This is a genomic window from Stappia indica (assembly GCF_001696535.1).
In the GTDB taxonomy this organism is placed as follows: Bacteria; Pseudomonadota; Alphaproteobacteria; order Rhizobiales; family Stappiaceae; genus Stappia; species Stappia indica.
Genome location: NZ_MBQE01000005.1, coordinates 112656 through 168380, shown reverse-complemented (window position 1 = coordinate 168380; position 55725 = coordinate 112656). Strand labels below are relative to the sequence as shown.

Here is a 55725-nt window from a genome sequence, read left to right as displayed (position 1 = left end):
CTGTCGCGTCGCACCTGATCAAGCCGGGCCGGATGCCGGTGAAGGGGGACGGGATGGGCTTTGTCCGCGCGCAGGCGGCCAGCCTGTATTCGCACACGGGTCAACGCAAATATCTGACACAAGCCGAGCGGACGCGGTTTCTGGATGCCGCCGCGCGATGCGGCCGCGCCGAGCTGCGCACGCTGTGCCTCGTGCTGGCATGGACTGGGTGCCGCATATCCGAGGCGCTGGCGCTCACCGAACGCTGCATCGAGGTCGAGGCCGGGTTCGTCGCCGTGCGCACGCTCAAGCGCCGGGGTTGTCTGGTCATTCGCGAGATTCCGGTGCCGCCGGACCTCATCCGGGATTTGGTCTGCGTGCACGGCATCGACAGCAACCGCCCGGACCGCAAGCTATGGGCGCTCTCCCGCAGCCGGGCCTGGACGCTCATCAAGGACATGATGCGGGAAGCAGATGTTCACGGCGGGGTTCACGCGACACCCAAGGGACTTCGGCACGGATTTGGTCTCCACGCCATACGTTCCGGCGTGCCCATCAGCATGGTTCAGAAATGGATGGGACATGCCCGCATGGAAACCACCGCGATCTACCTGCAAGCCACCGGACCAGAGGAACGCGAAATGGCCGAGAAGATGTGGGGTTAGCGCCCGAGGGAGGATTTCAGGGCATCAAGTTCTGCGCGAAGCGCGCGGAGTGCCGCATCGTGTTCGCTCCGGAGAGTGTCATTGTCTGCCTTCAGTTCCTTTACCGCTTCCACCAGCGGTGCGACGAGCGAGGCATAGGCGACCGATTTCATGCCGGTCTCCGCATCGGTCTCCACCACTTCTGGGAAGACGCGTTCGACGTTTTGCGCGATGAGGCCGATGCGGCGGATGCCCGGCTCCTTCTTCCAAACAAAGGTAACGCCTTTGAGCGCGCCTATTTTCACCAGCGCCCCGTCCAAAGGCTGAACATTATCTTTCAACCGGCGATCGGAGGTGCAGCTCGTGTTTCCCGTACCATTGCCGATGGCACAAGTCGTGCTGGAACCCACAAAAGTAAGATTGGCGGAACTGCCACTGGCGGAGCCTATGGCCACGTTGCCGCCAAACGGGTTTATAGTAAAACTCGCTGCGTTACCATTATTTGCCGACTGCATCTCATTGACATCAAGACGCAGTTTCCAGCCTGAAGCGGTACCAGCGTTATCCTGTAAGAGCAGGCCACCACCCGTGTTGGCAGCCGTAATATCTCCTGGGCCCGTTACAGTCAGCTTGTTCGGCGCAGCGGTTCCACCGATGTCAACGTTGCCATTAGAACCATTGATAGCAATGCCATTGCCTGACGAGTTGATGATGTCGAACTGCGCTTGAGTAGACGAGATATCGGCAACAGAAAGATTGCCGGAGACTGTCAGTTTTTCTGTTGGGTTTGTCGTCCCGACTCCCACCTTTCCACCGCCATTGACTAAGGTGACGTTTCCAGCGTTGTTGCCTTGAACAGAAAGAGTATTGGTAGACCCTATAGTATCAATTTCATTTCCATCTAAAATCATGATCTGTGTACCGCTTTGAACGCGCAGCGCAGCATTTGTCCCATCATTCTCGGCTCCCACTACATGGAGTGCGGATGCGGGTGAGGTTGTGCCGATGCCGACGTTGCCGACGTTCGTGACACGCATTCTCTCGGTGCCATTTACCTGAAACGAGATCTTGCCACCTCCTCTATATGCATTGAGCACGAACCCATTGTCGGCACCTGCCTCTCCGGTTGTGCCAATCACGCCCGCCCCATTGCCATCATAGGACAAAATGCTGATAGCCCGCCCTAAAGCATCATCGGATACGTACAGCCGCGTGGAACCCAACTCGGAATAGGGGCCTATGCGTACCGTGCCATTCACATCCAGTTTGTAGGTCGGATTAGTCGTCCCGATGCCGACGTTGCCGCTGTCATAATAAATATCTGAACCCGCCGCCGTCCACAGGGAGGAACCGCCGCCGCCCGTCGCGTCGCTCGCTGCCTCCCATGTGCTGGTGCCACCATTGTACTTGAGGATAAGGCCGTCCGCCGCGCCAGACGTGTCGACATCTGCGAGATCGCCGAGCCCCAGCGATGACGACAATGGAGGATCGGCAGCAACTGACTTGAGCGTAAGGCCATCAGCCGTCACAACGCCGGTGACATCGACAGACTCGCTCGGCGTAGCGGTTCCAATACCAAGGCGAATATTTGTCTTATCAAATACGAAGCTTGGATTGCCGCTCAGGATACCGCCGTCATTAAAGATGATCTCGGTATCGTTGCCAGCGGTGGAAATCCCCCCTCCACTGCCACTGCCACCCAGGCTGATCCAGTTCGTGCCGTCGCAGACCTGCGCGATCTTGTGCGTCGCATTGTAGACAAGCCGGCCTTCCGGGGCAGTCGGATTGACGCAGTCCGCGAGCGCAGGGGTTGGCACAAGGCCGATGGTCAGCGGTACCGCGGCGAGACTGAGTAACCTGCCTAAGCGTGCATAACTGTCATCGAACATCGTGCTCCGTTTCGTTCAGCCCGCCAGTCGCGGCGTGCTTCGGGCAGTGTAGCGATGATCGAAACAATGGATCAACGACCTTTGCCTGAGGCCCGGTTTTCCGCGCGTTTCCCGGCTACCGGTCGCTGTTCTTCACCAGAAAAGTGGCTGAGATTCGCGGCGGTTGGACGGTTCCCTTCAACGTCTCCGTATCGACGGCCACGGCATGACCGGCCTTTGGGCATGGGGTCTGGCCGCGCCGGGGCGCTATGGGTCAACCGGCTGCCCGCACCACTCCTACCGCCTGCGGTCCGAAGCCCGCAGGGCGAAGGACCGTGTTGCCGGTATGACCCGCGCCCAACGGACGCGGCCTCATCGTCCCCATAAGGCCGGGCATCGTGCCGGGCCGAAACAAAAGGAGACGATCATGAACGAGAACAGAAAACCCAAACCGCCGACCCACACCATTTTTCAGGTCATTGGCAATGACGACAAAGCCCGCTGGATCCGCGTGGGTGCCGGATGGGCCAACAAAGACGGCAAGGGCCTCAACCTGGTGTTCGATTCATACCCGGTGATTGGCCGCATCTGCCTGCGCGAAGTACCGCCCGCTGAGAACGCCGAACAACCTGACCTGATAGCAGGTGTGCGATGAGAGCCGCGAACGGCAACCGAGAACGGCGGGAAACCGTCGTGCTCACCCGGCAGGCGATCGAGGCCATTCTCGTATCGTATATGGGCTGGGAGCCGGAGGATGCCGATGCCTTCTGGGAACTTGCCATCCGCGAAACCACCCCACGCGACTTAGGAGAGGACGAAATGTGGCATCGCAATTTCGAGCGCGCTTTTCGTTAAACGCTGATGCCGGGAGACCGCATCCCCCGGCATCTTTCTCGCCTAATGAGCTGTGTAGGCCGTGCTTTCAGCGAATGAAATACGCCCACCCGTAATCCGAAACCACACTTGTGATGAGGCCAAAAAGACCGCCAGCGCCGATAATCATCACGCATTTGGCTGTCCCAATCGCGGCATTGATGTACCTCTTGCGGCGTTGCAACTCGGCAGCGCGCAGCGTTTCCATGCGTTTGTTCCACCGATGCGCACGCTCCCATTCCTTCTGCCAAGCTTCGCGCTGTTCGCGCTCTACCTTCTCCCGTGCTTCGCGTTCGCGCCGTTCCGCCGCCTCACGCTTCGCGCGGTCCTCGTCGGCAATCAGCTTCGGCAGCGCCGCGAGCGTGACCGGCGCGGGATGGTCGCGGTGGCGGTCATAAAGACCGCGCCAGCTCTTCTCGCGGTAATATTCCAGCCGCTTCACCGCCAGCGGATTCCAGCCCGAGGCAATGACGAGCGCCATTGGCTTGTCGCGATTGCCAAAGAGCTGGCCAATCTCACCGGGCGCGACCAGCGGGCGCTTGTGGACGCTCTCGGCATAACCCCTGGTTTGGGATCCGCTGCGACCTTGTGAACTGCCGTGGGTGAAGCTTCCGGAACTTCCGACCGTGACACTGCTGTTGACACTCTGCCCGCCGCCCGGACCGATGCTGCCGGAATGTCCGGACGTGAAGCTGGTGGACTCGCCCACCGTGGAGGAACGCGACTGGGTTTCACTCCAACCCTCGGTGCCACTGCCGCTATAGGCGGTGCGCACGGTTTCCGTGTCGCCCGCGAGTTTGGAGGCATAGTCGCGCGTGAACTGGTCCTCGTTGCCGAAGAAGATCTTCACGCCCGCATTCGCGACCATCGTCTCCCAGTTGTCCTTGTAGATATCCTTGAGCTGCGCCAGCGTTTGCGCAACGAACACCATCTTCACGCCGAACCCGGCGATTTGAGCGGCGGCATTCTCGATGACGCGCATGCGCCGTAGCGCAGGAAACTCATCCATCACCATCAGCACCGGATGCCCGCTCGCGGGCTGGCCGCGCGTGCGCTCCATCTCGCCGATGGTGAGCGCGGCCAGCATGCGCAACCAGCCGTAATGCGTGTCTGCCATGCGTTGCGGCAGGCAGACAAAAAGGCTGACACCCTTGGGATTGGTCTTCAATTCAGACAGGCAGAAATCCGAGGCGCTGGTGCAGGCGCGCATTTGCGGATCATCAAGGAAATCCAGCGACCGCGCCGCCGTCGAGATGACACCCGCCAGCGTGCGCGGCGCGTTGTGCAACTGGTCGAGATAGTAAGCGCCGCCTTCCGCCACCACACCGCCGAACGCCGTGCTTCGCTTCATCGCGTCGAACAGTAGCTCGAAGCCGGAAGTGAGCTTACTGTCCTCTTCCAGCAGCCGCGCCAGTTCCTCCCGTTTGCGGTCACCGCCGCGCAACAATTTGCGCACTGTGATGAGATTGCGTTCTTGAGACGAATAGTCCGGACTGCTTGCGATATGCAGACACAAATCCCGATCAAGCGTCCGCGCCGATTCCTCCCAGAACGGATCGTTGGACCGCTCCACCTGGACAAGGGACTCGGCAATGCGACCCGCGATGACGACGGATTCGGGTTCATTCGCACCCAGGAGGTCCAGCGGGTTGAACCGCTTGCGGTATCCCGAGAAATCCTCACCCGGCACGGCGACCTCGCCGTAGGGGTCAAGAATATGCACGCTCTGACCCATGCCTTTGGCATAGGCCGAGCCCCGGCCACGGCGGCGCGCCGTGACCATCGCGTTCTCGCCCTTGGGGTCGATCACCAGCACCGAGCCGGGCCAGGTGAGCAGATTGGGCACCAGATATGACACGCCCTTGCCGCCGCGATTGCCGCAGACAATCAGCACATGCCGGTCATCGCGAAACCCCACCGGCTGGCCCTCGGGACCGTAGCCAAGATAGAAGTCTCCCGGCTGGTAGCGATCCGATGGCGCGAGGTCGTGCCAGCGCGCGGTGCCAAGCGGAATGCCGCTACGCGGCCTGTCCTGTGTCGTCGGTGTCTTTTTGCGCGCGGGCACGAGAGCGCGCGGCGGCGGGATGATCTGTCCATTGATGATGCGGGGGCTGAGAGGCTTGTTCATTTCATCCTCCTACAGTTCGAGTTCAAGGCGCGGTGAGCGCGCACGTTGCGGGGTTCGGTTGGGATCGGTCATGCGCAGAACATCGGCGAGCCTGCCCGCGAGCTGCATGCGCTCCGCGCGTTGACGCGCGCGCATCGCGGCGATGCGCGTGTGCAGCGCCTGCTTTTCCCTGGACTGGGCCGTGAAGAGTGCTTCGCGCTGCGCCGTGTCGCGGCGATATCCGTCGAACGCCTCTTTCTCGTTCCGCCGCCTGATGGCGCGGGCCTTGCCGGTCAGGAGTTCCCAGACACCGCGAATCCCCTTGTGCAGCCGCGCCGAACGTTCCTTGGTTTCCGCAAGCTGACGGGCTTGAAGCTTCTTCTCCAGCAGCGCGCGTTCCTGGCGATGCGCCTTCACCATCTCGCGCAGGGCATGGACCTCCGGCGCAAGCTCTTTCGCCTGCGTTTCCCGGCCCTCGGCGATGTATTCACGCACGCGGCTGGTCAGGCGCGCATGGACGGACGCTTTCACCTGTTCGACGCTGGGAAGTTTCTCCGGATCGCCGAGGCGTTGATTGACCTCTTTCGTCTTCACGCCCGTCCAGCGCGCGATGGAGAAGACTTCGCCGTTGATATCCATCGCGACGAAGCCGCGACGGTCACCCTTTGCCAGCCAGTAGCCGCGCTCTTCCAGCGCCGCCCGAAACGCAGGCATCGAATCCGATTGCCGCCAAGCAGTCTGGAAGATCTGCTTCACCTCGCGCGGGTCGAGACCAATGCGCTTGGCCTGCTGCCATTCCGCCATGGTGAAGTTGAGCGGGTTCTTCCAGCCATTCTCCCTGTGGCCGTCCGGCAGCGCCCAGCCATGGTCTAGGTAAAGTTCCTTTGATAGCGCAGCGAGGCGCTGTTTGAAGAAGGGCAGGTTGATGGCCTTCATCGAGTCCGCATCAATGCGCGACCAGACGACATGAACATGCCGTCTGCCCTTCTTCTCATGTACCACGACCGCGCGCGGCTGGCCGGACAGGCCAAGCTTCGCCTCGGCCTGATCGGCGGCAAGCATCATGTCCTCCACCGTCGTATCCTGACCCTTGGGCGGGTTCAGACTGAGCGAGAACATGAATTGCTGGCACTGCGTTGCCTTGGAGATCGCGTGCGCTTCCGCGAGCGCGCCCGGCAGAGTGTCCGCCACGAAGCCGCGCAACTCCTGCACGGTGACGTGTTCGTTCTCCACGGCGTTCATCAGGTGGCGGGCGAGGTTCCCCGCGCCGCCGCGTTGGGAGCCGACAAGGATCACGATCGTCCTCCGTAGCCTTTGGCGTAGGAGGATTGTCTGACCCTCCCGGCAGCATCGTTGAACGCATCGGACGGGTTGGGATCCGGCTCCTTCCCCAACGCCTGCATCAGCATCACGCGCACGGCGCGTAGGTCGTCGCTGGCCCGGCGCAGCCCCGCCAGAGTCTCCGGGTCGCAATACAGCACCCCGGTCTCCGCCAGCCGTGCGAGGCGCGACAGGCTGTCACCCAACTGGGACTGGCCGAGCGCGGCAAGTACACGGCCCAGCAATTCGCGGTCAGGCGCGATGCTTCGCGCCTCACGGCGCGGCGGCACCCCGCCACCGAATAGGATGCCCTTGATATAGGTCGAGACCGGACGGGAACCGGCACGCGCCACGAGCGCGGCGCGTTCAGATTCTGAAAAGCGGATGGACACCGGGGCGCGACGGCGCGGCCCGGTGTTGCGGGAAAGACCGGTCATGGGCGCGGTCCCCCGAAATCGACTTTTGCGTGCTTAAGCTGGTGGTTCCAGTCGGCCAGAACGTCGAACAGAGAGTTTAAAGTTTCTCCATCCGTCTCCGCCATTTTCCCCTGATCAGCCAGTTATCGAGCGATAGTGCCGACGGGCGGTAGCCCGCTGGGCAGCACATTCGAACGGCTTCCCGAACCCTCCGTCATTCTCTGACTCCGGGCTTCGCTCCAGTCGGGGCCTCGCATCAGCTCGGACGGCCCTTGGCCTTGCGAACCCTTCCCGCCGTTTTCATTCGCGCGCAGCCGCCACACCAACCCTGCGCGCTTGGCTCAGCGCGGCAGCGAGCATCCCGCTTGCTCAGCGCTGAAAGAGTTGAAAAACGGCTCTCGGCCGGGCCTCGTCTCGATTTGCAGACCGGAGATTATCCGGCAGCCGCTGGCGCTGCGCGCAATTGGCCCCACGCCAAGATTGGTCGAGAAGATGGGGTCAGGGTTCCTTTCCTCGTGGGCCCCGGCCGCAATGAGCGCTTGGCGCTTCTGAAGAAACGCGGAAACGAAATCCGCCTCCTCGACCGCCGTCACGGCTGGCATGCCCGGAGCCAGCCGGATCGCGCAGGACCGCCGCCCGCCGGGATATTCCTCTTTCACCGCCACGAATGAAGAACCGTCCTGCTGCCAGCTGTGCTGGCGCACTTCATGTCCGTGCCTCGCAGGCTCGGCCAGACCCTCTATCATGAGAGGCGGCACGCGCCGGATCGAAGGCCCGAGATCGTCCAGCCCCTGCGTATCCAACCTCTCGCCTTGCTCGATGGCCATGCGACAGCGTTCCGAGAGGCGCAGCCATGTCTCGGTATCCTTGGCGCTCGCCTGAGCTTCCCACGCCTGAGCTGCCGAGGACAGCCAGACGGCAATCGTCATCAGAAAGAGGGTAGCAAACCGCATCCGCACCTCAACCAGGCACCCCTTGCAGCGCCGCGACATCCTGAAGGAGGCCCCTGCCTCCCCTACCCCAGCTATAGCAAAGCCTTCGCGGAAAGCCGACCGCCGAGAGCCCCACCGGACGGACTGCGGAGAGGTGGCCGAGTGGTTCAAGGCGCACGCCCGGAGCGCATGTAGACGGGAAACCGTATCGAGGGATTGGTCTCTCGGCAGTTTCCCGATTTTTTAGATTTAACGCGGCAGAGCCGGCGAGCGGCGCCAGATACCAATTGGCGCGCGAAATCGCCGAAGCTACACCCAAATCGCTAAATCTTGAGGTCGCAACGGCTGCTTCCCCCCCATAGCGGCCCGCTAGCGGTGAACATCGAAGCTACTTGATCAGAGGCTCGTCCCGGTCCTCCGCAACAACGTGAGGTGATCGGCAACACTCGCGAAAACCCCGATCTGCTAGCCTCCGATCAGGCGCCAAATCCAGGCAGCGGCGAGTGAAGCGATAATGCCGAGGACAAATGAGAAGCTCAATTCCACCACCCTCCGCCGCGTGGTCGGAACGCCAAGCGCTCGGCGAACGGTTTCGACATCTAATTGCGCAAGGCTTCGAAGAGTTTCGATTTCTTTCGCCGCGTTCTCTTTCTCTCGCGAGGTGCCTTCAAGCTCTCGGTTCAAGGCCTCCAGTGCATTCTTGTTGTCCTTCGCTTGGTCGCGAATCTCATCCATAGCTCGCAGTGCTTCGGCAAGGTTTTCCCGCGCAACATCAATTTTCGCCAAGCGCTCATCGAGTGACTGTTGAGTGCCCTTGTAAATGAGCGAAACACTTACACCGGTGAGTGGATCCCCCTGAATGCGGATCGCGCTGTTGAAGAACCGGTCCAACGCGACAAGTGTCCGATAGATTACCCGCCTCATGATTCGCCCCAAATTTTTACAACAAGAGCGTGACTATCATGCTGCGGGGGAGGCCGGAAAGTGCCAGCTATATCTATAGCACCAATAAGAATTTAACTGACCTACTGGCCAAATTACCGCCGACGGAGGCGTGCTGAAGGAAGACTACCAGTGGCAAGCCAAGTCGGAATGGCCGCTTTCTTATTTCGCCGCCCAGAAGCGGACGGGCAAAGACCCCACCCCATCGCTGCCACTCTCCTTCCTCAATCAGGAGGGCTCTGGCGTGGGCGTGCGAGCCTCTGTAAGACTGAGGCATGCAGCGATATTTCCCCGCCAAGACAGCTCTGTTGTTGATCGCCATTCACATGTCGACGGCAGCTTACGGCCAATCGGACACTGCAGGCATCAGATACATCAAGCCAAAACGTCTTGATGATACATGCAGCAACCAGTCGAAAAACAGGAGCGACGAGGCTCGTCTCCTCTGGTACCGCGGCAAATGGCTGGCTGCCCCGAACGGCTATATCAACCCCTGGGAGATCTCCAGGGGCGAAGAAAAATTCAGGATGGAAGATTATCTCAGAGCCCTGGCAAGGAATTCTGCCCGATCAGGCTTTGATCCCAAGACCGGCACATTCAACCCGAGACTTGTCACGTCTTTTTCCCGCTCTGTCGGTTTTTCGTTCTGGTGGCCATCTCGCGACCCCGTCGCTTGCAACCTGGGCTCCAACTCGCCTCTCACCGTTCAGCGCGCAGAGAACGACAGCGAAAGCTATATCGTGCAATTCCAGATCGAGCAGACAGACATCAGCAGTTCGGAGGGGCCCCGCTCCACCAGAGACTTCAGAAACCTGGAAAGTCTTAGAAGAAGCACGTTTTTTCAGGAATACAACAATGGGGACATGTTGGCTTTCCTGAACTGCTCTACCGGGCGCGCGTGCGATGGTTGGGTCTGGGACAAGACGATAGACATTTCGATTTTCATCTTCTTTGCCGAGCATCCACACCAGAGCGACCCCGAGAATTTCTGGGTCGCCCCGGCAACCGCCTCGTTCGACTTCGTCAAGCAGTGGCTCTCAGAAGGCAGCTCCAGGGTCCAGTCGATGACGCGTTGAGCGAATGCGCCGTCGGACAGGCCGCAGCAGCACGCCCATCCCCAAAAAAGCGCCGCCCGGACCGCGTGTAGACGGCAAACCGTCCTATCGGGTTCGAACCTTCCGCCCCCTTCGGATTGCGCAATGCGGGAACGATCCGGTTCCGCGCCCGTTCTCCTTGCACCTGAAGTGGAGAGGAAAACGGATCGTTCCAGTCGCCTACGACTGCTGTCTGCATCGCATGGAAGCGAGCTGCGGCCACTGCGTATCCGGCCGGATTTTCCGGACCACACGACCTGAGAGGATCGAAATCATGACCGTCGTGCTTGCCACCGTTTGCCAGGATGGAGTCGTGCTCGGCTCCGACTCGCAGATCACGGACAAGGGGAGAGGCATGACATATCCGGCCCAGAAGCTGCACCCTTTGGGCGAGCTGGCGGCTTGGGGCGGCAGTGGCGCGCGATCGGTGCTGGTCGAGGTCGAAAACTGTTTCAACGAAAACAGTGCGGCCATTCTGGAGGCCCCGGATATCGGCCGCGCGATGCAGGAACAGGTCCTCCCGATCCTGCGCCATCACTACGACACGTTCATCCCGGACGTGCCGGGCGAAGAAGACGGCGGCTCGCCGTCGGCCTACGTGATGGCGGCCGGATGGCGCAAGGGAGAGCCGTGGATTGTCGAGATAACGCCCTCCGGCATGATCGGGCACTACGGCGATATCGGCTTCCACGCGATCGGCAGCGGTGCGGCCATGGCACAGCAAGCCGGCTCGCTTCTGTCCCACTTCCATTTGACCGAGCGGTCGCTGCGCTTCGGTTGCGCGGCCGTCCTGCGTGTCCTGGAAGCGCTCGACCTTACCTCCCCCAGCGTCGGCAAGCCATTCAGTCTGTGTCGTATCGACCAGGACGGTGCGCACCACCTCAGCGATGCAGAGATCGAGAAGGTGACCAAGGACGTGCGTCGATGGGAGGAGGCCGAACAAGCCGCAATCGCCAAGATATTCGAGTGACGAGCCTTGATGCGAGGCTGAACGACAAAGATGAGGGCGCTCGATCTCCGCTTGCATCCTCGACTTGTCGACCGGCCTCAGCAGCACCCCCCCCCAAAAACCAAAACCAGCGCACATGGTCCCATGCGCGCTGGTTGGTGTTGGGGGCAGTCGCTTCGCCGGTTGCGGGGCCCGCGCGGGCGTGCCTGGAAACGTGCCTGCCTAGAAGAACGTGTTCGGCAGCAGCATGCTGAAGAACGGCACGTAGGTCAGGATCACCAGCGCCACCAGCATCAGCGCGATCGTCGGCAGGGCGGCGCGGAAGATCTCACCCAGCTTCATGTTGGCGACGCCCATGGCCACGAACAGGTTGAGCCCGACGGGCGGGGTCAGCATGCCGACCGACAGGTTGACCAGCATGATGATGCCGAAATGGATCGGGTCGACGCCGACCTGCGCCGCGATGGGCATCATCAGCGGGCCGAGGATGATGATCGCCGAGGCGCTGTCGAGGAAGCAGCCGGCCACCAGCAGGATCAGGTTGAACAGCAGCATGACCACGATGGAGTTGCTGGTGTCGCTGAGGATGAAGCTCGCCAGCTGCGCCGGCGTGCCGGAGCTCGCCAGCAGCCAGGAGAAGGCCGAGGCGCCGGCGGTGATCAGCAGCAAGGGGCCGGAGATCAGGCCGGTGTTGCGCAGCACCACCAGCGTGTCCTTGAGCGAGATGGTCCGGTAGACCACCGCGCCGACCAGCCAGCCGTAGAGACAGGCCGCGGCCGCCGCCTCGGTCGGCGTGAAGACGCCCGAATAGATGCCGCCGAGCAGGATGAACGGCAGGCCGAGGCCCCAGGCCGCCTGCGTCAGGGCCGCCCAGATGCTGGCGATGGTCGGCATCGCGTCGCGCGGGTATCCCTTGCGCGCCGAATACCAGCTGGCATAGGCGATCAGGATGCCGCCGATCAGCAGCGCCGGCAGCAGGCCGGCGGCGAACAGCTTGCCGACCGAGGTGCCGGTGACCGAGCCGTAGATGATCAGCGCGATGGACGGCGGCACGATGGGGCCGAGCGTGCCGGCGGTGGTGATCAGGCCGATGGAGAAGTACTTGTCGTAGCCCGCCTTGACCATCGCCGGATAGAGGATCGAGCCGATGGCGATCACCGTCGCCGGGCTGGAGCCGGAGATCGATCCGAACATCAGGCAGGCGACGACGGCGGCGGCGGCAAGGCCGCCCGGCAGCCATCCGACGATGGCGCGCGCCAGGTTGATCAGCCGTTCCGACAGGCCGCCGATGCGCATCAGCTCGGCCGCCAGGATGAAGAACGGGATCGACATCAGCGAGAAGTTGTTCATGCCTGAGAACATGCGCATCGGCACGAGCACGGGATCGAGGCCGCCCCAGAAATAGAGCGCGGCTGCGACCGACAGCGCCAGGGCGGCAAAGATGGGCAGGCCGAAAACGAGCAGGCCGAAGAAGACGGGGACGAGTGCGCCGACCATGGATGGGGCTCCTCAGCTCGTTTTGATGTCGACGGCGGGCGGCGTGTAGGCGCGCCCAAACACGAGTTCCTGCAGGACCAGGAGATAACGGGTGATCATCAGTCCCGCCGCAAAGGGGATGACGGAATAGATGTAGCCGACGGGAATGCGCAGGGCCGGCGAGAGCTGGCCCATGCGCGAGGTGTTGATCACCAGCTTGCTGCCGTACCACAGCACCACGCCGGCGAAGATCAGGCCGAGGCAGGCGGCGCCGATCTGCAGCGGCCGGACCATCTTTTCCGGCACGAAGGCGTAGATCGCCTCGACGCTGATATGGGAGGCGTAGCGCACGCCCATGCCCATCGTCAGGAAGCTCATGGTGATGAAGGCGTAGAGAACCACCTCCTCCGACCAGTAGAGCGAATTGTTGAAGACGTAGCGCGCGATGACCTGCGCGATGGCGACGAGGGTCGCGGTCAATATCAACCCGCTGACCAGCGTGTTCTCGATGACGTCAACCAGCCTGTTCAACCAGGTGATCATGCCGCGACCCTCTTCTTCGTGGTTTACTCGCCCTTGGCGAGGGCGATCGCCTTGTCCATCAGAGCCGGCGTGACCTTGTCGCGGAACTCGTCGTAGATCGGCTTGGAAGCCTCGATGAACGCCGCGCGGCCTTCGTCGGACAGCGACTGGATCTCGATCTGGTCCTTGATCGCGTCGAGGGTCTTGGCCTCGTCCTCGTTGGTGAACTGGCGGGCAGCGTCGCGGCCGACGATCATGGCGTCCGCGATCACGGTCTGCAGGTCTTCCGGCAGGCTTTCCCAGGCCTGCTTGTTCATCACGGCCGCATAGGTGTGGTAGGCATGGCCGGTCAGGGTCATGTACTTCTGCACCTCGTAGAACTTCATCGAGGCGATGTTGGCGAGCGGGTTCTCCTGGCCCTCGATGACGCCCTGCTGCAACCCGTTATAGACCTCGACATAGGCCATCGCGGTCGGGTTCGCGCCGTAGGCGCGGTAGGTCGACAGGATGGTCGGGGCCTGCAGGGTCCGCATCTTGATGCCGGCGAGATCGGCCGGACCGTTGATCGGGCGGATGTTGTTGGTCATGTGGCGGAAGCCGGCGCCCCACATGGCGATGCCGTGCAGGTTGTTGCCGTCGAGCGTCGCCAGCAGCTCGGTGCCGACCTCGCCGTCGAGAACGCGCATCATCGCGGCGTTGTCGTTCAGCAGGAACGGCAGGTCGAACAGGTACATCTGCTCGTTGAAGTTGGCGAGGTTGCCGGTCGGCGGGATCGCAATGTGGACGAGGCCCATCTGCGTCTGCTCGATGATCTCGACGTCGCCGCCGAGCTGCGCGGCCGGGCGGATGTTGATCTCGATCCGGCCGTTGGAGTTCTTCTCGACCTCTTCCTTGAAGACCACCGCCGCGCGGGCGTTCGGCGTGTCCTCGGTCAGGACGTGGGCGAAGGTGAAGGTGAAGTCGGCGGCATGGGCCGCGCCGGCGAACGTGGCGCCGACGGCGAGAATGATCGCTCTGCTCAGGTTTTTCATAGGTCTCTCCTCCAAGGGGGCTGGCAATGTAAACAGGGGTCAGGCCAGCGGTGCTTTCCCGAGCATTTCGGGCCCGGATCCGATGGCAGTCTCGATGGCCAGGGCCGCCGCCAGCAGGCGACGTTCCGCCATCGGCGGCGCCATGATCTGAAGGCCGGACGGAATGCCGTTGGCATCCAGCCCGGTCGGCAGTGTCGCCGCGCACCAGCCGAACAGGTTGGCGAGCGCGGTGTTGCGAAGGGCCAGCATGTTGGCCTTTCGATAGGTTTCGGGATCCGCCACCTCGGCGATGGTCGGCGCAGTGACCGGAATGGTCGGCGAGACCAGCACGTCGACGGTCTCGAACGCCTGCGCGGCGGTCCGGCCGTACTGCGCAAGGTTCGCCGCGCGCTGCAGGTAGTCGGAGGCGGTCAGGTCGTTGACCGCTTCGACGCGCGCCATCACCGCCGGGTCGAGCTGGGCGATCCGCTCCGGGAAATTGCGCTCGAGGAACGCACGCAGCTCCGCCGCCGCCAGGCCGCCGGCGCGGAAGATGGCGAGCGCTTCCTCGGTACAGGCCAGCGTCACGTCGCTCAGCTGCGCGCCGGCCTTTTCCAGCACCCGCAAGGCCTGGCCGGTGTTCTCGGCAATCGACGGCTCGATATCGTCCCAGACCGTGTTGCGGACGACGCCGATGCGCAGGCCGGCAAGGTCGCTTGCGGCAACCGGTCCCGCCGCCTCAGGATCCAGCGCGGCGAAGGCATAGGCCAGGTCCGCAACCGTGCGAGCAAGGAGCCCCGGCGTATCGAGCGAGGGCGACAGCGGGACGATGCCGTCCAGCGACCAGCGGCCATGGGTGATCTTCAGCGCCGTCTGTCCGGTGAAGGAAGCGGGAATGCGGACCGAGCCGGCCGTGTCGGTGCCCAGCGCCAGCAGCGCCGACCCTTGCGCCAGCGACACGCCGGCGCCCGAGCTCGAGCCGCCGGGGACGCGAGGGGTCTCGCGCGACGACCACGGATTGACCGGCGTGCCGGCATGCGGGTTGGTGCCGAGGCCGCCGAACGCGAATTCGACCGTATGGGTCTTGCCGGTCACCACGCCCATCTGCGCCAGCAGCGCCTTCACCACCGGGCCGGCGGCCTGCCACTCTTTCGGGAAGGCGGCATTGGTGCCCGCATGGGTCGACAGGCCGGGAACGCCGAACAGGTCCTTGACCGAGACGGGAATGCCCATCAGCGGGCCGAGATCGATGCCGGAGGCGATCAGCGTGTCGAGCGCTGCCGCCTGGGCCCTGGCCCGGTCGCCGGCCCAGGTCCGATAGGCGTTCAGCACCGGCTCGCTCGCCGCATGGCGCTGCGCGGCCGCGCTCACGAGATCGGAGGACCGCACCTTTCCGGCGCGGAGATCCGCCGCGATCATTGCCAGAGATTGTGACTGCACCCTGTTGGCCCCTGCTCGTGAAACTCAAGCCGGACATTACGAGAAAACCGGGGCGCGACCACTCGCCTCTTCGCTGCGGCGCAGCACCGCCGCGCGGGGTCGCGGCGGCTCACATTCGACTAAATATATGTATTATAATATTAATTCAGCCCCTGATCGAACCTTACCCTAGGTCATTCGTTGCCGACATGGCAACACTGCGTTGCTGTCAACGCACACTCAGCCCCATCGGTTTTGCCTAGTTTGCCATCGGTCAACGCCTAATCCTGGAGCACGTTCATGCCGCATGCGACCGAAGCACGTCTGAAGGAAATGGGAATCGTCCTGCCGCGCAGGCCCAAGCCCATCGGCAACTACCTGCCCGGCGTCGTCGTCGGGAATCTCCTCTTCACGTCCGGCACGCTGGGCACCCGGCCCGACGAGAACGACAACGACGTCCTGCCCTATGTCGGCAAGGTCGGCTCCGACCTCACCATCGAGGAAGGCTATGCCTCGGCCCGCCTGATGGCGATCAACCACCTGGCCATGATGAAGGCGGTGCTGGGCGATCTCGACCGGGTCAAGCGGATCGTCAAGATGATCGGCTACGTCACCTGCGCGCCGGGCTTCACCGAGCCGCATCTGGTCCTCAACGGCGCCTCGGATCTCTTCGTCGAGCTGTGGGGCGAGGAGAGCGGCAAGCATGCGCGCGCCGCACTCACCCAGCATGAGCTGGGGCTCAACGCGCCGGTCGAGGCCGATCTCACGGTCGAGCTGCACGCCTGATCTTCAGGTCTTCGGCGCGGGCCCGATCTTCAGGCCCCACTCTCAGGTCTGATATTCAGGCCTGGGCAGCTCTCAGCCGCTTCAGCATGGTGGCGTCGGCCTTCTCGTGTTTCGAGAAGCTCGACGTCAGCATGGCGATGAACGCGTCGCAGGCCGGCGACCGCCGCTGGTCCCGGCGCACGATCGCGTAGATGAAGCGGTGCTCGAAGTCCCCGCAGGCAAGGTTGAGCGGCACGAGTTCGCCCGCCTCGACCTCGCGCAGGGCCGCCTGCAGCGGCACATAGACGATCGCGTTGGACCTGATCGCGTGGCGGATCAGGAAGTGCAGCTGGTCGGCGACCATGATCGCCTTCGGCTTGCCGCCGAACTTGCGGAACGCCCGGTTCACCAGGTGATGGATGCCGTAGCTGTCGTCCGGCAGCACGCAGTCGCAGTCGGCGATGTCCGGCAGCTTCACTGCCCGCCCGTCGGCGAACGGGTGCGAGGGCGGCACGAGCGCCAGCAGCGGCTGGCGCCATTGGCCGACGATCTCCATCATCGGATGCGAGAAGTGGTCGTAGACGAAGCCGACCTGGCAGATGCGCTTTTCCAGCGCCTCCAGCACGCGCTCGCGTCCCCGGATCCGCATGCGGAACTCGACCGCCGGGAACCGCTTGCGGAACGCCAGGATCTGTTCCGACAGGTAAGGGTCGGTCACCCCGTCGACCGTGGCGATGGAGACGCTGCCCGACTTCAGCTTGCGCAGGTCGGACATTTCTCCGCGGATCAGGTCGATCTGGCCGAGGATCGAGGCGAAATGCTCGGCCGCCAGCGTGCCCGCCTCGGTCAGCTGCACGCCGTTGGCGCGCCGGTCGAACAGCGGCTCGCCGAACTCCCGCTCCAGCTTGGCGATCTGCCGGCTGATCGCCGAGGGCGAAACGTGCAGACGGTCCGCCGCCAGGCGGATCGAGCCCAGATGCACGACTTCCAGGAAATAGCGGCAGGCGGTCAAATTGAGCATCGTGAACCCGGATCGCCGGCCCGCACCTCTCTGTCGGCCGGGCCACCGCGCTTCTGCGCGTGACCGGCCTTATACCACCCGCCGCCGGGTTGTGTAGCGTGGGTGGGTGGTGAGGGGTGAGCGGGCGCACAGAAAGCGGCGTTCTGCTGTACGTGATCCAACCAGACGTCGGGATACCCGCTGAAGACTTCTAATTGTGCTTTGAGCGTTCGCTGAGGCAGCATCACATAACCGTGGTTGGTCACCCTTTTGGCTTTGCGACGAATTCGAGAAATTTAACAGCGGCTTCATCAATTTCCGACCTCCCACATCTAGTACTTAGCAAGGAGCTCCTTGACCCAAGACAGATTATGGCTCTAGATTAATTTGAATATGGCGGGGAGGAAATTTTATTTGACCACAATGTTAGACGAAGTCGTTCTTGCAATGAATAACTCCGATGCCTCTGAGAGCGGCGGAAAGCACAATCAAAAAGGCATTGAATTTCAGAAAAACTGGGCCATCGTCAAGATGTTTTCCCTTAAAGAAAAGGACACGCCCGACTTTCTTGTGCTTTTTGAAGTCGTTCAAGATATTGCGATATTAGATTCGCCCAACACGCCGTCGACCATCGAAGTATTTCAAGTCAAAAAGAAAGACCGGATGGAGTGGACGTGGACTATGCTCACGAATCTGCACACTCCTAATGACCCATCAAAAAAAATCAAGGTTAAGCAAAAGAAACCTAAACCTCTTTCTGGAATTTCCGACAGTCCACTCGGAAAGATATTTGCCTCACTCGCTAGCCTTAAGAGTTTGGAAGCTTCAGGATGCTTTATTTCCAACGCAGGGTGTAACCTAGAGTTATCTTCAGGCGGCAACGTCGCAACGTCCACCGCCATCGCACTTTCCGAACTAGCCCCGCACCTCGCCGATTTGCTTCAGGCCGCACTAGACTCGGTACAAACGCCAAGCGGCATGAAAGCCGATCTATCAAGAGTTTTGATCGAGAAGGTCAACATCCCTGTAGACGACGCCCAGACCTATACAATAGGGGTCGTACATAATTATCTTCATAAGGTGAGTCCGCCACATGCTGGGCAGGCGCGGTCGTTTGTCGAGAGCTTATTGGCCAAGCTCGCCCCCCTTGGGGCGAAAACCGCGAAGACCACAACAATAGAAGAGATAAAATCGAGGCACGGATACAGCTTAGAGCAGTTAAACGCAGCTTTAAGCGACCTTCACAAGACACCTGACATTGAATTTTATCTTAACAGTTGGCTGGATCAATTAAAAAATGAAGGAATTGAATTTTGGAAAATTACACAAATACGTGCTTCAATAACTGCAATATTAAGTCGAAAAATATTCGGAAGCCCGCTGCCCGATGATGTCGACATTTCGATGTGCTGTGATGCCCTGCTGAAAAACGAACAATTTGAGGCACGTTTAATGCCAATTTTCGAACGAGGAACAAAACATCTACGCGAGAAGTTTCCGGCGACAAAGGAAGTTGAACTTCAAGCTCATTTTTTACTGAAAGCGGTTGAGCAATGCGTGGACCCGAGCTAGTGCGCCTCGTCAGAAGCCTGCGGACAAAGTCATATGAAAACCTTCAAATTCAAAAGTATATGGCTGCTCTCAGACAGCGAGCAGACAGCCAGATCAGAGAGCTTCAGTCCGAAAAAGACGTTGTTGGTCGGGATGAACCACACCGGCAAGTCGAGTCTGATTAAGTCCCTCTTCACTGCTCTCGGGGCCTTTCCCGCCGGCCAACTCGATCGATGGAATAAGGACACCACGGTGCTGGTGGAATTTTCCGTGGATGGCGTAGACTACTACGTCGTTCAGCAACGCAACAATCGTGGGCTTTTCGACGCTCAGGGAAGGCTCAATTTCACCTCCGCCAACGCAACCGATTGGGGCCGCAATTTTGCAGAGTTGGTTGGATTCAATTTGATTCTTACAGACCGAAAATTAAAATCGGTGACTGGCGACGCGAGAACGTTCTTCTTACCATTTTATATTAACCAAGATGGGAGCTGGCTGTCTGATTGGTCAACATTTGACAATTTGCAACAGTATCAAAAGCCGATCGGCCCAGTTCTTGAATACTTCACAGGCGTTAAGCCACCTGAATACTATGACCTCAATTCGCAGAAGCTAGTCCATCAGAAGGACCTTTCTGAACTTAGGGGCGAGGAGAAAGTCATCAAAACGATCAAGGATCGGTTTGGCAGGACCGTACCTTTGGACGGCCCAAAGACAATGCCAGAGGTCTTTGAACAAGACATTGCACGCCTGACAATAGAAATTAATGAAATAAATTCTGAACAAGAGGAAATCAGAAATAATATAGTACGCGAAAGAGAAACTGCCGAAAGCCTCGAACTTCAAATTAAAATGGCACATCAGGCTCTGTCTCAGTACGATAGCGATTCTTCTTTTCTTCAGACCGAGCCTCACAATGTACTCGTCTGCCCAGTTTGTCACGCCGAACACGGCAAAACATTCATGGACCTCCTGCGGTATTCTGAAGACGCGCGTGTCCTTCGAAATCTCGCTGTTGAACTCAAAAATGATCATCTAAAGATAAGCCGTACCCTGGAGGGATCCAAAGATCGCCTCAGATCTCTTGATGATAACTATAGGAAAATTTCAAATATTCTTGAAACGCGACGCGGCGACCTCAAGCTAAACGACGTTGTTCGAGCCATGGGTGCCGAATCTGCATTTGCGGCCTTCGAGGCCGAGCTGAGCGAGCTCGAAGTAAAGATTAATCCTTTAGTGACGGCAATTGACAAGTTAAACCGGCGGCTTAGCGAGCTAACCAATAGAAAGCGGTCGAACTCCATTCTTTCCGATTTTCGAAAATATTATGATATTGCTCTAAAATCACTTAATATGCCGTCCGTTGAAACCGGTAAAATGAATCTAAATCGTCGCCCAAAGATTTCCGGAAGCGGCGGCCCGAGATCTATATTGGCGTATTACGCGGCTCTTTGGCACACTTCACTGGGCGAATACGGTTCGTTTTCCATTCCTGCCGTGATCGACTCGCCGCAGCAGCAAGGACAAGACGCCACAAATTTACCGATAATGATCGAGTATATCGCCACGAAACTCCCGTCGGATATGCAGATCATATTAGCAGTGGAAGAGCCGACGAAGTTTAAATTCGAGAAGGTGATTGAACTTAACGAGCCCTATAATCTACTTTCACCAGACCAATATGACCAGATAAGAAAATTCATAGATCCGTTTACCGACGCTATGTATAGAGCTTTACTCGGGTGATCATATTTAATGACGCGGCAAAAATTGCCATCAAAAACAAGGATTCACTTTTAATCCTGCGCGAGATTATCAATTAGCACTGGGGGTGCCCCTACACCAGCCTCACCGAGTTGGAGCCGCTGTTCAGGAACGACAGGATGCTGAAGACCGTCGTGCCGGAGGTGCGCGGGTTGATGCTCAACGGCGTCGCGGTCGTCTCGAAGCGGAAGCTGCCGAGCACGCCTTCGGCCTCCACCACGTGGCGGTTGATCACCGCGCCCGGGTCGGCGATCAGCGAGACGGTCGTTTCGTCGAAGCCGGGGCCGGCAAGGGCGACAGTCGCGGCGACATTGGCATTGGCCGGGTAGAGCTGCGCCACCTCGCGCGCCGAGCCGGTGAAGAAGGTCGTCGGAGCGGACAGCGCATCGAGATCGACACAGTGCTCGGCCGGGGTTCCGCGCCAGGCGCGGCTCGGCTTGATGCCGGTATAGCGGACCTCCTGCCGGCCAGCGATCTGCGCCGTCGACAGGGCGTCGAGCGCGCCGATGGCGCCGCTGACCACGTGGATCTCCGCGCCGGTTTCACGCGCCGTCTCCTCCAGCCCCTTGCGGAACGCATCGTCCGCCAGTGCGCCGGAAGAGGCCAGCACCAGACGGCGGCCGCTCGCCACCACGTCGCCCGCATGCTGCCTCAGGCCGGCATGGCCGGCCGCCTCGATCACCGTGTCGACATCCGCATCCAGCTCCCCTATGGAGCCGACGAAGCGGGCGTCCTGCCAGGCGTGGTCCGGCGCGCCGATGCGCTCGGGGCGGACCACGATGTTCTTCACGCGCACGGCCGTGTTGCCGGCGAGCGAGGCCAGCAGCGTCCGGGTGATGCCCCCGAAACCGATGATCGCAATGTTTGCCGTCACGCCCTGTCGATCCTCAAATTGGCGGTGAAAATTTCCGACAGCTCGCCGGCCGCCCTGATCAGGGAGGCCTCCAGCTGCTGTTCGTCGTGTTCGCGGATGCGGTTGCTCGGGCCGACGATGGAGACGGCGTAGATCACGCCGATCTGCGGCAGGTGCAGCGGGGCGGCGATGCCCATCAGCCCGCGGTCGATCTCCTCGCGGCAATAGGCGATGCCGCTCTCGCGCACCGCCCGGTATTCCTTCTTCACCGCCGCCGGCGAGGTCAGCGTCAGGTCGGTCAGCGCGGGCAAGTCCTGCTTGAGGATGCGGTCCCATTCGGCCTCGTCGCGATAGGCGAAGATCGCCTTGGCGGAGGCTGCGGCATGGGCCGGCATGATCCGCCCGGGATTGACGAAGCCGTGCGCGTCCTTGGCCGGGGTCACCAGCACGGCGGTCTCGACGCGGTCGCCGCGCAGCACCGACAGGAAGGCGGATTCCTTGAACTCCTCGGCCAGGCGATGCAGCACCGTCTGCGACAGGGCGACGATCTGCTGCGGGTCGACGGCGCTGCCGAGCAGGCGGCGGATGCGGTTGCCGAGCATGTAGACCTTGCGCCCGCGTCCCGCACCGTCGCCGCTCTCGCCCTCGCCGTCCCCGTCGGGCCCGCCGACGGCGATGCAGTCGGCCTTCACCAGCCCGGCGATCAACCGGTGCACGGAAGCTTTCGGCAGGTCCAGCGCCGCCTGCAAGCCGCTGAAGCCGAGGCCGTCGGGATTGCGCGCGACCAGTTCCAGCAGCTGCAGCTGGCGCTCCAGAAGGTCGCGACCTTCGCCTGTCTTCTCCGACACCTGTCTCTCCCCCTGGCAAGGCGCCCGTTCAAAAAGCGCTTGACGTCCGCACTCTCATCATCACAAGTTTGTTCCACATTGCAATACAAAAGTTCCACTAAACGGAACTTGTTTCGCCTGACGGAACTCCCGCCTGGCGGAACCGAGGGTGGAACAACCAGGGTTCGAGTGCCTTCCAACAAACCAGAGGGAAGTGGGTCTTATGAGGAAGTTCAAGAAGTTCACCGGTGCGCTGGCCGTCGCGCTGATGGGGGCCTGCGCCCTGACCACGTCGAGCATGGCGGAAGACGCGCAGGTCAGGCTGCGCCTGTCGCACAACCTGCCGACCAACAACGCGCTGCATTACGGCGTGCTGGAGCCCTGGGCGAAGTCCATCGGCGAGGCTTCGAACGGCTCCATCGCCATCGACATTTTCCCGGCGCAGCAGATGGGTCCGGCCAAGGACCACTACAACATGGCACGCGACGGCATCGTCGACATCGCCTTCTACCTGGTCGGCATCGAGCCGGGCCGTTTCCCCATCGTCTCGGCGGCGGAAATCCCGTTCCTCGTCTCGGCCAACGACCGCGGCTCGCGTGCCCTCTACGAGTGGTACATGCCCTATGCCGAGACCGAGATGTCCGACGTCAAGGTCTGCAACACCTTCTATGACGGCGGCGGCACCGTCCACGCCAAGAAGAAGATCGAGCGTCCGGCCGACCTTGCCGGTCTGAAGATCCGCTCTCCCAACGTGATGGCGGCCGAGCTCTACCGTCTCGGCGGCGCCTCGCCGATCCAGATGTCGGCGAACGATGCGGCCGAGGCCGTCGAGCGCGGCGTCGTCGATGCGATCTCCTTCCCGTGGAAGCTGCTCCAGGCGCTCGGCGCCGACCGCACCCTGCACTACCACATGGACACGACGCTCTACTCGCTGGCGACCGCGATCCTGATCAACAAGGGCTCCTACGAGCGCCTGTCCGACGCGCAGAAGGCCGTGATCGACAGCCATTGCAGCGCCGACTGGTCGGAAAAGCTGCCCGTCGCCTGGACCGACTTCGAGAACGAGGGCCGCGAGGTCCTGCTCGGCAAGCCGGAGCATGACGTCTACAAGCTCACCGACGAGCAGCTCGGCGAGTGGAAGGAACTGGCGAAGGGCGTCCAGGCCAAGTGGGCCGCCGATGTCGCGTCCAAGGGCGTCGACGGCGAGAAGGTGTTCGGCGACCTGAAGGCGCTGCTCGAAAAGTACGACGCCGCCTACTGACGCCTGCCCGCTTCGGGCTCTACCTGAAAAACGAGAAGCGCCATGCGAATTCTGAAGACCATCCTGGAAGCTGTGCCAGCGGTTCTGCTGCTCGCCATGGCGCTTCTCACCTCCGTGTCGGCCGCGACGCGCTACCTGATCAACACGCCGGTTCCCGACGAGTTCGAGATCTCGCGCATGCTGCTCAGCATCGTCGTCTGCTGGGGCATGGCCGCCGCCTTCTACTACAACGACCATATCCGCCTGGACGTGTTCTGGGGCCGCGCCGGCCCGCTCGCCCGCAGGATCCTGTCGCGCACCGGCACCGTTCTCAGCCTCGTGATCGTCGGCATCTATTCGGTCGCCCTGTTCTTCAAGGTGCTCGACACGATGAAGGCCGGCCTGCTGACCATCGACCTCGGCCTGTCGGTCTGGGGCTTCCAGTTCGCGGCCTGGCTCGGGACGCTCGCCTCCGTCGCCGTGCTGCTCGCCCAAGCCATCTGGCCGCCCGCCCATCTCGTCGACGAACAGCCCATCGACCCGGCGCTGTAATCCGGCGGCCGCGCTCCCTGCCGATCCCGTTTCGAGATCCCGACTTCAGACCCTGAGAGACAAGACATGCTGGACACCAACCTCGTGATGTTCCTCGGGTTCGGTCTGACCCTGCTGCTATGCGCGCTGCGCGTGCCCATCGGCCTTGCCATGGGCAGCTCGGGCATCATCGGCTTCGGACTGCTGACCGGGTTCGAGCCGGCCTTCCGCCTCGTCTCCCATTCGGTCATCTCGACCTTTTCCGACTACACGATGGGCCTGATCCCGCTGTTCATCCTGATGGGTGCGGTCGCGGTCGCGTCGGGCATCAGCGCCGACCTCTTCCGCGCCGCCCAGCTGTGGTTCGGCGGATTCCGCGGCGGGCTCGCGGCGGCGACCATCGCCTCCTGCGGCGGCTTTGCCGCGATCTGCGGCTCGTCGGCTGCGACCGCCGCCACCATGACCCGCCTCGCCCTGCCGGAGATGAAGCGCTACGGCTATTCGGAGCGGCTGGCCACCGGCGTCATCGCCGCCGGCGGCACGCTCGGCGTGCTCATTCCGCCCTCCATCGCGCTCGCCATCTACGGCCTGTTGACGCAGCAGAGCATCGGCCTGCTGTTCATGGCCGGCGTGGTGCCGGGCATCATCGCCATCGCCTTCTACATGCTGACCGCGCGGCTGTGGCTGATGCGCCGGCCCGAGGACGCGCCGGCCGGCATCGTGCCGCCCTTGCGCGAGCGCGTCGTCAGCCTCACCCGGCTCAGCCCGATCATTCTGCTCTGCCTCACCGTGATCGGCGGCATCTACGGCGGCATCTTCACGCCGACCGAGGCGGGCGCCGTCGGTGCCACCGGCGCCATCGTCATCGCCTTCGCCTCGCGCCGCTTCTCCTTCGAGCGCCTGTTCATCTCGCTGACCGAGAGCGTGCGCACCGCCGCCGCGATCCTGACGATCCTCGCCGGCGCCCTGCTGTTCGGCTACTTCCTGACGATCACCCAGACGCCGCAGAAGGTCGCGCAGGTGCTGCTGGATGCCGATCTCGGCGCCTATGGCACGCTGCTGGTCATCCTCGCGGTGATGCTGGTGCTCGGCTGCGTGATGGACTCGGCCGCCGTCGTCATCCTCACCGTGCCGATCGTCTATCCGATCATCACCCAGCTCGGCTTCGACCCGATCTGGTTCGGCGTCATCGTCACCATGACCGTCGAGATCGGCATGATCAGCCCGCCCTTCGGTCTGAACGTCTTCGTCATCAAGGGCATATCGAAGAACACCGACATCTGGGAAATCTACAAGGGCGTCGCGCCGTTCATTCTCGCCGACATCGTCCGCATCGCCGTGATGATCCTGTTCCCCTCGCTCGTCCTTTTCCTGCCGAACCTGCTTCGGTAGGCGCTCCCCGCGGCCGGTGTCCCCGGCCGCGGGGCTGCCGTTCCTTGCAAGCATTGCGCCGGGCTGCTCCCGGCATCTCAAGACCGGGAAGTGTGTATTGGCCTTTGCAGATATCGAAAACGGGCGGCTCCACTACGAGGTGCTCGGGCACGGACGCCCCCTGTTCCTCGTCTCCGGTCTCGGCGGCGTCGGCGAGTTCTGGCGCGCCCAGGCCGAGCGTCTGGCGCGCGACTTCCAGGTCGTCCTGCATGATCACCGCGGGACGGGCCGCAGCGAGACGCAGACCAGCGACTACACGGTCGAGCTGATGGCCAGCGACGTGCTCGCCCTGATGGACCATCTCGGCGTCGAGCGCGCGTCCATCGTCGGCCATTCGACCGGCGGCATCATCGCCCAGACCATGGCCCTCACCCGTCCCGAGCGCGTCGGCGACCTGGTGCTCAGCGCCTCCTGGGCGCATGGCGATGCCTATTTCCGCAGCCTGTTCGGCCTGCGCCTCGCCGTCCTCAAGGGGCTGGGGCTCGAGGCCTACGAGCAGTTCGGCCGCCTGTTCCGCTACCCGCCCTGGTATTTCGGCGAGGAGCCCGAGGCCCTCACTCCGACAGTCGGGGAAAGCGGCAGCGAGGAGATCATCGCCAGCCGCATCGGCGTGCTGCTCGACTTCGATTCCCGCGCCGAGCTGCCGCGCATTGCCTCGCGCACCCTGGTGATCGGCGCCGAGGATGACGCGATCACCCCGCGCTACCTGTGGAACGAGCTGGCGCAGAACATTCCGAACGCGGTCCTGACCACGCTGCCGACCGGCGGGCATTTCTGCCCGCAGACCCAGCCGGACCTCTACCATCGTCACCTGCACGACTTCCTGGTCGAAGGCCGGATGACGTCCCCCGCCGCCGCCGCCAGCTGAGAGGAACCGCCCCATGTGGAAGAGCAAGGACCTGCCGGAACTGCTTCGCGCCGTCGCCCAGTACCGCGACTACGGCCATCTGGACCGCATCCCGCAGTGGGAGGAGCGCCTGCGCGTCAACGAGCTGGAGCTGCGCCAGTTCGCCGCTCTGCCGCATGAGGATGCCCAGCCGCAGTTTACCGCCGGCCTGCCCGCCGCCGCCGAAAAGCCCGCCGCCGTGCCCTTGAGCGACGGCGCGCCGGGCACCGCCCTTGCCATTGCCGCCAGCGTGCGGCGGGGCGAGGTCTCGGTGTCGGAGATCGCGGAGGCCTATATCGCCCGTGCGGAAGCCGCCGCCGACATGAACCTCTTCACCGCCTTCGACGCCGATCTGGTGCGCAAGGAGGCCCGCGAGCTCGACGACCGCGCGGCGAAGGGCGAGGATCTCGGCCCGCTCGCCGGCGTGCCGGTACCGGTCAAGGACTACATGTTCGTGCGCGGCTATCCGCGCACCGGCGGCACGAAGGCGATGCCCGCGAGCCTCGACCACGACGACGCGCCGGTCGTCGCCAACCTGCGCAAGGCGGGCGCCCTGATCGGCGGCATGACCAACCTGCACGAGCTCGCCTATGGCGCGACCGGCATCAACCCGCATTTCGGCGCCGTCGCCAATCCGGGCCATCCGGGCCACATCATCGGCGGCTCCAGCTCCGGCTCGGCCGGTGCGGTCGTGGCCGGCCTTGCGCCGGTGGCGGTCGGCACCGACACGTCCGGCTCGATCCGCCTGCCGTCCGCGCTGTGCGGGGCGACCGGCTTCAAGCCGAGCTACGAGAGCATCAGCCGCGAGGGCGTGATGCCGCTCGCCTGGTCGCTCGACCATGTCGGGCCGATTGCCGGCAACGTGCGCGATGCAGCCCTCCTCTTCGCCGTGATGGCCGGGCGCACGCCGGAGACCTGCGTCCCGCCGTCCGACCTGAAGACCGGACGCCTGCGCTTCGGCAAGCCGACCAACCATTTCTACGAAGAGGTCGACGGCGAGATCCTCTCCCGCCTGGAGACCCTGATCACGCTGCTAGCGGGCGAAGGCCACGCCATCGTCCCGACGCCCCTGAGCGCGGTCGAGAACTGCCTGCCGATCCACGTCCAGACGGTCAGCGCCGAGGCCTCGCAGGCCTATTGGCAGGCGCTGGCGGAGCATCCCGAGCTGCTCGGGGAGGATGTGCGGGTGCGGCTCGAGGTCGGGCAGTTCCTTGCGGCCGTCGACTACGTCAAGGCCCAGCGCCTGCGCACGGTGCAGCGCGAGGCGCTGCAGGCCGCCTTCGCCGATGTCGATGTGCTGATCACCCCGACGATTGCGACCACCGCCCCGAAGATCGGCGCGACCAGCGTGATCATCGACGGCGCCGAGCGGCCGCTGCATCCGGCGCTGACCCGCTTCACCACGCCGTTCAACCAGTCCGGCCTGCCGGCGATCACCCTGCCCTGCGGCGTCAATTCGGCCGGCCTGCCCATCGGCGTCCAGCTTGCCGGCGCCTTCGGCAGCGACGAGCAGCTTCTGCGCATCGCCGCCGAGGTCGAGCGCGTCATCGCGAAAATGCTGGGCTGATGTTCGCCTGACGTCCGGGCTGACGCCCGCCACCGCAAAACTGGCACCCGAGCCAGCAAGGAGACCCCCGCGCCCGGAAGCCGGGGCTCCGAGCTGCACCGGGAAGCCAGAGCACGGCGCCCCATCGCCGCGCCATGGCACCCGGCGCCGCAGCAAAGTCTGCGGTGCCGGGTGCTGCCGTTTCGGGAGAAGCGCGCCGGGATGCGCGCAACGCTCGCCTTGACGATGGCCTGCCGCTTGCCCAGTACTGAGTGCCGAATGCATCGGCGACGAGGGGGGGAGCGACATCGATGACGACCAGTCCGCCGGCCAGATCCTCGACCGGATCGCCAGGCATCCGCGACCCGCAGCTCACCATCCGCCGCATTCTCAAGGTCAACCACGCGGGCGAGTTCGGCGCGATCCGGATCTACAGTGCCCAGATCGCGGTCGCCCGGCGCCTCTATCCCGACATCGTGCCGGCCCTGGAAGAGATGCGCGCCGACGAGATCGACCATTGCCGCCTGTTTCGCGAGGCGATGCCCGCGCGGGAAGCCCGGCCCTGCCGGATCATGTCGCTGTGGAGCCTCGGCGGCTATGTGCTCGGCGCCCTGACCGCGCTCGGCGGTCGCAACACGGTGTGGATCTGCACCGAGGCCGTGGAGAGCACCGTCCACCGCCATCTGGAGGACCAGCTCGCCTTCCTTGCCGACCGTGATCCGCAGCTGCACGCCCTCATCGCCTCGATCCAGCAAGAGGAACTGGCGCATCTGCGCGAGGCCGAGAACAACCAGCGGGCACGCGGCCTTGCCCGCGCCCTGCTGCTGCCGCTCATCGGCCGCCTGACCGACCTGATGATCTGGCTTTCGACCTGGGGCGATTCCAGCCGGATGCGGGCAGAAATGGCCAGAGCAAGAAACTAATCCCCCACCAGCTCGACCAGCATTCCCCGAACAGTCCGATCAACAGTTCCCGACCGGTTCGGTCAACTGGGATTCGCGCTTGTCTGACATCGTGTTTCATCATCACCCGCCCCCGCCTCCCCGGTCTGTCTCCGCCTCCCCGCTTCCCCGGTCTGTCTCCGCCCCCCGCTTCCCCAGCCTGGCCCCACCTCCCCGTTCGGCCCCACCACCCTTCCCCAGCAATTAAGATCTACACTTGTCTGACATCATATTTTTCTATCGCCAACCGGAGGCGCGCTCGTGCGGGCGCCTGAACCGGCCCCGCCCGGGCGTGATCGCGGCTCCATCGCGCCTCGGCGGGATTTGGGCGATTTCGAGAGGCCATTCTCGAAATTTCGCGATTTCGAGACGGAATTTTGCAAAATCCGTCTCGATTTCCGCGAAAGGCTAAGGTCGGGGACAGGCTCCAGCCGATCCGCAGGATCCTGCGTTTCGGCTGCGGAGCAGATTTTTTCGCGAGCCATGTCACAGCGAGCGAGGCCCGAACGTCTCAGGAGCGACACCAACGCACTGGAGACCTCCCATGACTGCCCGTCTCGACTATTTCAGGATCGCCCCCGACATGCTCAAGCCGATGCTGGCGCTCGAAGCCGTGGTACGCGGCGACGCGCTGGAGCACGAGCTCGTCGAGCTGGTGAAGCTGCGCGCCTCGCAGATCAACGGCTGCGCCTACTGCCTGCACATGCATTCGCGCGACGCCCGGGCCGGCGGCATGGACCAGACTCGGCTCGACCTGCTGCCGGCCTGGCGGGAATCGTCGCTCTACTCGCCGCGCGAGCGGGCCGCCCTTGCCTGGACCGAGGCGCTGACGCTGCTTGCGCAAACCGGCGCGCCGGACGAGGATTACGCTGGCATCGCCCAGCATTTCAGCGAAGCGGAGCGGGTACAACTGTCGCTGCTGATTTGCGCCATCAACGCCTGGAACCGGCTCGGCGTCGGCTTCCGCAGCGAACACCCCCGGTAAACAGGCAAGGGAACGGGCAAGGCCGATGCAGCATGACGCCGCGAGCGACGCGGTAGACACGTTCGAGAAGATGCGGGGCCGGCTTACCGGCCTCGCCTACCGGATGACCGGCCTGCGCGCCGATGCCGAGGACGTGGTCCAGGACGCCTGGCTGCGCTGGCAGCGCACCGACCGCAGCACGGTCGAGGAGCCGGAGGCGTTCCTGTCCACCGTCGTCACCCGCCTTTGCCTCGACCGGCTGCGGCGGCGCAGGCGCGAACAGGCGGCCTATGACGGCCCCTGGTTGCCGGAACCGATGCTCGGCGCGGCCGGCGGCGCACCTGCCGAGCCGCCGGAAGAGACCTTCGCCTCCGACATTTCCTTCGCGCTGATGCTGGCGCTGGAGCGGCTTTCGCCGCTGGAACGGGCGGCTTTCCTGCTCCACGACGTCTTCGATATCGGCTTCGGCGAGATCGCCGCCTCGCTGGGGCGCAGCGAGGCCGCCTGCCGGCAGCTCGCCAGCCGGGCCCGCGACAACATCCGCAAGGCGCGGCCGCGTTTTTCCGTCGATGAACAGGAGCACGAAGCCGTGGCGTCCGCCTTCCTGAACGCGGCACGGCAGAACGATGTCGAGGGGCTGAGCCGCTTGCTGGCCGAAGGCGCGGTGCTGCATTCGGACGGCGGCGGGCAGAAGATCGCGGCCCGCAACCTGATCCGCGGCGCCCTGCGCATTGCCCGTTTCTTTGCCGGCGTGGCGCGCAAGTTCGGCCGCCCGCCCGCCTGGCGCTGCCGGGTGCAGCTCAACGGACTGCCCGGGGAACTTGCCCTGGAGGCGGACGGTACCCGGCAGGCGACAGCCGTCGAGGTCGCCGATGGCCGCGTGCAGGCGATCTATCTGGTCCGCAATCCGGACAAGCTGGCGCGGCTGTGGGCCGAGGCCGGCGGCCCGGACGAGGTGCCCGGGCCGACTGCTGTGTCCTAGGGCTGACGCCCCGCCTACGCTTTACTGCGTGCGCTCGAGCACCTTGCGCAGCGTGCCGATCAGCTGGGTGATCTCCGCCTCGCCGATGGAAAGCGGCGGCGACATGGCGATGACATCGCCGGTGACGCGGATCATGCAGCCTTCCTGGAAGCAGGCCGTGAACACGTCGTAGGCGCGCGCGCCCGGCGCGCCGGGGCGCGAGGCGAGCTCGATGCCGCCGATCAGGCCGAGATTGCGGATGTCGATCACATGAGGCGCGTCCTTCAACCCGTGCAGCGCCTCTTCCCAGGCCGGAGCGATGGAGGCGGCGCGGGTCAGCAGCCCGTCGCGCTCGTAGATGTCGAGCGTGGCAAGGCCGGCGGCACAGGCGATCGGGTGGCCCGAATAGGTGTAGCCGTGGAACAGCTCGATCGTGCCTTCCGGCCCGTTCATGAAGGCATCGTGGATGCGGTCGGTGGTGAAGACCGCGCCCATCGGCACCGCGCCGTTGGTCAGGCCCTTGGCCGTGGTGAAGATGTCCGGCATGACGCCGAAGAACTGCGAGGCGAAGGGCGTGCCGAGGCGGCCGAACCCGGTGATCACCTCGTCGAAGATCAGCAGGATGCCGTGCTTGTCGCAGATCTCGCGCAGGCGCTGCAGGTAGCCCTTCGGCGGCACCAGAACGCCGGTGGACCCGGCGACCGGCTCGACGATCACGGCGGCGATGGTCTCCGCGCCGTGCAGGCCGACGAGGCGCTCCAGATCATCGGCAAGATGCGCGCCCCATTCCGGCTGGCCGCGCGAGAAGGCGTTGTGCTCCGGCGCATGAGTGTGCGGCAGGTGGTCGACGCCGGTCAGCAGCGTGCCGAAATGGCGACGGTTGTTGACGAGGCCGCCGACGGAGATGCCGCCGAAGCCGACGCCGTGATAGCCGCGCTCGCGGCCGATCAGGCGGGTGCGCGAGCCCTCGCCGCGGGCCCGGTGCCAGGCCAGCGCGATCTTCAGCGCCGTGTCGACGGATTCGGAACCCGAACCGGTGAAGAAGACGTGCTCAAAGCCGTCCGGCGCCAGATCCTTGAGCCGCTCGGCGAATTCGAACGCCAGCGGGTGGCCCATCTGGAAGGACGGCGCGTAGTCCATCTCCAGCAGCTGGCGATGCACCGCATCGGCGATCTCGGTGTGGCCGTGGCCGGCATTGCAGCACCACAGACCGGCGGTGCCGTCGAGGATCTCGCGCCCGTCGTCGCTGGTGTAGTGCAGCCCCTTGGCACCGACCAGCATGCGCGGCGACGCCTTGAACTGGCGGTTGGCGGTAAAGGGCATCCAGTAGGCGTCGAGCTTGCGATTGCTCTTGCCCCGGGGCGTGTCGTCCAGCATGTCCATGGCGGCCTCTCTGGCGGTTTTTTGTCAGCGTGCAGCCTGCGCCCTTTTTCCATCCTGAAACAGTCTGTTTCTTGATTTTCGCAAGCCATTGTTTTTACTGGTCTGAGCAGAAAAACGTTCGGGATCGTAAACATGTCTAACGGCGGCGATGCGGAACTCGATATCGGCGGCAGGTTGCGGACGTTGCGCGCCGCGCACGGGCTCTCCCAGAGGACGCTGGCCAAGCGTGCCGGTGTCACCAACGCGACGATCTCGCTGATCGAGTCCGGCCGCATGAACCCGTCCGTCGGCGCGCTGAAGCGGGTGCTCGACGGCATACCCGTCAGCCTCACCGACTTCTTCGCCTTCGAACCCGGTGCCGAGCGGCAGGTGTTCTTCCAGGCGGAGGAGCTCAAGGAAATCGGCAAGGGACGGATCTCCTACCGCCAGGTCGGAGGCAACCTGTTCGGCCGTCGGCTGCAGATCCTGCACGAGCGCTACGAGCCCGGCGCCGATACCGGACGCGCGCCGCTCTCGCATGATGGCGAGGAGGGCGGCGTGGTGATCTCCGGCCGGCTGGAGGTGACGGTCGGCGACCAGCGCAAGATCCTGGGGCCGGGCGATGCCTATGCCTTCGACAGCACCGAGCCGCACCGCTTTCGCGCCGTCGGGCCGGAGCCCTGCATCGTGGTCAGCGCCTGCACGCCGCCCAGTTTCTAGGCCTGCATCGGCCGCCTTTCGCTCTGCAACGATAGCGTGCTAGGCTCGCCCTGCGGCGGGTCCTCCCGCCGCTCGCCTGTGCATGTGGACCGCCTCCCCGGCGGCCCGACCCGGACCCACATGAGCGCGAGCCCCACCCATGATCTTCCTGCGCATCCTTCGTACCATCCTTCGCCGCGGCAGCCTTGCCGTGGTCGACAGGACCGGCCGCCGCCATCTTCTGGGCGACGGCTCGGAGCCGCTCGCAACCGTCCGCCTGTCGCCGCAGGCCTCCGACTGGCAGTTGGTCCGCAACCCGGTGCTCGGCATCGGCGAGGCCTATATGGACGGCAGCCTGTCGGTCGACGACGGCAGGCTGTACGAGGTTCTCGACCTGCTTGCCCGCAACTACGGGACGGAGGCCAGCCATCCCTGGATGTCGCTGCTGGAGCGCGTCACGGCGCGGTTGAAACAGTCCAATCCGATAGGCCGGGCCCGGCGCAACGTCGCCCATCACTACGACCTGTCGCCAGCGCTCTACGACCTCTTCCTCGACAGCGACCGGCAGTATTCCTGCGCCTATTTCCGCTCGCCCGACGACACGCTGGAAGAGGCGCAGCTCAATAAGAAGCGGCATATCGCGGCCAAGCTGATGCTCGACCGGCCGGGCCTGAAGGTTCTCGACATCGGCTCGGGCTGGGGCGGGCTGGCGCTCTACCTTGCCGAGGAGCACGGTGCCGAGGTCACCGGTGTGACGCTGAGCGAGGAGCAATATGCCCACGCAAACGCACGCGCTGCCCGCTCGCCGGCCGGCGACCGGGTGTCGTTTCACCTCAAGGACTACCGCGAGCAGCCAGGCCCGTTCGACCGGATCGTCTCGGTCGGCATGTTCGAGCATGTCGGCAAGCGGCATTACCTCGAATATTTCTTGAGGCTGCGCGAGCTCCTTGCCGAGGATGGCGTCGCGCTGATCCACGCCATCGGCTATTCGGACGTGCCTGCTCCGATCAACCCTTTCATCCGCAAGTACATTTTTCCCGGTGCCGACCTGCCGGCGATGTCGGAAGTGTTCACCGAAGTGGAGAAGACCGGGCTTTATGCCACCGATGTCGAGATCCTGCGGCTGCACTATGCGGAGACGCTGCGCCACTGGCGCGAGCGGTTCCTCGCCCGCAGCGACGAGGTTCTGAAGATCTACGACGCGCGTTTCCTCAGGATGTGGGAATTCTATCTGGCGCTGTGCGAGGTCGGCTTCCGGCGGCGCACCAACACGGTGTTCCAGCTGCAGCTGGCAAAGCGGATCGACACGGTGCCGATCACCCGGGACTACATGTTCGAGGCGGAGCGGGCGGCCGAGGCGCGCGAGACGAAGCTTTAGAAACCGAGCGCATCCTTCAGCGCCGGGGCGCGGCCCTGCGGAGCAAGGTCGAGGTCGGCCTCGATATGGTCGATATGTTCGCCGACCAGCCGGGCGAGCCGGTCCGCATCGCCCGCGGCCAGCGCGTCGAGGATGCCGCGATGCTCGGCATGGGCGCAGCTGGAAGCATCCGAGCGCCCGTACAGCGCAATCACCAGCGAGGAGCGGGCCACCAGCTCCTCCATGAAGCGGTGCAGGATGGCGTTGCCCGCCACCTCGGCCAGCAGCAGGTGGAAATCTCCGGATGCCTTGATCTCGGCCTGGCGCGCCTGCGGTCCGGCAGCGGCGATCTGGCTCGCCTCCTCGGCGATCAGCGCGGCGAAACGCTCCAGCGCGGCCGCGTCGACGCGGGCGCAGGCCTCGCGGGCGATGCCCGGCTCGATCAGGCGGCGGGAGGCGAAGATCTGCCGCGCCTCGTCGGGCGAGGGATTGGCGACGAAGGCGCCGCGATTGCGCTCGCTGCGCACCAGCCCCTCGAAGGCCAGCATCTGCAGCGCCGCGCGCACGACCGTGCGGCTGACGTCGAACAGGGCGCCAACCTCGGCCTCCGACAGCTTGGTGCCGGGTGCCAGCTTGCGCCCGACAATGGCCAGGCGCAGCCGGTCGCGGATCGCACCGGCGCGGTCGTCGGAGAGCTGGCCGCCGGCGGCGGCATGATCGTGAGCGGTCATGGCATGTGATTCCCTGCCGTTCTTGTAGCGCGTTTCGCTCGCCGCGCACAGGGACCGCACACGATCCTCTGACTAGATTGCATACAATCTTTTCATGCTTTGCAGACAATCGCACAGAATCTGTGCAGCGCAGCAGAGCGCTCATTCAGCAGGCTACCGCGACCTCCCCTGAACCCCTTGCGATTCCTGACGAAGCGCCCGCGCGATGCGACTGGCACACATGATGCATTGCAGCATGCACGTCAGAGGGGAACGCATATGAGCAAGGCTGCCGCCATCGACATTGCCTCCGTCACCAAGGTCTACGGGTCGACCACGGCCGTCCATGCGATCAGCCTGAAGATCCCGGCCGGCAGCTATTGCTGCCTGCTGGGGCCGTCGGGCTGCGGCAAGAGCACGACGCTGCGGATGATCGCCGGTCACGAAAGCATCTCAGGAGGCGATGTGCGGCTCGGCAACCAGGTGGTGACCGACCTGCCGCCGGCGCGGCGCGGCACCTCGATGATGTTCCAGTCCTACGCGCTGTTTCCGCATCTCGACGTCACCGACAATGTCGCCTTCAGCCTGAAGATGAAGGGCGTGGCCAGGGAAGAGCGGCGGCGCCGGGCTCTGGACATGCTGCAGCTGGTGCATATGGAGCCCTACGCCTCGCGCCGGCCGGCGCAGCTGTCGGGCGGCCAGCAGCAGCGCGTGGCGCTCGCCCGTGCCTTGATCACCGATCCGCAAGCCTTGCTGCTCGACGAGCCGCTGTCGGCTCTCGACCCGTTCCTGAAGGTGAAGATGCGCGCCGAGCTGAAGCGGCTGCAGGCCTCGCTCGGCATCACCTTCGTGCATGTCACCCACTCGCAGGAAGAGGCGATGGCGCTCGCCGACGTGATCGTCGTGATGAATGCCGGGCGGATCGAGCAGGCGGCCCCGCCGCGTGACGTGTTCGAGCGGCCCGCCACCGCCTTCGTCGCCCGCTTCATGGGCGATCACAATGTCATTTCCGGGCGCCTTGCGGGCCGTGACGAGCGCGGCGTCAGCATCGCCCCGGCGGGCGGCGGGCTGTTTTCCGCCATAGGCGCGCCGCAGGACGCGGACGCGCCCATCGACATTGCCGTGCGCACCGACCGGGTGCGGATCGGCCCGGCCTCGGCACCCGGCCTCGGCTTCACCGGCGTCGTCGAGAACGTCGAATATCGCGGCTCGTCGGTGAAGCTCACCGTCGCCGGAGCCGGCGTGGACGACTTCACAGCAATCGTCAGCGACACCGATTTCTTCGCCGCGCCCGTGAAGGTCGGCGATGCGGCGCCGCTCGCGTGGAACCGGGAGGACGCCATCGTCCTCGGCCGTCTCGCTTCCTGAAAAACCAAGGCCGACCATCACAAAGAGGGGAAATGACAATGACGACGACACCGACCAGCAAGACCGCCGCCGGTACCGGCGGGCTCTCCCGCCGCACGCTGCTGAAGACCGGCGCGGCCGCCGCCGGCCTTGTCGCGGGCAGCGGCGCCATCACCGGCTTCCCGACCATCTGGGCGCAGAACCCGATCACCCTGCGCCAGTTCGGCACCGGCGTATCGAACCTCAATGCCATCGCCGAGAAGTGCAAGGAAGACCTCGGCATCACGCTGGAAATGACGGCGACCGATTCCGATGCCGCCGCCCAGCGCGCCGTCACCCAGCCGGACAGCTACGACATTGCCGACATCGAGTACTGGATCGCCAAGAAGGTGTTCCCGGCCGGCGTCATGCAGCCGATGGAGGTCTCGCGGCTGAAGTATTACGACAAGATCGTGCCGCTGTTCATCGACGGCAAGCTGGCGCCGGACAGCGTCATCGCGCAAGGCACGGCGCCGCACACCGTCGGCTTCGTCGACGGCAAGGACTCCACCACCTTCGCCAGCGCCCCGACCGACTGGCTGACCATGGTGCCGACGATCTACAACGCCGACACGCTGGGCATCCGCCCGGATCTGGTCGGCCGCGAGATCACCAGCTGGGCCGACATCATGGACCCGGCCTTCAAGGGCAAGACCTCGATCCTCAACATCCCCTCCATCGGCATCATGGACGCGGCGATGATCATGGAGGCACTGGGCGAGATCCAGTATGCCGACAAGGGCAACATGACCCAGGAGGAGATCGACAAGACCATCGACTTCCTGATCAAGGCCAAGAAGGACGGCCAGTTCCGCGCCTTCTGGAAGTCGTTCGACGAGAGCGTCAACCTGATGGCCTCAGGCGAGGTGGTGATCCAGTCGATGTGGTCGCCGGCGGTCGCCGCCGTGCGCTCGCGCGGCATCCCCTGCGTCTACCAGCCCCTCAAGGAAGGCTACCGCGCCTGGGGCGGCGGCATCGGCCTTGCCAAGCACCTGTCGGGCGCCAAGCTCGACGCGGCCTACGAATATATCGACTGGTACCTGTCCGGCTGGGTCGGCGCCTATCTCAACCGCCAGGGCTACTACTCCGCCGCCATGGAGACGGCGAAGGAATACATGTCCGAGGACGAGTGGGGCTTCTGGGTCGAGGGCAAGCCGGCCCAGGGCGACATCCTGGCGCCGGACGGCAAGGTGATGGAAAAGGCCGGCGCCGTGCGCGACGGCGGCTCCTTCTCCGAGCGCATGGGCAAGGTCGCCTGCTGGAACTCGGTCATGGACGAGGATCGCTACATGGTCCGCCGCTGGAACGAGTTCATCGCCGCCTGACGCGCAACCTGACGCACCTCCTGCCGCTCTCCCGGACCGACTAGCCGCCCGGGAGAGCGGTTTCCCGACCCTTGCTACCCCGCACCGGAGCCGAGGCATGACCGCTGCCGCCAATCCGCCTGCCGCCCCGATGAGCGAACCGGACGGGACGCCACCCGCCCGCCGTCTCGCCCGCTTCGGCAAGGCCGCCGCCGCCTATCTGCAGGCCGCCCCGCTGGCGCTGATCCTCGGCGCCTTCCTGCTGGCGCCGCTGGCGATGATCGTCGCGGTAAGCTTCTGGGACTACGACTTCGCCCGGCTCTACCCCGACTTCGTGCTGACCAACTATATCGAGACGCTGGGCTCGGCGGTGACCTGGCGGACCTATCTCAACACCTTCAAATATGCCGCGATCGTCTGGGCGCTGACCCTCTTCATCGGCTTCTGGGTCGCCTATTTCCTTGCCTTCCACGTGCGCAGCCAGACCATGCAGATGGTGCTGTTCCTGGTCTGCACGGTGCCGTTCCTGACCTCCAACATCATCCGCATGATCTCGTGGATCCCGGTGCTCGGACGCAACGGGCTGGTCAACACGGCGCTTGTGGATCTCGGCATCGTGCCGGCTCCGGTCGAATGGCTGCTCTATTCCGATTTCGCGGTGGTGCTGGCCATGGTGCATCTCTACACGCTGTTCATGGTGACGCCGATCTTCAACACCTTGATGCGCATCGACCGCTCGCTCATCGAGGCGGCGCGCGATGCCGGCGCCTCCAGCCTCCAGGTGCTGACCAACGTGATCCTGCCGCTGGCCAAGCCCGGCATGGCGATCGGCACGATCTTCGTCGTGACGCTGGTGATGGCCGACTTCATCACCGTGCAGGTGATGTCGGGCGGGCAGAGCGCCTCGGTCGCCCTGATGATGCGAAACCAGATGTCCCTGCTGCAATATCCGGCCGCCGCCGCCAATGCGGTGGTGCTGCTGGCCATCGTCCTCCTGCTCGTCGCCGCCATCCTGCGCGTCGTCGACATCCGCAAGGAGCTGTGAGATGAGCGAGACCCGCGGCCTCGAGTTCTGGATCCTGGCGCTGTTCTTCGCGCTGTTCGTGGTGTTCCTCTACGGGCCGCTGTCGGCCATCGTCATCCTGTCCTTCCAGGGACCCGACGGCGGGCTGACCTTCCCGCTCAACGGCACCTCGCTGCACTGGTTCCGCAACCTGACGGAGCGCCAGGCGGTCGGCGATTTCGGCGGCAGCTTCCGCCGGTCGCTGACGCTGGGCATCGGCGTCATGCTGGTCACCGTCGTGGTGTCGCTGCTGGCGGGCCTCGCCTTCCGCCGCCGCTTCTTCGGGGCAACGCCGCTGTTCTACCTCTCGGTCGCCAGCCTGGTGGTGCCCTCGATCATCGTCTCGCTCGGCATCGGCGTGATGTACCAGCAGGTGGGCCTGCGCCCGGCCTGGTACAGCTCCGCCTTCGGCGCGCACCTGACCTGGACCCTGCCCTTCGGCGTGCTGATCATGTTCGCCGTGTTCAACCGCTTCTCGCCCGCCTACGAGGAAGCCGCTCGGGACCTTGGCGCCAGCGCCTGGCAGAACTTCCTGCACGTGCTGCTGCCGATGATCGCGCCGATGCTGGTCGGCGTCGGCCTGTTCGGCTTCACGCTGTCCTATGACGAGTTCGCCCGCTCGCTGATGACATCGGGCACCTACAACACCCTGCCGCTGGAGATCTACGGCATGACCACCAACGTCACGACGCCGGTGCTCTACGCGCTCGGCACCGTGACGACGCTGTTCTCCTTCCTCGTCATCGTGGCAACGCTCGGTGCCATCCTCTGGCTCGGCCGCCGCCGCGCCCGCGGCCAGGGCACCGCGTGACGGACGGCAGACAATGGACCTCCTGATCGTCAACCCGAACAGCACCGCGTCGATGACCCGCACCATCGAGGCCGCGGCCAAGGCCGTTGCGGCTCCTGGTACGCGGATCATCGCCGCCACGTCGCAGGCAGGCCCCGCCTCCATCGAGGGCTATTACGACGAGGCCCTATCCGTGCCGGGGCTGCTGGCCGAAATCCGCGAGGGCGAAAGGGCCGGCGCGAGGGCCGCGGTGATCGCCTGTTTCGACGATACCGGGCTGGACGCAGCGAGGGCGATGGCGCGCATTCCGGTGCTCGGCATCTGCGAGGCGGCGCTGTCGCTTGCCGCCTTCGTCGCCCGCCGCTTCACCGTGGTGACGACGGCCGAGGCCGCGCGTGTGCCGGTCGAGGATCTGGTCGCGCGCTACGGCATGGCGGGACGGGCAAGGGTGCGCGCCGCCGGCATGTCGGTGTTGTCGCTGGAGGACCCGGCATCCGGATCCGGCGAGCTGCTGCGGGGCGAGATCCGCGCAGCGCTGACGCAAGACCATGCGGAGGCGATCGTGCTCGGCTGCGCCGGCATGGCCGACCTTGCCCGCCGCCTGTCCGAGGAGTTCGGCGTTCCGGTGATCGACGGAGTGAGTGCCGCGGTGAAACAGGCGGAGGCGCTTGCCGCGCTCGGGCTGTTCACCTCCAAGCGAGGCGCCTATGCTGCCCCCTCGCCCAAGCGCTACAGCGGCGCCATGGCCTCCTTCGCTCCGATGCCGTCAGGGACCGAATGACCGAACCGACACTGCGCGCGCTTGCCCCCGATGAACTGCCCCTTCTGATCGACTGGGCCGCCGGCGAGGGCTGGAACCCCGGCCTCGACGATGCCCCGGCCTTCCATGCCGCCGATCCCGGCGGCTTTCTCGGGCTCTTCCTCGGCACCGAAATGGCGGCGGGGATTTCCGCCGTCTCCTATGGGCCGGACTTCGGCTTTATCGGGCTCTACATCTGCCGGCCGGACCTACGCGGCCAAGGGCTGGGGCGCCAGGTCTGGGATGCCGGCATGGCAAGGCTCGGCGGGCGCTGCATCGGCCTCGACGGCGTGCCGGCGCAGGAAGACAACTACCGCAGCATGGGCTTTGCCGTCGCCTATCGCACCTTGCGCTTTTCGGGACAGGCGCCGGAGGCGACCCCGCCGGCCGGCACCCGTATCGCCCCGGCCGATCCCGGCGTTGCCGTCTATGACGCGGCTGTCTTCCCGGCGCAGCGCGAGGCCTTCCTGTCCGCCTGGGTTTCGGGCCCGCGCGTCGCGCGCATGGCGATCAGGGACGGGCGCGTCGTCGGCTATGGCGCGGCGCGAAAATGCCTTCAGGGGTGGAAGGTCGGGCCGCTCTTCGCCGACACGCTGGCGGACGGGACGGCTCTCCTTGCCGCCCTCGGCGCAGCGACCGGCGGCGAGGAGCTGCATCTCGACGTGCCCGACACGGGGCACGGCTTCGGTAGGTGGCTGGAGCAGGCCGGCTTCACGCAAGGCTTCGCCACCGCGCGCATGTACCGCAACGGCGTACCGGCGGGCGATGCGTCCCGCGTGCTGGCGACGACGACGCTGGAGCTCGGCTGAGGGATACGCGAGCGCCTCAAGCGCTCACAAACGCCTTCATCCAGCCAAGACCCTCACCGGTCGTGCCGCGCGGCCGGTATTCCGCGCCGAAATGCCCCCGATAGCCGGCATCGCGCAGGGCCGGCAGCAGCCAGTCGTAGTCGACCTCGCCCCGGCCCGGCTCGCCCCGGTCCGGCACGGCGGCGAACTGGATATGGCCGATCAGGTCCATCCAGCGCTCGGCCTGGCGCAGCAGGTCGCCGCGCATGATCTGCATGTGGTAACAGTCATACATGATGCGGATGCCCTCGCCGCCGCAGTCCGAAATGATCGAAGCGGCGCTCTCGCAGTCCGACAGGAAGTAGCCCGGCACATCGCGTGTGTTGATCGGCTCCAGCAGCAGGCTCACGCCCCTGGGTGCGGCCAGATCGCGAAAGCGGCGCAGGTTGGCGACGAAGGTGCGGCGCGCGGCCTCCCCGTCCGCCTTTCCGGCCATCACATGGATGTTGCCCGCGCCGATGGCCGCCGCGTAGTCGAGCGCCTGCGTGAAGGCGGCAAGCGCCTCGTCCTCGCGCCCGGCAAGGGCCGCAAGCCCGAACTCGCCCTTCGCCACATCGCCGCGCACCGTGTTGAGCCCGAGCACCGGCAGGCCGGCCTGCTTGAGGGCAGAGGCGAGCTCGGCCGCCGGCACCTCGTAGGGCCAGTGCAGCTCGACCGCGCCGAAGCCGGCAGCAGCGGCCGCATGCACCGCTTGCGGGAGCGCCAGATCGGTCCAGAGGAAGCCGAGATTGGCCGAAAGCGGCAGGGAGGTCTTGTTCACGGTCATCGCGCCTCAGTCCCATTCCACATCGAAGTGATCGACAATCGAGCGGATCTCGCCCTCGCTCAGGAGACGCGGGTTCATCCCGCGCAGCAACAGCGCAAGACGGGCGGTCTCCTCCAGCTCCTCCATGGCGTAGACCGCCGCCTCCAGGTCCTTCGCCGCCACCACCGGGCCGTGATTGGCCAGCAGCACGGCGCTGCGGCGACCGGCAAGCCCGCGGATCGCCTCGCCCATGGCAGCATCGCCCGGGCGGAAGAAGGGCAGCAGCTTTACCTTGCCGAGCCGCATGATCGAATAGGGCGTGAGCGGCGGCAGCACATTGTCCGGATCGACCTCCGGCAGCATGGAGAGAGCCACCGAATGGCTGGAATGCAGGTGAACGATGGCCCCGGCCTTCGCGCCGCGCGTCTCGTAGAACGCCGAATGCAGCGGCATTTCCTTGGTCGGTGCATCGCCTTCGACATGCCTCCCCCCTGCATCGAAGCGCGACAGGCGGCCGGGATCGAGGCGGCCGAGCGAGGTGCCGGTGGGCGTGACCAGCAACCCGCCGTCGGAGAGGCGCAGCGAGACGTTTCCCGAGGCCCCGCCCGTCAGGCCGCGGTCGAACATGGAGCGGGCGAGCGTGCACAGAAGCTCGCGAAGCCGCGCTTCCTCGCTCATGCAGCCCCCTTTTCGGACAGGATCGCCAGCGCGCGCTCGAAGAAGTCCTCGCCGCCGAAATTGCCGGACTTCAGAGCCAGCGCCAGCTCGGCCCCTTCAACGCGCAGGGCCGGCACGCCGGGATCGATCTCAGGCCCGATGCGCAGCGCCTCGCAGCCGAGGCCGCGCACCACCGCGCCCGAGGTCTCGCCGCCGGCCGACACGATGCGGCGGACGCCGGAGCGCGCGAGCTCGCCGGCAAGATCGGCGAACAGGGTTTCGATGGCTCCCGCCAGCGTCTCCGTTCCATAGACGCCCTGAGCGCGCCGCACCTCCTCCGGATCGGCCGAGGAATAGACGAGCGGCGCCGCGTCCTGGTTCTCCAGCACGAACGCGCGCAAGGTCGCGACGGTGGTCTTGCCGGACATGACCTCGTCGGCCGTCACTTCCAGCGAAGGATGGTTCGCCTTGTAGCGCGCGACCTGCGCACGGGTTGCGCGCGAGCAGGAGCCCGACAGCACGACGCCCGGCCCGTCGACCCCGGCAAAGCTGTCGCTGCCGCCGGCAAGCTCTCCCGCACGGCGAAAGTTCTCCGGCAGGCCGAGTGCAACGCCAGAGCCGCCGGTGATCAGCACCAGCCCTTCCGCAGCCGCGCCGATGGCGTGGAGATCCGCATCAGCGATCGCATCGACGACCACCGGGCCGGCACCGGCCGCAAGCTCGCGGGCCAGGCCCGCGGCGATGGCTTCCGCCCCCTTGGCGACGTCGGCATGGGCGACATGGCCGACCTTGCGCGGCGTCTGCAGGGAGAGCCAGCGGCGGATGTCCGGATCGGTCATCGGCGTCAGCGGGTGATCCTGCATGCCGGACTCGCTGAGCAGCCGGTCACCGACGAAAAGGTGCCCCTGGTAGAGCGTGCGGCCCGTACCGGGAAAGGCCGGGCAGACGATGGCGGTCTTTGCGTCGAGCCGGTCCATCAGCGCGTCGATCACCGGGCCGATATTGCCCTGCGGCGTCGAATCGAAGGTCGAACAGTACTTGAAGAAGATTTGCCGGCAGCCCTGCGCCAGCAGCCAGTCGAGCGCCGCCAGCGACTGCTCCACCGCCTCGGTCACCGGCACGCTGCGGGTCTTCAGCGCAACGACGCCGGCCTCGACGCCGGGCGCGGCCGGGCCGTCCGGCAGGCCGCAATACTGGGTGACCGCCATACCGCCCTTGACCAGCGTGTTGGCAAGGTCGGAGGAGCCGGTGAAGTCGTCGCCGATGCAGCCGAGCAGCATGGTCAATCCTTGTCGCTGGAAGTCCCGCCCAAAACGTCCGCGCCCGGTGCCGGAACGCCCGGCAGGGCGATGTTGCCCTCGCGGGCGTAGATCTTGGCGACCGCCACGTCGCCCTCGCGGCCAAGACCCGCGTCATGAGCGGACCGGAAGCGGGCGAGCGCCGTTTCCGTCAGCGGAACGGAGAGCCCGCCGGCGGAGGCCGCCTCGGCGACGATGCCGAGGTCCTTGACGAAGATATCGACTGCCGAATGCGGACGATAGTCGCCGTCGGCGATGAAGGGGCCGCGGTTCTCGAACATCCAGGACGAGCCGGCGCAGCGGGAGATCACCTCCACCATGCGCGCCACCTCGATGCCCTGGCCGACGCCGAAGGTCAGCGCCTCGGCGGTGGCGGCAATGTGGACGCCGGCAAGCAGCTGGTTGACCACCTTCATGGCCGAGCCGGGACCGGCGCGGTCGCCGAGCTCGAACACCGTCTCGGCCATCGCATCGAGTGCGGACCGGGCGGCAGCGAAGGCATCCGCCGTGCCGGAGGCCATGATCGACAGGCGTCCCTCGGCGGCACGGACCGCGCCGCCGGAGATCGGCGCGTCGAGATAGAGCAGGCCTGTTTCGGCAAGCTTCGCCTCGAAACGCACGGCATGTTCGGGGGCGAACGTGGCGCAGGAGACGACCACGGTACCGGGGGCAAGATGCGGCGCGATCCCGTCCTCGCCGAAAAGCACGGCCTCGGTCTGGGCCGCGTTGACGACGACGAGCACGACGGCCGAGGCCTTGCGAAGGGCAGCATCGCGCGCGGCACGATCGGAGGCAATGCGCCCGCCATCCGCCTCGAAGGCAGCCATGGCCGCCTGCTCCCGGTCGATGCCGGTGACATCGAGGCCGGCGCGCAGCAGCGAGCGCGCCATGCCGAGCCCCATGGCGCCCAGGCCGATGACGACGAGCGGACCGGGGGCAGTGGTCATGATGCGGCTCCCGCGTGATCCTCGAGATAGGCGGTGATGATCGCGTCGATGGAGGCATCGCCGGCAAAGCCGAGATCGAGCGCGCGGCGCGTGTCGAATGCCTTCGGCCAGGTCGAGATGATCGCCTCGACGGCAGGATCGGGCTGGTGGCGGATCAAGGCGACCGCCTCGTCGCCCGCCACCTTGCGCAGCGCCTCGATCTGCTCGCCGACGGTCACGGAGACGCCGGGCAGGGTGATGTTGCGACGCCCGCCCATCGCGGCGGTGTCCAGATCGCCGGCATGGACGAGATAGCCGACGGCCGCGCGCGGGCTGGCCAGCCAGTGGCGCACGTCGGTGCCGACCGGCAGCACGGCTTCCTTGCCGGCAAGCGGCTCGCGCAGGATGGAGGAGAAGAAGCCGGAGGCCGCCGCATTGGGCTTGCCCGGCCGGATGACGATGGTCGGCAGGCGCAGGCCGATACCGTCGAAGAAGCCGCGGCGGCTGTAGTCGGTCAGCAGCAGCTCGCCGATGGCCTTCTGGGTGCCGTAGCTCGACAGCGGCGTGACCACGTAGTCGTCGCCGATGACATCGGGCAGCGGAATGCCGAACACCGCCAGCGACGAGGTGAACACGACACGGGGGCAGTAGCCCGAGCGCCCGTGCTCGGCGCGGATCGCCTCGAACAGGTTGCGGGTGCCGTCGAGGTTGATCCGGTAGCCCTTCTCGAAGTCGCGCTCCGCCTCGCCGGAGACGATCGCGGCAAGGTGATAGATGACGTCGGGGCGGGAGGAGACGAGCCGCTCCGCCTCGCCGGGCGCGCACAGGTCGCCGGTCTCGACCGAGACGGGAATGCCGCCCTCCGGCGCGCGGGCCGGGACGACATCGAAAAGGGTCAGGTGCGAAAGCGCGGCACCGGCGAGGGTTCCCCGCGCGGTCAGCGCCCCGGCCAGCCCCTGGCCGAGCATGCCGCCGCCACCGATGATGAGGCAGGTCGTCATTGTCACTCTCTCCTTGCGGGCGGCTGGGCCGGGCGCGATATCCGGCGCCGCACCCGGAAGGGGCGGGCGCCGGATGTCTTTCTTGGGAGCCTTAGATGCAGCGGCCGCCGTCGACTTCCAGCAGCACGCCGGTCACGAACTCGGCCTCGTCGGAGGCGAGGAAGCCGCAGGCCTTGGCAATGTCGAGCGGACGCGACATACGGCCGAGCGGGATGCCGGCGATGATCTTCGCGCGGGTCTCCGGCGTGTCGTCGCCCGGCAGGAACTGGCCGGTCAGGCCGGTCTCGCCCATCACCGGGTTGATGCCGCACACGCGGATCTTGCGGTCGGCGAGCTCCACGGCCATCGAGCGGGTGATGGCGATCGCCGCGCCCTTGGAGCCGTTGTACCAGGTCAGGCCCGGACGCGGGCGCACGCCGGCGGTCGAGGCGATGTTGATGATGACGCCGCCGCCGTTCTTCTCCAGAACCGGCACCGCATGGATCGCCGCGTGGTAGATCGACTTGACGTTGACCGCATAGACCTTGTCGAACGTCGCCTCGTCGACGAGCAGCATCGACTGGTTCTTGTGGGTGGTGCCGGCATTGTTGATGAGGATGTCGAGCTTGCCGAACGCGTCGAGCGCGGTCTGCACCATCGCCTTGGTGGACTCGCTGCTGGTGACATCGGCCGTGCAGGCCACGGCGGACGCGCCGATGTCGCCGGCGACCTTCTCCGCCGCATCGCCGCGAATGTCGGCGACGACGACCTTGGCACCCTGCTCGGCGAAGTAATGGGCAATGCCCTCGCCATAGCCGCCGCCAGCGCCGGTGACGATTGCCACCTTGTCCTTCAGTTTCATTGCAGTCTCCCGAAAAAAGGCAGCGCCATCGCTACCTGTAGAACAGCTCGACGAGGCCGAGCGAGATGAACGGCACGTAGGTCACCAGCAGCACGCAGCCCATCACCACCAGAACCATCGGCACCAGGGCCGGGATAATCTTCTGGATGGATATCTTCGCCACCGCGCAGGCGGCGAAGAGGTTGACGCCGACCGGCGGCGTGAACATGCCGAGCGCCAGGTTGACCACGATGATCAGGCCGAAATGCACCGGATCGACGCCATAGGCGATGGCGATCGGCGCCAGGAGCGGCGCGAGCACCAGGATGGCCGCCGAGGTCTCGACGAACATGCCGACGATGAAGAGGAAGACGTTCACCGCCATCAGGAAGCTGATGCGGTCGGTGAACACCTGCTGCACCCATTCCGCGATGATCGCCGGCAGGCCCGAGCGGGTGACGAGAAACGAGAATAGGCCGGCGCCGGCGATGATGATCATGATCACCGTGCTGGAGATCGCCGAGGTGCGCAGCGCCGTGTAGATCTTGGCGAATGTCAGCGAGCGATAGACGAAGAGGCCGACGAACAGCGCATAGACCACCGCGATGGAGGACGCCTCGGTCGGCGTGAAGATGCCGCCGTAGATTCCGCCAAGCACGATAACCGGCATGAGCAGCGCCCAGAGCGCATGCACCACGGCCTCGATGAAGGGCTTGCGCCCCTCGCCATCCATCTTTCCGTAGCCCTTCACGCGGCACAGGATGATCAGATAGATGAAGAGAGCCGCCGCAACCAGGATGCCCGGGCCGATGCCGGCCAGGAACAGCTGGCCGATGGAGGTTTCCGTCGCAACGCCATAGAGGATGAGCGGGATCGACGGCGGGATCAGCACGCCGAGCTCGGCCGAGGAGGCCTGGATGGCGGCAGCGGTGCCGACCGGATAGCCGTGGCGCACCATCGCCGGAATGAGAATGACGCCGATCGCGAAGGTCGTGGCTACCGAGGAGCCGGAGACCGAGGCGAAGATCATGCAGGTGACGACGCAGGTGCAGGCAAGTCCGCCCTGGATGCCGCCGACCATCGACTTGGCCAGCTCCACCAGGCGCTCGGATATGCCGGCGGCCGCCATCAGGTTGCCCGACAGGATGAACAGCGGGACGGCGAGCAGCGGGAAGGAGTCGAGGCTGGCGAAGATGCGCTGCACGGCAAGCAGCAGCGGCACCGTCGAGAAGAACTGGATGCCGAAGGCGCTGGCCAGCACCAGCGACACGCCGATGGGAACGGCGGCGGCAAAGAGAATCAGCAGCGAAAAGGCCAGAGCCGCATTCATACCTGGCCCTCCACATCCTTCAGGTCGTCGGAGCGCACATCGTCCTGGCCGGTGAAGCTGACGATGGTCCGGGCGATCACGCCGGGAACGGCCAGCAGGGCACCGGCCGGCAGGGCCGCATAGACCCAGGCGATGCTGATCTCAAGGCCGGCAAGGTTCTGCCGCTGCACGCGCAGCGCCATGGCGGTGCCGTACCAGATCAGCATGGCGAGGAACGTCAGCGAGGCGATGGCGATGACGATGGTCAGGACCTGCCGCAGCGGCTTGGGCCCGACATCGATCAGGAAGTCGACCGCGATCATCGCGCCCTGGCGGAACGCGGCGGCAAGGCCGAGAAAGACCATCCACATCATCGCCGAACGGGCTGCCACTTCCGACCAGGCGGAAGGATGCCCGAACACGAAGCGTGTCACGACCTGATAAAAGGTGAGAGCGACGATCACCGCCAGCGCGACGATGGACAGCTCGAGAGCGACACGGGTGACCCGGCGCTCGGCGGCGAAGAACCATTGCATGATCGAACTCCTGCCGGGGCGGCCGCGTACGGCCACCCCGGGACTTCGGAGGGCGAGGCCCGGGAGAGCCTTACTGCTGGGCGGCCTGGATGCGCTTCAGCATTTCGTCGCCGTACTTCGCCTTGAAGGTGTCATAGGCGGGGGCGACGGCCTTCTGGAAGGCAGCCTTGTCGACATTCTCAACGACGTTCATGCCGTTCTTGCGCAGCAGCTCGACGCCGTTGGCCTCATCCGACTCGACCTTGGCGCGGGTCGCCTCGACGGCAACCTTGGCAGCCTCGCGGAACCAGCCCTTCTCCTCGTCGGAGAGGCCGTCCCACAGGCTCGGTGAAGCGAGAATGATGGCCGGAGAGTAGACGTGGCCGGTCAGGGTCAGGTTGCTCTGCACTTCCCAGAACTTCGAGGCGGTGATCACCGGGATCGGGTTCTCCTGGCCGTCGATGACGTTCTGCTGGAGCGCGGCGAAAACCTCCGGGAAGGCCATCGGCGTCGGCGAAGCGCCGGCGGCACGGAAGGCTTCCATGTGCACCGGGTTCTCCATGGTGCGGATCTTCAGGCCTTCGAGGTCGGCCGGAGTGTTGATCGGACGGCTGGAGTTGGTGACATGGCGGAAGCCGTTCTCGGTCCAGGCGAGGGCGACGAGATTGTTCTCGCTGACCTTGTCGAGCAGCTCCTGTCCGATTTCGCCATCGAGGATGCTGCGCGCGGACGCATAGTCCTTGAACAGGAACGGCAGGTCGAGAACCAGCGCCTCGGGAACGAAGTTGCCGAGCGGGCCGGTCGAGGACACGGTCAGCTCGACCGAGCCGATCTGCAGACCCTCGATCACGTCGCGCTCGCCGCCGAGCGCGCCGGCGGCCTGCTCACGGATCTCGAACTTGCCGTTGCTGAGCTCGGAGAGCTTCTTGCCGAAGGCCTGGACGCCCATGCTGTAGTGGGAATTCTGCGCCGTGGAATGCGCGAAATTGAGAACGGTCTGCGCGAATGCGCTGCCGCTCATCGCAACCGAAAGGGCGACGGCGGACACAACTGTCAAACTGCGGAAACGAAACATAGCGATATCCTCCCTGGTGTCTCCTGCACCGGGGGCGGAGTTTGGAGGCGATCGCCCATCCAGTCAACACGTTTTACAACTTAACTGTAACTGGTATGATGATCACTCGATTGAGCAGGAAGACCGCAACCTCGCAATTCGTGCAATCGCGCTTCGGAAAGCTGCCGATGTTGACCGGGCGGCAGGTTTGACCAATAAGTCGAGACATGGACAAGGCCGCACCGACATCGCGGTCGGCGGATTTTTCCTTCGCCGACCTTCAGCAGAGCAAAGCCGAGCGGCTGGCCGACCGGATCTACGAGAACCTGTTCCACGCCATCGTCACCGGCATGATCACCGCCGGCACCAAGCTTCCTTCCGAAAACGTGCTGGCCGGCGAGTTCGACGTATCGCGCCCCGTGCTGCGCGAGGCGCTGGACAAGCTGCGCGAGGACGGGCTGATCTCCTCGGTGCGCGGCTCGGGCAACTACGTGCAGAACGCGCTCGGCGCAAGCCGCGAGCGGGCGACCGGCGACGACGACCGCGATGCGCTGGAGCGCATCGGCGACATGCTGAACGGCATCGAGCTGCGCCTGATCGTCGAGCCGCAGGCGGCCTATCTCGCCGCCAAGCGTCGCGGTCCGGCGGATATCGAGCGTCTGCGCGAGGCTCTCGACCGGTTTTCCGAGGCGATGCATACCAATGCGATCATGCATTATCACGACTATGCGTTCCACGAGGCGGTGGCCATCGCCACCTGCAATCCGCGCATCGTCAAGACATTGAAATCGCTGGAATACGACGTCTCCCGCTCAGTGACCCTGATGCGCTTTCTGGTGAAGTTCCAGCCGCTGGTGCGCGCCGAGGCGGTGCAGGCCGAGCACGAGGAAATCTTCCGCCATATCGAGGCGGGCGCGGCGACCAAGGCCAAGCGCGCGATGCGCAATCACATCGAGCACGCCCGCACGCGGATGATGAGCAGCCGCCCGGGCTTCTGACCCCTTTCAACCCGACGAACAGGACGCAGAACGAAAACGGGCGGAACCCGAAGGTCCCGCCCGCACCATCTCGTTGCGATGTCCGCGGCTCAGCCGTGCTTGAGAACCACCGTCTTGATGGTGGTGAAGCTGACCATGCCCTCGAACGCCTTCTCGCGGCCGTAGCCGGAGCGCTTCATGCCGCCGAAAGGCAGCTCGATGCCGCCGCCGGCGCCGTAGTTGTTGATGAACACCTGGCCCGCCTCGATGGCGTGGGCGCAGCGCATCTGCCGGCCGCCATCCTGGGTCCAGACGGAGGCGGTGAGCCCGTAGGGCGTGCCGTTCGCAAGGCGGATCGCCTCGGCCTCGTCATCGAAGGGGAAGGCCGCAAGGACGGGACCGAAGATCTCGTCACAGGCAAGGCGGCTGTCGGGAGCCGCACCGTCCAGCAGCATCGGCGGGAAGTAGTAGCCGCCGTCCGGGGCATCGGCGTTCTTCTGCGCCTGAGCGACAACCCGCGCGCCGTCGGCAAGCGCCGCCTCGACGAGCTCGGTGACCCGGCGCAACTGGCGGGCGCTGACGATGGGACCGCAATCCGGGTCGTCGATGCCCGGGCCGACCTTCAGCGCGGCGAAACGCTCGGCGAGCCGCTTCATCACTTCCGGATAGATCGACCGCTCGATGAGCACACGGCTGCCGGCCGCGCAGGTCTGGCCGGCGTTCTGCACGATGGCGTTGACGACGACCGGCAGGGCCTCGTCGAGATTCGCATCGGCGAACAGGACCTGCGGCGACTTTCCGCCCAGTTCCAGCGTCACAGGCACGTGGTTTTCCGCCGCAGCCTTCGCCACGGCGGTGCCCGTCTGGGGCGAGCCGGTGAAGGAGATGTGGTTGATGCCCGTATGGCCGGCGAGCGCAGCGCCCGCCTCCATGCCGAGGCCGCAGACGATGTTGAGCGCACCGGCCGGGAGGCCGGCCTCGAGCGCCAGTTCGGCGAGACGCAGCGGCGTCAGGCAGGCGTCCTCCGCCGGCTTGACCACGCAGGCATTGCCGGCCGCCAGCGCGCCGCCGACCGAGCGGCCGAAGATTTGCGAGGGGTAGTTCCACGGGATGATGTGGCCGGTGACGCCATGGGGAACCCGCAGCGCCATGACGGTCATGCCCTTGGAATAGGGGATGGTTTCGCCGTGATGCTTGTCGGCGGCCGAGCCGTAATACTCGAAGTAGCGGGCCGTGGCGGTGATGTCGTTGCGCGCCTGGGTGAGCGGCTTGCCAGTGTCGAGACACTCCAGCTCGGCCAGCTCCTCGGCATGTTCGAGGATCAGCGCGGAAAAGCGCATCAGGATGCGGCCGCGCTCCAGAGCGCTCTTGGCGCCCCATTCGCCCTCGAATGCGGCACGCGCCGCTTCGACCGCCCGGTCGACCTCGGCCGCGCCGCCGCGCGGCAGACGGGCGAAGACCCGGCCGTCCGCCGGATCCACGACGTCGATGCCGCCGTTTTCCGCGCGATCGACGACCTTGCCGTTGATGATATGGCCGAAGGCCGTGATGGATGTCCTGTCGAGCATCTCTTTGCTCCTGAAAGTGACTGGAAACTGGGAACGGGCCGGCCGGCGGAGACCGCCGGCCGGGTCTATCGATGGATCAGGCGAGCGCGTCGGCGATGGCCTTGCCGGCCTCGATGGTGCCGGCGCTGCCGCCGAGATCGCGGGTGCGCGGGCCGCCCTGCGAGAGCACCGTCTCGATCGCGGTCTCGATGGCGCGGGCAGCCTCCAGCTCGCCGAGATGCTCCAGCATCATGGCGCCGGCCCAGATCTGGCCGATCGGATTGGCGATGCCCTGGCCGGCGATGTCCGGCGCCGAACCGTGCACCGGCTCGAACATCGAGGGATTGGTGCGGGTCGGATCGATATTGCCGGACGGCGCAATGCCGATGCTGCCGGCGACCGCCGGGCCGAGATCGGACAGGATATCGCCGAACAGGTTCGAGCCGACGACGACGTCGAACCAGTCCGGATGATTGACGAAATGCGCCGTCAGGATGTCGATGTGGAACTTGTTCGCCTCGACATCGGGATAGTCGGCCGCGACCGCCGCGAACCGCTCGTCCCAGTAGGGCATGGCGATCTTGATGCCGTTCGACTTGGTGGCCAGGGAGACCTTGTTGCGGCGGGTGCGCGCCAGCTCGAACGCGTAACGCAGGATCCGGTCGGTGGCGCGGCGGGAGAACACCGACTCCTGGATCACCAGCTCTTCCGGCGTGCCCTGGTAGAGAATGCCGCCGGCGGAGGAGTACTCGCCTTCCGAGTTCTCGCGCACGATGACGAAGTCGATGTCCTTGGCATCGCGGCCGGCGAGCGGCGAGGTGATGCCCTTGAGCAGGCGCGCCGGACGCAGCGCGACATAGAGGTTGAGCTCGCGGCGCAGGCGCAGGATCAGGTCCCAGGTGGAGATGTGGTCCGGCACGTTCGGCCAGCCGACTGCACCGAGGAAGATCGCATGGCTGCCGCGCACCTGCTCGACGCCGTCTTCCGGCATCATCCGCCCGTGGCGGGCGTAGTAGTCGCAGCTCCAGTCATGCTCCTTCCAGTTCACCGAGAAGCCGAAGCGCCGCGCGGCCGCCTCCACCACCCGCTGACCTTCCGGCACGACCTCCTTGCCGATGCCGTCGCCCGCAATCACCGCGATATCGTAATTCCTGCCCATGGAGCACCTCCCGAGACGTCTTTGTTTCCGGCGGCGACCATGAGGCAAAGCGTCAGATGAGTCAATTCAGTTTACAACTCTGCAAACCGCCTCAGGCATCCTCGCGGTGCTGATAGAGCAGATCGCTGCGATCGAGGTGAATACCCATGGCGGCGGCGGCCCCGTCCTCGTCGCCCGTGGCCAACCGGTCGACGATCACCGCATGCTCGGCCAGGGTCTTCGTCTCGCCGCCGGACCACAACAGCATCTCCGAGTGATAGTTGAACAGCCAGGTCAGCATGGCATCGCCGACGGCGGCAAAGATCGGGTTGCCCGACAGGGACGCGATCTTCCGGTGGAAGGCGATGTCGGCGGCGATGAAGGCCTCCGCATCGCCGAGGGCCTCGCGCTGGCGGTCGACGAGGCGGCGCAGCTCGGCGATGTCGGCGGCCGTGGCATTGACTGCGGCAAGACGCACCATGCCCATTTCGAAGAAGCGTCGCGCCTGCTTCAGGTGCTCCAGATTGTCCGGCGAGGCGGACAGCATCAGCCGCGCCACCCCGTCGATCTGCCGGATCACCGTGTCGGCGGTCAGCGCGCTCACCCGGGCGCGCTCGCCGTGCGAGATGCTGATGAGGCCCATCGTGTCGAGCGATTGCAGCGCCTCGCGCACCGCCGGCCTGCCGACGCCGAAGCGTTCCATCAGGTCGCGTTCGGACGGCATCAGCTCGCCGGGCAGGACCTCGCGGCGGGTGATCATCTCCAGCAGCCTTTCGAGCACCTGGTCCGACAGCTTCCGCCTGACGATCTTGTCGCCCTCGTCCGTTTTCGTGCCGCGCTTGCGCATTCCAGCTCCCTCGCCCCGGATGGTTCCCTCCTATAGCAATGCCGGAGTGCGGCTGCCTATATGGCAGCCGCAGACGTGATCGCCAACGCCATCAGGTGATGGCGCGGATGCTTTCGGTGATTTCCTGCGGATCGAAGACGCCGCGCCAGTCGTCGCGCATCAGGCGCGGCTTGCCGTTGGCGATGGCCTTGTTGCAGGCGTCCGAGAACGCACCCTGCACCTCGCCCATGACGACGGCGCCGAGGATGTTGAGATGGCCCAGCAGGAAGTCGCGGGCCGCGACCGGATCGACGCCGCGCGAGACGACCTCGTCCATCGCTTCCTTCATGACGACGAGCAGCGTGGCGCAGACCGTCTCCGACAGGCCCGGCTCGAGCAGCGCCATCTGCTCCACCGTGACCCGGTGCGAGCGCAGGATCGGGCCGTAGATGGTGCGGGCGATCTCCTCGCCGACCGCATAGTGCTCTTCCGGCCCCTGCATCAGAGCGCTGACGATGGCCTGCTTGGCGGCAACACCGCCGAAATAGTCGCGCTTGGCGGCCATCTCGGTCTCGTCGTTGAAGATCGGCGGGTGGCAGGGGTGCGAGACGAAATAGGTGACGTCCGCGCGCTCCGGGAAATGGCCGGCGAAGGGTGCGGCAGCATCCAGCGCCATCACCAGCGTGCCCGGATCGAGCTTCGGCACGACGGTCGAAGCGACCGCCTGGATCGCCGTGTCCGGCACGGCGAGAATCACGGCACCGGCCCCGGCGAGGGCGGCATCCATGTCGACGCAGTCGACGCCGAGGGTCTCGCGCAGGCGGGCACGCCCGGCCTCGCCGATCTCCACATGCGCAACCTCGTAGCGCGAGCCCTTGAGGTTGGTGGCAAGACGCACGCCCATCTTTCCGCCGGCGCCAAGCAAAGCAATCTTCATCAGTCGGCCTCCTGTTTGGCGGGGATGAAACCCGGCAAACATCATGTTGTCAACTGGTATGATGAGATGATATCGAACCTGTCAACCGATGCCGGCACACGGCAGGGATGCGAGAGGGGACGCGGCAGATGGAACGGCTTTACGCACGCTACGAACTGGAGAGCCCGCTGCCGCTGGAGGATGCCGCAGCGGTGATCGCCGGCGAGCAGTCCTGCGGCACCTTCCTGCGCCTGCCGGGCGAGACCGACGAGCTGCGCGAGCGCTCGGGTGCGCGAATCGAGAGCGTCGTCGAAACGGGAAGCTCGCCGACCCCGGCCCTGCCCTGCCGGATCCGTGCAGACCGATACCGGCGCGGCGAGATGGTGCTGTCCTGGCCGATGGAGAATTTCGGCCCCTCGCTGACCAACGTGCTGGCCACCGTCGCCGGCAACCTGTTCGAGCTGGCGGAGGTGTCGGCGCTGCGCCTTCTCGACATCACCTTCCCGCCCAGCTTTGCCGGCGCCTATCCGGGCCCGGCCTTCGGCGTTGAGGGCACGCGGCGCCTTGCCGGTGTCGAGGGCCGGCCGATGATCGGCACGATCATCAAGCCGAGCGTCGGCCTGGGCCCCGGCGAGACGGCGGCGATGGTCGAGCAGCTCGTTGCCGGCGGCATCGACTTCATCAAGGACGACGAGTTGCAGGCCGACGGCCCGCACTGCCCGTTCGAGGCGCGCGTCGATGCGGTGATGCGGGTGGTCGAGGACCATGCGCAGCGCAACGGCCGCAAGGCGATGGTCGCCTTCAACATCACCGGCGAGATCGACGAGATGAAGCGGCGCGCCGACCACGTGGCAGCGCGCGGCGGCA

The 55725-nt window shown here is 65.0% G+C and carries 54 protein-coding genes (1 of these 54 cut by a window edge); 26 read left to right on the top strand and 28 right to left on the bottom strand.

Annotated features, from left to right (window positions below; translation table 11 throughout):
* Positions 1-53: 53 nt before the first annotated feature.
* Positions 54-644, top strand: coding sequence for a tyrosine-type recombinase/integrase (locus BBX35_RS18235; RefSeq protein WP_067223955.1), 591 nt, complete (start codon positions 54-56; stop codon positions 642-644).
* Here the strand turns inward: BBX35_RS18235 and BBX35_RS23120 are convergent.
* The gene (locus BBX35_RS23120) at positions 641-2512 is read right to left on the bottom strand and encodes a tail fiber domain-containing protein (protein ID WP_083206421.1); all 1872 of its coding nucleotides are present in this window, start codon (positions 2510-2512) and stop codon (positions 641-643) included. The two genes, BBX35_RS18235 and BBX35_RS23120, sit on opposite strands and share 4 nt — an antisense overlap.
* Positions 2513-2918: 406 nt before the next feature.
* On the opposite strand from BBX35_RS23120, the gene BBX35_RS18225 reads away from it, so the two are divergent.
* Together BBX35_RS18225 and BBX35_RS23475 are read left to right on the top strand one after the other, a co-directional pair.
* Complete coding sequence (locus BBX35_RS18225) at positions 2919-3146, top strand: hypothetical protein (RefSeq protein ID WP_067223109.1); 228 nt, start codon at positions 2919-2921, stop codon at positions 3144-3146.
* Positions 3143-3346, top strand: a complete 204-nt coding sequence (locus BBX35_RS23475) for a hypothetical protein (RefSeq protein ID WP_141687894.1) — start codon at positions 3143-3145, stop codon at positions 3344-3346. Before BBX35_RS18225 ends, BBX35_RS23475 begins: the two co-directional genes overlap by 4 nt.
* A gap of 67 nt (positions 3347-3413) precedes the next feature.
* Here BBX35_RS23475 and BBX35_RS18220 read toward each other — a convergent pair whose 3' ends face one another.
* The 5 genes from BBX35_RS18220 to BBX35_RS18200 form a co-directional block, all read right to left on the bottom strand.
* A complete protein-coding gene (locus BBX35_RS18220) occupies positions 3414-5492 on the bottom strand; it encodes a type IV secretory system conjugative DNA transfer family protein (RefSeq protein ID WP_067223106.1) in 2079 nt (692 codons plus the stop codon).
* Positions 5493-5501: 9 nt separating this feature from the next.
* Complete coding sequence (locus BBX35_RS18215; protein ID WP_067223103.1) at positions 5502-6767, bottom strand: relaxase/mobilization nuclease domain-containing protein; 1266 nt, start codon at positions 6765-6767, stop codon at positions 5502-5504.
* Entirely contained in the window at positions 6764-7228 is a 465-nt protein-coding gene (locus BBX35_RS18210; protein WP_067223100.1) for a hypothetical protein, read from the bottom strand. Before BBX35_RS18210 ends, BBX35_RS18215 begins: the two co-directional genes overlap by 4 nt.
* A 320-nt stretch (positions 7229-7548) precedes the next feature.
* Positions 7549-8160 (bottom strand): hypothetical protein, encoded by a 612-nt coding sequence (locus BBX35_RS18205; RefSeq protein WP_067223952.1) that lies wholly within the window; start codon positions 8158-8160, stop codon positions 7549-7551.
* A 444-nt stretch (positions 8161-8604) separates the two neighbouring features.
* Entirely contained in the window at positions 8605-9030 is a 426-nt protein-coding gene (locus BBX35_RS18200) for a hypothetical protein (RefSeq protein ID WP_141687893.1), read from the bottom strand.
* 326 nt (positions 9031-9356) lie between these two features.
* Between BBX35_RS18200 and BBX35_RS18195 the strand changes: the two genes are divergently transcribed.
* Both BBX35_RS18195 and BBX35_RS18190 read left to right on the top strand, forming a co-directional pair.
* On the top strand, positions 9357-10157 hold the full coding sequence (locus BBX35_RS18195; protein ID WP_067223096.1) for a hypothetical protein: 801 nt from the start codon (positions 9357-9359) through the stop codon (positions 10155-10157).
* Between the two features lie 292 nt (positions 10158-10449).
* Positions 10450-11145: an Ntn hydrolase family protein gene (locus BBX35_RS18190; protein WP_067223095.1), complete on the top strand. Its 696-nt coding sequence runs from the start codon at positions 10450-10452 to the stop codon at positions 11143-11145.
* Between the two features lie 201 nt (positions 11146-11346).
* Here BBX35_RS18190 and BBX35_RS18185 read toward each other — a convergent pair whose 3' ends face one another.
* From BBX35_RS18185 to BBX35_RS18170, 4 genes are read right to left on the bottom strand one after another with little or no spacing between them, the layout of a single operon-like run.
* Positions 11347-12621, bottom strand: coding sequence for a TRAP transporter large permease (locus BBX35_RS18185; protein WP_067223092.1), 1275 nt, complete (start codon positions 12619-12621; stop codon positions 11347-11349).
* A 12-nt stretch (positions 12622-12633) separates the two neighbouring features.
* Complete coding sequence (locus BBX35_RS18180; RefSeq protein ID WP_067223090.1) at positions 12634-13143, bottom strand: TRAP transporter small permease; 510 nt, start codon at positions 13141-13143, stop codon at positions 12634-12636.
* 23 nt (positions 13144-13166) lie between these two features.
* Positions 13167-14153, bottom strand: a complete 987-nt coding sequence (locus tag BBX35_RS18175) for a TRAP transporter substrate-binding protein (RefSeq protein WP_067223088.1) — start codon at positions 14151-14153, stop codon at positions 13167-13169.
* A 39-nt stretch (positions 14154-14192) separates the two neighbouring features.
* Positions 14193-15572, bottom strand: coding sequence for an amidase (locus BBX35_RS18170; protein ID WP_208979874.1), 1380 nt, complete (start codon positions 15570-15572; stop codon positions 14193-14195).
* A gap of 279 nt (positions 15573-15851) precedes the next feature.
* On the opposite strand from BBX35_RS18170, the gene BBX35_RS18165 reads away from it, so the two are divergent.
* The gene (locus tag BBX35_RS18165; protein WP_067223083.1) at positions 15852-16337 is read left to right on the top strand and encodes a RidA family protein; all 486 of its coding nucleotides are present in this window, start codon (positions 15852-15854) and stop codon (positions 16335-16337) included.
* A gap of 55 nt (positions 16338-16392) precedes the next feature.
* Here the strand turns inward: BBX35_RS18165 and BBX35_RS18160 are convergent, their stop codons facing one another.
* Positions 16393-17337 (bottom strand): LysR family transcriptional regulator, encoded by a 945-nt coding sequence (locus BBX35_RS18160; RefSeq protein ID WP_067223080.1) that lies wholly within the window; start codon positions 17335-17337, stop codon positions 16393-16395.
* Positions 17338-17739: 402 nt separating this feature from the next.
* Here BBX35_RS18160 and BBX35_RS23115 point away from each other — a divergent pair, with 402 nt between their 5' ends.
* Both BBX35_RS23115 and BBX35_RS23470 read left to right on the top strand, forming a co-directional pair.
* Complete coding sequence (locus BBX35_RS23115; protein ID WP_244271673.1) at positions 17740-18888, top strand: dsDNA nuclease domain-containing protein; 1149 nt, start codon at positions 17740-17742, stop codon at positions 18886-18888.
* Positions 18889-18921: 33 nt separating this feature from the next.
* Positions 18922-20613, top strand: coding sequence for an AAA family ATPase (locus tag BBX35_RS23470; protein ID WP_141687892.1), 1692 nt, complete (start codon positions 18922-18924; stop codon positions 20611-20613).
* Between the two features lie 91 nt (positions 20614-20704).
* Here the strand turns inward: BBX35_RS23470 and BBX35_RS18145 are convergent, their stop codons facing one another.
* Together BBX35_RS18145 and BBX35_RS18140 are read right to left on the bottom strand one after the other, a co-directional pair.
* Entirely contained in the window at positions 20705-21505 is an 801-nt protein-coding gene (locus tag BBX35_RS18145; protein WP_067223074.1) for an aspartate dehydrogenase, read from the bottom strand.
* Complete coding sequence (locus tag BBX35_RS18140; protein ID WP_067223072.1) at positions 21502-22332, bottom strand: IclR family transcriptional regulator; 831 nt, start codon at positions 22330-22332, stop codon at positions 21502-21504. Before BBX35_RS18140 ends, BBX35_RS18145 begins: the two co-directional genes overlap by 4 nt.
* Positions 22333-22534: 202 nt before the next feature.
* Between BBX35_RS18140 and BBX35_RS18135 the strand changes: the two genes are divergently transcribed.
* The 8 genes from BBX35_RS18135 (at position 22535) to sigJ (ending at position 30832) form a co-directional block, all read left to right on the top strand.
* Positions 22535-23572, top strand: coding sequence for a TRAP transporter substrate-binding protein (locus tag BBX35_RS18135; RefSeq protein WP_083206418.1), 1038 nt, complete (start codon positions 22535-22537; stop codon positions 23570-23572).
* 42 nt (positions 23573-23614) lie between these two features.
* Entirely contained in the window at positions 23615-24103 is a 489-nt protein-coding gene (locus BBX35_RS18130; protein WP_067223069.1) for a TRAP transporter small permease, read from the top strand.
* Positions 24104-24172: 69 nt separating this feature from the next.
* A complete protein-coding gene (locus BBX35_RS18125; RefSeq protein ID WP_410176329.1) occupies positions 24173-25474 on the top strand; it encodes a TRAP transporter large permease in 1302 nt (433 codons plus the stop codon).
* Positions 25475-25571: 97 nt separating this feature from the next.
* A complete protein-coding gene (locus BBX35_RS18120) occupies positions 25572-26381 on the top strand; it encodes an alpha/beta fold hydrolase (protein ID WP_067223064.1) in 810 nt (269 codons plus the stop codon).
* A 13-nt stretch (positions 26382-26394) separates the two neighbouring features.
* A complete protein-coding gene (locus BBX35_RS18115; RefSeq protein ID WP_067223061.1) occupies positions 26395-27966 on the top strand; it encodes an amidase in 1572 nt (523 codons plus the stop codon).
* A gap of 290 nt (positions 27967-28256) precedes the next feature.
* The gene (locus BBX35_RS18110; RefSeq protein ID WP_067223059.1) at positions 28257-28868 is read left to right on the top strand and encodes a demethoxyubiquinone hydroxylase family protein; all 612 of its coding nucleotides are present in this window, start codon (positions 28257-28259) and stop codon (positions 28866-28868) included.
* Positions 28869-29430: 562 nt separating this feature from the next.
* Entirely contained in the window at positions 29431-29871 is a 441-nt protein-coding gene (locus tag BBX35_RS18105; protein ID WP_067223057.1) for a carboxymuconolactone decarboxylase family protein, read from the top strand.
* Between the two features lie 25 nt (positions 29872-29896).
* Entirely contained in the window at positions 29897-30832 is a 936-nt protein-coding gene (sigJ, locus tag BBX35_RS18100; RefSeq protein WP_067223055.1) for an RNA polymerase sigma factor SigJ, read from the top strand.
* Positions 30833-30853: 21 nt separating this feature from the next.
* On the opposite strand, the gene aptA is transcribed toward sigJ, so the two are convergent.
* Entirely contained in the window at positions 30854-32188 is a 1335-nt protein-coding gene (aptA, locus tag BBX35_RS18095) for an omega-aminotransferase AptA (protein ID WP_067223947.1), read from the bottom strand.
* Between the two features lie 138 nt (positions 32189-32326).
* Here aptA and BBX35_RS18090 point away from each other — a divergent pair, with 138 nt between their 5' ends.
* A complete protein-coding gene (locus tag BBX35_RS18090) occupies positions 32327-32893 on the top strand; it encodes a cupin domain-containing protein (protein WP_067223052.1) in 567 nt (188 codons plus the stop codon).
* A gap of 139 nt (positions 32894-33032) precedes the next feature.
* The gene (locus tag BBX35_RS18085) at positions 33033-34250 is read left to right on the top strand and encodes a class I SAM-dependent methyltransferase (RefSeq protein ID WP_067223051.1); all 1218 of its coding nucleotides are present in this window, start codon (positions 33033-33035) and stop codon (positions 34248-34250) included.
* Here BBX35_RS18085 and BBX35_RS18080 read toward each other — a convergent pair.
* Positions 34247-34960, bottom strand: a complete 714-nt coding sequence (locus BBX35_RS18080; RefSeq protein ID WP_067223048.1) for a GntR family transcriptional regulator — start codon at positions 34958-34960, stop codon at positions 34247-34249. The two genes, BBX35_RS18085 and BBX35_RS18080, sit on opposite strands and share 4 nt — an antisense overlap.
* Positions 34961-35218: 258 nt before the next feature.
* Between BBX35_RS18080 and BBX35_RS18075 the strand changes: the two genes are divergently transcribed.
* The 6 genes from BBX35_RS18075 (at position 35219) to BBX35_RS18050 (ending at position 41090) form a co-directional block, all read left to right on the top strand.
* On the top strand, positions 35219-36307 hold the full coding sequence (locus tag BBX35_RS18075) for an ABC transporter ATP-binding protein (RefSeq protein ID WP_067223046.1): 1089 nt from the start codon (positions 35219-35221) through the stop codon (positions 36305-36307).
* 38 nt (positions 36308-36345) lie between these two features.
* The gene (locus BBX35_RS18070; protein ID WP_067223044.1) at positions 36346-37650 is read left to right on the top strand and encodes an ABC transporter substrate-binding protein; all 1305 of its coding nucleotides are present in this window, start codon (positions 36346-36348) and stop codon (positions 37648-37650) included.
* A 130-nt stretch (positions 37651-37780) separates the two neighbouring features.
* Positions 37781-38674 carry an ABC transporter permease gene (locus BBX35_RS18065; RefSeq protein WP_088946126.1) on the top strand — a complete coding sequence of 298 codons (894 nt, stop codon included), beginning with the start codon at positions 37781-37783 and terminating at the stop codon, positions 38672-38674.
* Between the two features lies 1 nt (position 38675).
* On the top strand, positions 38676-39503 hold the full coding sequence (locus tag BBX35_RS18060) for an ABC transporter permease (RefSeq protein WP_067223040.1): 828 nt from the start codon (positions 38676-38678) through the stop codon (positions 39501-39503).
* Between the two features lie 13 nt (positions 39504-39516).
* On the top strand, positions 39517-40263 hold the full coding sequence (locus BBX35_RS18055) for an aspartate/glutamate racemase family protein (RefSeq protein WP_067223037.1): 747 nt from the start codon (positions 39517-39519) through the stop codon (positions 40261-40263).
* The gene (locus BBX35_RS18050) at positions 40260-41090 is read left to right on the top strand and encodes a GNAT family N-acetyltransferase (protein WP_067223035.1); all 831 of its coding nucleotides are present in this window, start codon (positions 40260-40262) and stop codon (positions 41088-41090) included. The genes BBX35_RS18055 and BBX35_RS18050 overlap by 4 nt, the downstream gene beginning before the upstream one ends.
* Positions 41091-41106: 16 nt before the next feature.
* Here BBX35_RS18050 and BBX35_RS18045 read toward each other — a convergent pair whose 3' ends face one another.
* The 9 genes from BBX35_RS18045 to BBX35_RS18005 all read right to left on the bottom strand — a co-directional run bounded on the left by BBX35_RS18045 (position 41107) and on the right by BBX35_RS18005 (position 49421).
* Positions 41107-41895, bottom strand: coding sequence for a hydroxypyruvate isomerase family protein (locus BBX35_RS18045; protein WP_067223033.1), 789 nt, complete (start codon positions 41893-41895; stop codon positions 41107-41109).
* 6 nt (positions 41896-41901) lie between these two features.
* Positions 41902-42552, bottom strand: a complete 651-nt coding sequence (otnC, locus tag BBX35_RS18040; protein WP_067223031.1) for a 3-oxo-tetronate 4-phosphate decarboxylase — start codon at positions 42550-42552, stop codon at positions 41902-41904.
* On the bottom strand, positions 42549-43811 hold the full coding sequence (otnK, locus tag BBX35_RS18035) for a 3-oxo-tetronate kinase (RefSeq protein WP_067223029.1): 1263 nt from the start codon (positions 43809-43811) through the stop codon (positions 42549-42551). The genes otnC and otnK overlap by 4 nt, the downstream gene beginning before the upstream one ends.
* 2 nt (positions 43812-43813) lie before the next feature.
* Positions 43814-44776, bottom strand: a complete 963-nt coding sequence (ltnD, locus tag BBX35_RS18030) for an L-threonate dehydrogenase (protein WP_067223027.1) — start codon at positions 44774-44776, stop codon at positions 43814-43816.
* A complete protein-coding gene (denD, locus tag BBX35_RS18025; RefSeq protein WP_067223024.1) occupies positions 44773-45756 on the bottom strand; it encodes a D-erythronate dehydrogenase in 984 nt (327 codons plus the stop codon). Before denD ends, ltnD begins: the two co-directional genes overlap by 4 nt.
* Before the next feature lie 91 nt (positions 45757-45847).
* Complete coding sequence (locus BBX35_RS18020; protein WP_067223023.1) at positions 45848-46597, bottom strand: glucose 1-dehydrogenase; 750 nt, start codon at positions 46595-46597, stop codon at positions 45848-45850.
* A gap of 31 nt (positions 46598-46628) precedes the next feature.
* Complete coding sequence (locus tag BBX35_RS18015; RefSeq protein WP_067223020.1) at positions 46629-47906, bottom strand: TRAP transporter large permease; 1278 nt, start codon at positions 47904-47906, stop codon at positions 46629-46631.
* The gene (locus BBX35_RS18010; protein WP_067223019.1) at positions 47903-48421 is read right to left on the bottom strand and encodes a TRAP transporter small permease; all 519 of its coding nucleotides are present in this window, start codon (positions 48419-48421) and stop codon (positions 47903-47905) included. The genes BBX35_RS18015 and BBX35_RS18010 overlap by 4 nt, the downstream gene beginning before the upstream one ends.
* Positions 48422-48491: 70 nt before the next feature.
* The gene (locus BBX35_RS18005; RefSeq protein ID WP_088941682.1) at positions 48492-49421 is read right to left on the bottom strand and encodes a TRAP transporter substrate-binding protein; all 930 of its coding nucleotides are present in this window, start codon (positions 49419-49421) and stop codon (positions 48492-48494) included.
* A gap of 260 nt (positions 49422-49681) precedes the next feature.
* On the opposite strand from BBX35_RS18005, the gene BBX35_RS18000 reads away from it, so the two are divergent.
* Positions 49682-50452, top strand: coding sequence for a FadR/GntR family transcriptional regulator (locus tag BBX35_RS18000; RefSeq protein ID WP_067223013.1), 771 nt, complete (start codon positions 49682-49684; stop codon positions 50450-50452).
* Between the two features lie 89 nt (positions 50453-50541).
* On the opposite strand, the gene BBX35_RS17995 is transcribed toward BBX35_RS18000, so the two are convergent.
* The 4 genes from BBX35_RS17995 to BBX35_RS17980 form a co-directional block, all read right to left on the bottom strand.
* Complete coding sequence (locus tag BBX35_RS17995; RefSeq protein ID WP_083206416.1) at positions 50542-51999, bottom strand: aldehyde dehydrogenase family protein; 1458 nt, start codon at positions 51997-51999, stop codon at positions 50542-50544.
* A 76-nt stretch (positions 52000-52075) separates the two neighbouring features.
* The gene (locus tag BBX35_RS17990; RefSeq protein ID WP_067223011.1) at positions 52076-53137 is read right to left on the bottom strand and encodes a tartrate dehydrogenase; all 1062 of its coding nucleotides are present in this window, start codon (positions 53135-53137) and stop codon (positions 52076-52078) included.
* A 91-nt stretch (positions 53138-53228) separates the two neighbouring features.
* Positions 53229-53963 carry a transcriptional regulator NanR gene (locus BBX35_RS17985; protein ID WP_067223009.1) on the bottom strand — a complete coding sequence of 245 codons (735 nt, stop codon included), beginning with the start codon at positions 53961-53963 and terminating at the stop codon, positions 53229-53231.
* Positions 53964-54054: 91 nt separating this feature from the next.
* The gene (locus BBX35_RS17980; RefSeq protein ID WP_088946125.1) at positions 54055-54882 is read right to left on the bottom strand and encodes a phosphogluconate dehydrogenase C-terminal domain-containing protein; all 828 of its coding nucleotides are present in this window, start codon (positions 54880-54882) and stop codon (positions 54055-54057) included.
* A gap of 125 nt (positions 54883-55007) precedes the next feature.
* Here BBX35_RS17980 and BBX35_RS17975 point away from each other — a divergent pair, with 125 nt between their 5' ends.
* Positions 55008-55725 carry the 5' portion of a ribulose-bisphosphate carboxylase large subunit family protein gene (locus BBX35_RS17975; RefSeq protein WP_067223005.1) on the top strand. Its footprint extends 539 nt past the window's final position, so only the first 718 of its 1257 coding nucleotides appear in the window; its start codon is at positions 55008-55010; its stop codon lies off the right edge, out of view.

Coding starts and splice junctions, on each gene's coding strand:
- BBX35_RS18020 (WP_067223023.1), bottom strand. CDS start 46,597: ATGAAACTGAAGGACAAGGTGGCAATCGTCACCGGCGCTGGCGGCGGC.
- BBX35_RS18005 (WP_088941682.1), bottom strand. CDS start 49,421: ATGAGCGGCAGCGCATTCGCGCAGACCGTTCTCAATTTCGCGCATTCC.
- BBX35_RS18165 (WP_067223083.1), top strand. CDS start 15,852: ATGCCGCATGCGACCGAAGCACGTCTGAAGGAAATGGGAATCGTCCTG.
- BBX35_RS18220 (WP_067223106.1), bottom strand. CDS start 5,492: ATGAACAAGCCTCTCAGCCCCCGCATCATCAATGGACAGATCATCCCG.
- BBX35_RS18225 (WP_067223109.1), top strand. CDS start 2,919: ATGAACGAGAACAGAAAACCCAAACCGCCGACCCACACCATTTTTCAG.
- BBX35_RS18000 (WP_067223013.1), top strand. CDS start 49,682: ATGGACAAGGCCGCACCGACATCGCGGTCGGCGGATTTTTCCTTCGCC.
- BBX35_RS18050 (WP_067223035.1), top strand. CDS start 40,260: ATGACCGAACCGACACTGCGCGCGCTTGCCCCCGATGAACTGCCCCTT.
- BBX35_RS18115 (WP_067223061.1), top strand. CDS start 26,395: ATGTGGAAGAGCAAGGACCTGCCGGAACTGCTTCGCGCCGTCGCCCAG.
- otnK (WP_067223029.1), bottom strand. CDS start 43,811: ATGCTGCTCGGCTGCATCGGCGACGACTTCACCGGCTCCTCCGACCTT.
- BBX35_RS18065 (WP_088946126.1), top strand. CDS start 37,781: ATGAGCGAACCGGACGGGACGCCACCCGCCCGCCGTCTCGCCCGCTTC.
- BBX35_RS18135 (WP_083206418.1), top strand. CDS start 22,535: ATGAGGAAGTTCAAGAAGTTCACCGGTGCGCTGGCCGTCGCGCTGATG.
- BBX35_RS18045 (WP_067223033.1), bottom strand. CDS start 41,895: ATGACCGTGAACAAGACCTCCCTGCCGCTTTCGGCCAATCTCGGCTTC.
- aptA (WP_067223947.1), bottom strand. CDS start 32,188: ATGCTGGACGACACGCCCCGGGGCAAGAGCAATCGCAAGCTCGACGCC.
- BBX35_RS18210 (WP_067223100.1), bottom strand. CDS start 7,228: ATGACCGGTCTTTCCCGCAACACCGGGCCGCGCCGTCGCGCCCCGGTG.
- BBX35_RS18190 (WP_067223095.1), top strand. CDS start 10,450: ATGACCGTCGTGCTTGCCACCGTTTGCCAGGATGGAGTCGTGCTCGGC.
- BBX35_RS18185 (WP_067223092.1), bottom strand. CDS start 12,621: ATGGTCGGCGCACTCGTCCCCGTCTTCTTCGGCCTGCTCGTTTTCGGC.
- BBX35_RS18085 (WP_067223051.1), top strand. CDS start 33,033: ATGATCTTCCTGCGCATCCTTCGTACCATCCTTCGCCGCGGCAGCCTT.
- BBX35_RS18080 (WP_067223048.1), bottom strand. CDS start 34,960: ATGACCGCTCACGATCATGCCGCCGCCGGCGGCCAGCTCTCCGACGAC.
- BBX35_RS17995 (WP_083206416.1), bottom strand. CDS start 51,999: ATGCTCGACAGGACATCCATCACGGCCTTCGGCCATATCATCAACGGC.
- BBX35_RS23470 (WP_141687892.1), top strand. CDS start 18,922: ATGAAAACCTTCAAATTCAAAAGTATATGGCTGCTCTCAGACAGCGAG.
- ltnD (WP_067223027.1), bottom strand. CDS start 44,776: ATGACCACTGCCCCCGGTCCGCTCGTCGTCATCGGCCTGGGCGCCATG.
- BBX35_RS18205 (WP_067223952.1), bottom strand. CDS start 8,160: ATGCGGTTTGCTACCCTCTTTCTGATGACGATTGCCGTCTGGCTGTCC.
- BBX35_RS23115 (WP_244271673.1), top strand. CDS start 17,740: ATGTTAGACGAAGTCGTTCTTGCAATGAATAACTCCGATGCCTCTGAG.
- BBX35_RS18070 (WP_067223044.1), top strand. CDS start 36,346: ATGACGACGACACCGACCAGCAAGACCGCCGCCGGTACCGGCGGGCTC.
- BBX35_RS18160 (WP_067223080.1), bottom strand. CDS start 17,337: ATGCTCAATTTGACCGCCTGCCGCTATTTCCTGGAAGTCGTGCATCTG.
- BBX35_RS23475 (WP_141687894.1), top strand. CDS start 3,143: ATGAGAGCCGCGAACGGCAACCGAGAACGGCGGGAAACCGTCGTGCTC.
- BBX35_RS18235 (WP_067223955.1), top strand. CDS start 54: ATGGGCTTTGTCCGCGCGCAGGCGGCCAGCCTGTATTCGCACACGGGT.
- BBX35_RS23120 (WP_083206421.1), bottom strand. CDS start 2,512: ATGTTCGATGACAGTTATGCACGCTTAGGCAGGTTACTCAGTCTCGCC.
- BBX35_RS17985 (WP_067223009.1), bottom strand. CDS start 53,963: ATGCGCAAGCGCGGCACGAAAACGGACGAGGGCGACAAGATCGTCAGG.
- BBX35_RS18010 (WP_067223019.1), bottom strand. CDS start 48,421: ATGCAATGGTTCTTCGCCGCCGAGCGCCGGGTCACCCGTGTCGCTCTC.
- BBX35_RS18090 (WP_067223052.1), top strand. CDS start 32,327: ATGTCTAACGGCGGCGATGCGGAACTCGATATCGGCGGCAGGTTGCGG.
- BBX35_RS18195 (WP_067223096.1), top strand. CDS start 9,357: ATGCAGCGATATTTCCCCGCCAAGACAGCTCTGTTGTTGATCGCCATT.
- sigJ (WP_067223055.1), top strand. CDS start 29,897: ATGCAGCATGACGCCGCGAGCGACGCGGTAGACACGTTCGAGAAGATG.
- BBX35_RS18130 (WP_067223069.1), top strand. CDS start 23,615: ATGCGAATTCTGAAGACCATCCTGGAAGCTGTGCCAGCGGTTCTGCTG.
- BBX35_RS18060 (WP_067223040.1), top strand. CDS start 38,676: ATGAGCGAGACCCGCGGCCTCGAGTTCTGGATCCTGGCGCTGTTCTTC.
- denD (WP_067223024.1), bottom strand. CDS start 45,756: ATGACGACCTGCCTCATCATCGGTGGCGGCGGCATGCTCGGCCAGGGG.
- BBX35_RS18055 (WP_067223037.1), top strand. CDS start 39,517: ATGGACCTCCTGATCGTCAACCCGAACAGCACCGCGTCGATGACCCGC.
- BBX35_RS18175 (WP_067223088.1), bottom strand. CDS start 14,153: ATGAAAAACCTGAGCAGAGCGATCATTCTCGCCGTCGGCGCCACGTTC.
- BBX35_RS17990 (WP_067223011.1), bottom strand. CDS start 53,137: ATGGGCAGGAATTACGATATCGCGGTGATTGCGGGCGACGGCATCGGC.
- BBX35_RS18075 (WP_067223046.1), top strand. CDS start 35,219: ATGAGCAAGGCTGCCGCCATCGACATTGCCTCCGTCACCAAGGTCTAC.
- BBX35_RS18015 (WP_067223020.1), bottom strand. CDS start 47,906: ATGAATGCGGCTCTGGCCTTTTCGCTGCTGATTCTCTTTGCCGCCGCC.
- BBX35_RS18180 (WP_067223090.1), bottom strand. CDS start 13,143: ATGATCACCTGGTTGAACAGGCTGGTTGACGTCATCGAGAACACGCTG.
- BBX35_RS18110 (WP_067223059.1), top strand. CDS start 28,257: ATGACGACCAGTCCGCCGGCCAGATCCTCGACCGGATCGCCAGGCATC.
- otnC (WP_067223031.1), bottom strand. CDS start 42,552: ATGAGCGAGGAAGCGCGGCTTCGCGAGCTTCTGTGCACGCTCGCCCGC.
- BBX35_RS18105 (WP_067223057.1), top strand. CDS start 29,431: ATGACTGCCCGTCTCGACTATTTCAGGATCGCCCCCGACATGCTCAAG.